Raw genomic sequence first — 46,256 nt, 5'->3', positions numbered from 1 at the left:
TCTAATAATCTATAAAAATTATGCGCTGGAATCAAGTCTGTTAAGTGTACTTGATAGAGCATTTTTGGCGTAAATTCTTTTCTTCCTTGCATGTTTAAATTTACATAAAAGCACGCTTTTTAATGTTTCCTTTTTGTTATATTTGAGCAGTTGTGCAACAAGCACACACGTTTGTGGCTATTGCGGAATTTAGTGGAATTATCATTTTTAAAACGTATTTTCGTTTAGCCGAAATACTCGTCTTCGTAAGTCGCAAACGCTGCAAGTCGCGAGAACGTTGTAGGCAATTTTACCGCAGAGGAGAGAATTTCACAACTATTTTACTGAATTTTAATTTTTAAAATGAAAGAAAAAAAATCTCAAAATAAATTGATTTGAATTATGAATTGCCAAATAAGGATGATTTTAACAATTTTACTTCTGACTTTAGTTTGCTCGTGTGCAACTAAAAAAACAACTTATCTTACAATCAATTCTAAAAGGATTATTATTGTAGAGAACGACTCTATTTTGAGATATACTGAATTAATTGGCTGTTTAGGAAATTCAAATACTCTGAATTATAAAAAAGAAAATGGTTTATTAAAAGTATCTGGAATTGCAGACACTAAAAAAGAGGGAATATTTAGTCTTGCAACAGATTTATATGGAGCGGAATTGAAAATTGAAACGGACAGTCTGATAATAAAACGAACAGGTGAAATTTTTTATAAAGAACAAATTTTAAAATCAAAAGCTAACCAAAATTTTCAGGATTTCTATATTATTTTGAATGACAAGAAGAAAAAGATTACGAAATCAAATATTAAGCGGATTTTAACCAATATTGATTTAGAAAATTATGACAGCGTAGAGATGGAAAAAAATAATGCACAAAGTGAATACGGAATTGATGAAAAATATAAAACTTTGAAATTAGTGAGAAAATAAAAACTGCCTACAACACACGTCCGATTTGCGAATTTATTGTAATTACCGTTTTCAATTCGTATTTTCGTTTAGCCGAAAATACTCGTCTTCGAAGTCCGAAACAGCCACAAGCCCCAAAACGTTAGCTGTTATTGTATAAGAACTTTGAAATAAACGCACAATCATTCTTATGATAAAAAAAATAATTACTCTTATTGTATTCTTAAATTCTCTCTTAAGTTTTTCCCAAATTGCAAATGATAGTTTAATAAATTCTATAAAAAAAGCAGAAAAAATCGTATTAGCTAGTCACGAGGATTTTTATTTTACAAGGGAAGAAGAAGGAAATGGAAAAACTACATTGACAACTTTACTTAAAATTGAGAACCCAAGTAAAAGAATTAGGAAAAAAATTAAAAGGAGATTTAAAAAACTAGAAGAAAAAAGAGCTATAGTAAAGCCTCTACTTAAAAATGGAAAACCTAATAAGAGTATAATAAGAGAGAAAATTGAACTTGACTCAAAATTAAAGCAAGAGCTAATTGAAGTTATTTCGAAACAAAAAAATGATAGTATATATGACGGTAATTATTGTTTTGAGCCACATCATACCATATTTATTTATAGGAAAAAGAAGTGGTCATATATTGACTTATGCTTTGGGTGTGATCATTATAGTTATAGTGAAGACTTAAATATTAATAAAAAATATTTTTTAGTTACCTATGAAGATTGGCGAAATTTGGAAGCATTTTTCAGAAACCAAAACTTAAATTATAGAATGCAAAAGAGAAAATAATAACAGCTAACAGCGATTTCATGAAATTGGGGTTTTAGTTTTTAATGGGATCAGCTTTTTGTATATTTGACTTCAGTTCTAATGGAATGGTTCGGGAGTAAAAAAATCCAACTTTATGAAGCCGGGGATGTTAGCAGTAATTGTCTCGCAAAATACACGATACATTATGAACTTCATCCATAATTATATTAACAAGATTGCAACTCAATTTTCAAGAGCTGATTTTATGCTTGACGGAAAAGAAGATGATCAACACTTTGGTCCATTACAAATTAAGTTTCAAGATGGTTCGTACCTGACATTTGATGAAAATGGGGATGCTGAAACAATTTATGCTTTAGTAGAGCCAATTGAGTTTGAAGATAAGAACAACCCAAATATTGAAAATTGGTCAGAAATTGTATTGAATTGGACAAAGCTAATTAATTCAAGATTGATTCAATTCAAAGTTTTGCAAAGTATAGAAAATAAAATTGTAGGTTGTAAACTCTATTTTGAAAAGGAAAAGGCTATAACTTATTACAATTATTATGATGATGCCAAAGTTGCTTTTGAAAATGACAAGTTGTTGGAATCATATATTGAATTTGAAAAATTAGAATGGGTAAGTTTGCCTAAATTCAACTAGGTACGGCAAATATTGCTAACAGCGGTTTTGCGCCATAGCTGGTTTTATCTTTCTTGGAAAATACGCTGAACATCACAATTTCTTATTACATTTATCCTTAACTTGCCGCTACGGCGCAAAGCCGCTGAACGTTATATATTATCTTAAAAAACACACATATGAATAAATCAGCACTTTTAGTTATTTCGTTTCTAGTTCTTAGCTGTAAGAACGAGAATTCTTCTAAAATATCTAATCCCAAAAAAGTGCAGAGAACTATCGAAAAGAAAGAGATAATACATAAACTTGATAAAAAAACAAAGAGAGTTAGAGATTATATGTCTGATAATAAAGATTATTCTTGGATTGCAAAACATAATGCCCCAAATAGTTATTATCCAAGGTTAGTTTTTCAAAAAGAATTTGCAATTTATCAATTCCACGGACAATGTTATTATTGGTTCTTTACAAATCATTATTATAAAGGAGCAGATAAAATAGAGCTGCTTTGGACTTATAAGAAAGATTGTCTGTATCAACCAAAATCTCTACAAAACTCAAATGGAATAAAAAAATATCCAAAAAATGGGGATGCATTTTGTGAATATAGTTTGGTAAATGATTCTGTGATAAAAGTCAAATACAATTTTCCTGAATGGGTAAATAAAGTAAACAAAATCGAAAAAGATTCAATATTTCCTATGTATCTGTACTTGGAAAAGCAAGACAGAATATAACAGTTTTTCAAAAACACAACGCAAATGAAACAAACAACATTTTTAGTTTTAATGCTTTTGAGCATAAATATAAATGCACAAACTTTTTTAGAACTGTATTCAAGTGAAAATTCTAACATTTCAGAAAATGATTTGAAAAGCATTTTGGCAGATAAAAAATCCAACAATAAATTAATCGGAACTTCAAATTCGGGGCTTTTAAAATTTGATAATGTAAAGTTTGAAAATATCAAAGAAGTAAAAGGTGAATATTTCGGACCATTATATAAAGATAGAAATGAGAAAACTTGGGTTTCTTCATCAAATCCAGAAGAATTATATTTAATAAAATCTAATAATGAAGTAGAGAAAATTACAAGTAAAGTTCTAAAAGAAATAGACGGAGTAATTGCAATTTCAGAGGATAAGCAAGGAAATATTTATTTTGGAGGTAAAGGATTAGTGAAGTACGATGGGAAAAATTGGAGCAAAATTAAACTGCCTAATAATTCAATTACAATTAGAACATTGGATATAAGTTCTAATAATACGATTGCAATTGGACACAATTCGGGTTTATTAATCGGAAAAGAGAATAATTGGAAATCATACGATGAAGAGACTGACAAACTTCAACTATCAACTGTAAGAGCTGTAAAGTTTCTTAATGACAATAAATTAATTATCGGCTATGGTGGTGGATTTGGAAATGGTGGTTTTTCAGTTAAAGAGGGTGAAAAATGGACACATTTCAACAAATCTAATTCCAAAATATCTGACCATATGGTTAGAGATATTGAAATTGATGCCAATAACACTTTATGGATGGCTACCAATAATGGTTTAGTAAAATTTACAGAAAAAGGTGAATTAACGTCTATTCTATTTCGAGAAGGAATGTATAAAAATACAATTCTTGACATCAGTATTGACAATGATAGTGTACTTTGGATTGCAACTAATTTTGGAGTGATAAAATTTAAAGAATAAAAAAACGTCAGCTAACAGGAGTTTGCAAAATGGCGGGTTTAGTGCTAAATTTAACGGTAGTTCTTCGATTGAACTTTATAATAATATACGCTTTTGCGCTTCGATTTCCGCCACTGCACATCAGAACGTTGTGCGATACTTTTGAAAAATAAAAACCGAAAACAAAAACATTAAAATGAAAAAAATAATAATATTAATTTGCATATTAGTTTTTGCAAATCAAAATTCTTTCAGTCAGATTAATAAAGAAAAGGCTTTAGAAAAAGCTAAAGAGGGCATAAAATTAATGGATGAAGGAAAACTAGATGAAAGTATAAAATTTTTAGAGGAAGCTGAAAAACTTGATTCAGAAAAATTTAATTACCCATATGAAAAAGCATATGCCTATTATTTGAAAAAAGATTACAATAAAGCCATAATAATATTAGAAACTATTATGGAACATAAAAATGTTATGCCAGAACTATTTCAATTAATGGGGAATAGTTATGATATTTTAGAAAAACCAGAAAAAGCATTTGAAATTTATGACAAGGGTTTAACGAAATTCCCAAATGCCGGGAAGCTGTATCTTGAAAAAGGAAATGTTTTTTGGAATAAAAAAGAATATGAAAAAGCGTTACCTTATTATGAAAAAGGAATTGAAGTTAATCCTATGTTTGCTTCAAACTATTTCAGGGCTGCAAAAATTTATTGTAATTCAAGTGAAGAAGTTTGGGGTATGATTTATGGTGAAATTTTTATTAATCTTGAAAGAAATAGCGACAGAACATATGAAATTAGCAAACTATTATTTGATACTTACAAGAGTGAAATAAAATTCACATCTGAAACTACATCAGAAGTTAGCTTTTCAAAAAACACGATTATAAACGCAAGTGATATAGGAAAAGATAAAAAATTCAAATTACCATTTTCTATGGTTTATGAACCAACATTATTATTGTCCATAACTGGGGAAAAATCAATTGACCTTAATTCATTGAATAATATTAGACAATCGTTTCTTAAAAATTACAAAACTTTCGGTCACAATAAAACAAATCCAAATGTTCTATTTGATTATCAAAATAAAATAGCTGAAAGCGGAAACTTTGAAGCTTACAATTATTGGCTTTTATCAAACGGAGACAAAGAAAACTTTGATAAATGGATATTAAATAGTAAAGAAAAGTGGGATAAATTTGTAAATTGGTTTACAGCTAACAAAATAATGATTGATGATTCTAATAAATTTACTAGAAACGAAAACTAATAAGAAAAGCTATCGAACAAAAACGGTTTTTAAGAAATTGGAGTTTGTGACTTAATTTAAAGTTTATTTTATACTTTTTATTTTCAGTGTTTAATCGAAATTTCCAGGTTTACAAATCCCTAATTTCTTAAAAGCGAGGTACATTGTGTGACAGTTTAAAAGAAAATCATCGAAAAATTCACGAATGAAAAAAGTAAAACAAAAATAGTGCTAATCAGCGTGATTATTTTGTCTTTGGTTTTTATTACTTTAAAAAACTTGTTTGAAACTCCGGAAAGCCCTCATAGAGAATTCATTGCTCGTCAAAAGTTCTCAGGAATTATTCAAAATAAATATACTGATACAATTTCTGAAGAACTGCAAATTTTGGTTGGTGGGAAAAAGTATTATGTTGATAAAGAATTTTATAATTAATTAAGCATTGGTGATTCAGTTTCAAAAAAACTGTATGAACTTAATGCGGTAATTTATAAAACAGACGGAAGAATTATTCAATACGAGTTGATAAATACTAAAAAAATCAATAGATAAAAAAACGTCGCACAACACTATATTACAATGGATTTGGGTAATTGGCTTAATGAAAAATGGTTTTACATTGGGATGATTTACTTGCCTGTTCGCTATCGGGTGGCAAATCCGAAGAATGGACTTAATTAGTCCCAAACCAAACCGCTGTAGTCGCAGAACATTATGCTTCAGTTCTGCATGACTAAAAATAGAAAATAAAAAAGCTAAATGAATTAAAATGAGAATATTAGTTGGTCTAATTTATTATGAATTGCTTCTTCGGATGTGAAGAAAAAAAAAGCGAAAAAAGCAAAGATTTAGTTTCCTTTAATTCTAAATTTATAGCCGAAATAGATGAAGAAAATTATAATAAATATGAAGCTGAACTAAATTCAGAATTTGAACCAAAATATATTGGCAATACTATTGAAATTACAAAAATAATTAATGCAAATGCTTGTGGGGAATATGACGGAAATATAGATATTAGAAAAGATAGTCTAATCTTAATTTACAAATTAGTATCAAATGAAGTATGCACATCAAGAGCTGTTGTTGAAGTGAGATATAAGATTAAAAACGAAAAAAGGTTAAAATATAAAGTTGGTTTACATTATGAATAGCCACGCTACGAAAAGTCTTTTTTCAGACCCGCTGTAAGACATTCTACGCAATAAATTGAAACTAAATAAAATGAAAAAAATATTTAAAATTACAGGAATATATCTTTTACTTATTATTCTGGATTTTGGTTGTACACCACCTGAGCACGTAATAATTAATGATATAGAATTTAGAAGCGTTACAATAAAAGAAAGGAAAGAAAATCACCAATATAATTCTTATGTCGACACATCAGTTTTTAAAAATGAAATTGTCTTTGCCGTAACAGAAAAAATTGTAACTGTTGCAAGTCTTAATTTAGGTTTAGCTGAAAAATGCTATGCGACATCATTGCCAGAAACAATCTATAATAATTCAATTTTAGAAAATACTTTTTCACTGAAGTTTAATAAAGATTTTACATTCAGAAATCAAGTAATAAGCGCAAATCAAAATTTATTTGAGATCAAAGAAATTAAAGATCAAATATCGATTTTTAATAATACTAATTCAATATTTAATACTACTGATATTAATTCAGTTAATAATAAAATTATAGAGTTTAATTCAGATTTTATAAATGAAGGAGTCTTTATTAACGAAGTATATGAAGTAGAATTTGAATGTAAAACATCTGACAACAGAGTTTTTAATAAAAAGATAGAAGTTAAATTTAGAGATTAACCCGCTACTCCCCGCTACGCAAAGTCTCCTTTATACTTTGCGTAATTTTAAAATCGTGTTACAATCCGTAAAAGTGTCAAAAGTCTCTTGACTTTAACGGGAATATTTCGGTAAACTGACTGCGATATTTCATTACATCTAAAGTAAGCATTTAGAGAATTTAATAGCGTTATTGTTTTAACATTTCTTTTGGCAGAATAGATATTAAATGCTTCGCCAGAAACGTATCGGTTTTTCTAAACTCTTTCTTCCGTAAGATATTTTTATTAAATTTACCACTAATGTACCTAGCCGTAGAACGTTAGTAGTAAGCCATGCCGAAATTGTGGAAAAAGAACTATTTAAAACAAACGATAAATTTTAAAACAAAACAATTTATGACAATTATTAAGGCAATCTTGAAATGGTTTTTTGGAATTTTATTATTAATTTTTGGAATTGTTGGTTTATCTCAAGAGCCATCTATGTCAATTGTTCCAATATTATTAGGGTTATTTTTAATACCAAAAACCTATAAAAGTTTTACAGACAAAACTAAATTAAATCTTTCAAGTGGAGTAAAATGGATTGTGGTAATTGTTGGAATCATGCTAATTGGTTACACAGCTTCACTTAGTGAAACATCGAAAGAATCTGATTATGATTTAATCGTTGAAAATGCTTCAAAAAAAATTGACGAAGGAAAAATTAACGAAGCGCTAAAATTAATTAACGATGTAAAATCTAAATATAGAAAGAAAGAAAATAAAGCAACTGAATTAGAAAAAGAAATCGAAAAATCTAAAGATGTGAATTCTGCAAAAGAGATTTTGGCAAAAATGACAAATGAAGAACTTACGCAATTAGAAAATGAAAAACTTTCTAAATCTTATCTAACTCAAAAAACGCTTAACAAAACTTTCATCAGTTTAGTTAAAACTTATTTACCGGAAAGAGCAAAAATTATCAAAGAAATCCAGGAAAAAGAGGAAAAAGAGAAAGAGATTGCAGAAGCAAAAGCTGAAGAAGAATTCAATAAAAACCGGGAAGAGAATATTGATAAACTATTTAGCCCTTATGACGGTGAAAATAGAGCTTTAGAAAGATATATTAAATACAATATGAATGACCCGGATAGTTATAAACATATAGTCACAACACATTCGGACAAAGGCGACCATATTTTAGTTATTACTAAATTTCGTGCAAAAAACATTTATGGTGGAACAGTAATTAACATAGTTTCTGCAAAATTAGATTTGAAAGGAAATGTAATTGAAATATTAAGTGAGAATTAAAGACTCACCGCTGCGCAAAGTATTCTTCTGATTTTGCATAAATTTATAAGAATATTACAATCCGTAAAAGTATCAAAGGTATCCTGACTTTTAAATGGAACGCCCGCTGTATCCTTTGTGCTAAAGCCCGTCCTAAAAGGATATAGCTTCAATATGGGCTAGGTCTTTAGATTTCATAAAGACAACAGTGCGAAAGAGTATTTTTAGAATTTTAGTAGATAAACTTTAATTATAAATAAATTATATTTGAGAAATAATACAAAATAAATCTTTCGTATATACACCTAAATTTGGGTAGATTGGCGAGTGTTATTTTTACTGGTAAATTTCCCTAAAAAGCCTTAAAATCATTAATTCTAAACAATTATAAAATAAAAAATGAAAGTATTGAAAATTATTTTAAACATGATAAGATGGATTATTGGAGTAACTTTTATATTTGCTTCATTTGGTGGAATAATGGGAGAAGACTATATAAATGCACTTATTATAATGATAATTGGGTTATTATGTTTACCAGTAGTTACAAACAAATTGTTTAATAAAAACCCTGAAAGTTCAGATGAGTTTTTAGCTTTTTTGCAAAGTTTTGGCACCTCAAACAAAATAATTAATTCTTTAAATTTTGACGATAAAGAAAATTTAATAGCTAAAGTTAATCAGGAAATTGCCAAAAGTTCAAAACCAATCAACGACAAAAAGAAATATAATATTGGTAAAGAAATTTATAAAAGAGCACTCCAAAACACATTGTTAGATTTACATATTTCTGAAAAAGAAATAAGCCATTTAGAAGATATTGTTTCAAATTTTAATTTAAACGTAATCGATGTTTCAAACATTAGAAAACTATTTTGCGATAAAGCTGTTGAAAGTTTAATCAAAAAATCTTATGACGACAAAATATTAACTGACGAAGAAAAAAGTGAAATCTTTATACTTGCTGAATATTTGAATATGCCAAAAGAAAAAGTGGAAAGTATAAGACTGAATGTTGCAGCTTCCTTATTAAAAACGGCATTAAACGAAAAGTTATCAGACAAAAGACTTTCACCAACAGAAGAAACGGAATTAAACGAAATACTTAAGAATTTAAAAATTGAAAAAGACCAAATTTCAACTATTTTCCCAAAAAAAAGTTTAGATGAATTAGCATATGCAAAACTTTTATGGAATTTAAGCAATGGAATTTTTACCATAATCCCAAATCCGCCAATAACTCTAAGGAACTCAGAAGAATGTTACTTCGCTCTGGAAGCAAAATTATTAGAACGTAAAACTGTTAACAAAGGTTACTCACACAGAACTCGTAGCATTTCTGTTCCAGTCTTTAAAGACATGGAATATAATGTTAGTTACGGACGTTCTGTTCCAATCGAAGAGGAAATTACAATTACGCATAGAGGAACTATATACTTAACCAATTTTAGAATTGTATTTTTGTCGGGAAGTAAAAACTTTGAAATACTACTTTCAGAATTACTAAAGTTTAATGTTTTTAGTGACGGAATCGAATTCATACTTAATAATGAAAATTTCTTAATGAAAATCAACGAAAAGGAATTAGAATTATTTGTTATGGGGATGTCAAGTGCTATAAGAAACTTTTTTGATGAAAACGAACTCAAAAATTCTGCGATGAAAGAAATTGAAAATAACGAAACCTTTATCGGATTATAAAAAACGGCAAGTACTGCTACAGTAAAATGGTAGAATTAGTCTGACTTTTAGACAAATGCGATAAATAGTTTTGATAATAAAAAATAATTTATGAAAAAATATATTTTAGCATTTTGCATAATATCAATTTTGATTTCCTGTGGACACACACTTGACTCAAAAGTGAAAAGTGCAGTAGACATTTTGAGTAAAGAGACCTCAATAAATACAAGTTGGCCACAAGGGAACGACGATTTTAAAAACTTACTAAAAGTTGCAACAATAGAGGACTTGCTTTATTTAACCGAAAATGAAAATGTGAATATAAGATATTATTCTTTTATTGGATTGAAGGAAAAAAATTATCCAAAAATAAAAGAGATGTATTATAAGTTTCAAAAAGATTATGAATCTGTATACACAAATAACGGCGCTTGCCTAAAAGGAATATCCTCACTTAACGATTTAATATTTTTTGAACTTAATCCGCAACATTACAAGTCTAAATATGGATTTACCCAAAAGGAATTTGATAAAATAGGTAAAAAAAGATACGATAAAGTAGTTGGGGATTAATTAGGAAACAATATCCGGCTCAGTAAAGTCTTCTTCAGACTTTGTAATTTTAAAATCATATTACAATCCATAAAAGTGTCAAAAATTCTCCTGACTTTTAATAGAAATGCCTTCGTAAACTGACCACGATATTTCATTAAATCTAAATTTAGCATTTGTATATTTACATAAATTAAAAAAAATAGATTTTAATGAACATCAAAACATTAATACTAATTATAATTAATAGCTTAATTGCGTTGGTAATTGCTTTGCTGTCTTTTTCATCCTACAAGCAGTTTTCAAATGTTTTAAACGATCGTATTTTACTGCAGTTAAATTCTATTAAAACACTCAAGCAAAACCAGATTGAACATGTATTAAAATCGGAGTGGGAGAGATTTGAAGCTTCCGAACTGTACAGCAAGAACATTGATACTACTGTATTAAAACTTCCGGATAGTATTAAAAACAGCAATGGAATTCACGATTTTACCACGTACCATGTGGCTAAAAAAACAACAATAGGTTTTATCTCAAATTCGAAAAGAGGTAGAATGATTAAAGTTTTAGATTACAATAAAATTAAACAAATACTTCTTGAACGTACCGGAATGGGTGACAGTGGAGAATCCTATCTTGTGGGTAACGATTTCAGAATGCGTTCTCAATCCCGTTTTTATCCTAATAAAACCCCTTACACCATATTGGTTAAAACAAAAGGGGTGACCAATGCTTTTAAAGGGATGAATGGGAGAGGGGTTTTTGAGGATTACAGGGGTATTGATGTATATAGCGTGTACAGCCCAATAGTAGTTGGAAAATTAAAGATGGTTATTCTGTCTGAAATAGATGTTGATGAGGTTACGCTCCCCTTAAAAGAATTGAAGCAAAGACTTTTAGGTATAACTCTTGGTATTTTTTTACTGGGTGTCATGCTTTCTCTTTTTCTGACAAGATTTATTACTAACCCAATTAAAAACATGCAAAAAAGTCTCCGGATTATGGCACAAGGAGATTATAACCAAACCAATGAATTTATAAAAAATTCTAAGGAAATAAAGGAAATGTTTGATGCTCTGGCAAATTTAAAAGCTTCTTTGCAGGGGGCTGTGAAATTCTCCGATGATATTGGAAAAATGAATTTACATACCAATTTTCAACCTAAAAGTTCTAATGATTTGCTGGGAAAAAGCCTTTTGGCAATGAGAGATAAGCTTATAGAGTTTAGAAATAAGGAAGAAAATACCAGAATACTATCCAAACGGATGTTGGTAAACGGTATGGAAGATGAAAGGCGCAGGCTTTCGCGAGAGCTTCACGATGGAGTAGGCCCTTATTTAACTTCTTTGAAGCACTACATTGAAAACAGGGTTAAAAATGAATTGAAGAAAGCAGAAATGAAGAAAATAGTGGATGATACCATTTCTGAAATCAGATTGATGTCAAATGCCTTAATGCCGGCTTCAATTGATGATTTTGGAATTGGGGTTACCTTAACCAACTTTATTGAAAGCCTGAAAAAATCGACAACCGTAAGGATCGAATACGAAGATTTAACCCAGCAGGAAAGTTCTAATATTACCAGCCATCAGGCGATTAATCTTTTTAGAATAAGCCAGGAGCTAATTAATAATTCATTAAAACATTCGAATGCAAAAAATATCCGGATTACACTTTCAGAATTTGATGAATTTATTTCGCTTTTTTATTTTGATGATGGAATTGGGTTTGATATTACCACTGTTAAATTAGGGTTAGGAATTATTAACATCAAAGAACGTGTAGAAATTTGCAATGGTACCATTACGATCAATGCAGCTACCGGAAATACAACTTTTGAAATCGAATTACCTGTAGAATTATGAACGAAATCAAATTAATAATAGCAGATGATCACGAGCTTTTTCGAAAAGGACTTGCTGAGCTCCTAAGAAAGCATGACGATATAAAAATAGTTAAAAGCGTAGCTGATGGCGCTGAGTTTATGGAGCTTATAAACAGCCAGTTTGAGGCTGATATTGTATTGCTGGATATTACAATGCCCAATATGGATGGTTTTCAGGTTTTAAAAGAATTAAAAAACACCGCTTCGACTATAAAACCTATTGTGATTTCGATGCACAATGATGGTAATTACATCGCAAAATGTGCTAAAATGGGAGCTTATGGATACCTGTTAAAAAATACGGATGAAGCCGAATTAATCCTTGCAATAAGGACCGTTAGTAATGAGAAAAAATATTTCAGTGCTGAAATTTCTGAAAAAATGATCAACTTTATGTCAACACAAAGCATCAGTGAAAATGTTTTGTCGAATAAGGAAACCGAAGTTTTAGGATTAATTGCTAAGGGGTTAACAACTAAAGAAATTGCGGCTAAATTATTTGTAAGTTCACGCACAATAGAAACCCATCGGGCCAATATTTTAAAAAAGTTGGAAGTAAAAAATACCGCCGAACTAATTAAAAAAGCTGCAAAAATGAATTTAGTATAACGAAAATTAAGAATGTCAGTATCCGTATAAATACGGATGCAAATAGGGTAGATTCACATAATCCTAAAAGGCTGTTACTGATTGTAAATTTGAAGAAACAATAAAAAGTAACAGTCATGAAAAATATAGTATTTATTTTAGGAGTTTTATTAGTTTCTTTTAGCGGATTTGCACAAGAAGAACCTACGATTTTGAAACAGAGTGATTTAAAAGGTCCGGCATATAAAAATTATAAATTTTGGAAGCACGAAACAGTACCGACTAAAATATATTCAGAAAACAATAAACAATCACTTCAGGGACCAGCATTTAAAAATGCGCAACCAGTAAACACTCCAAAAGTAGATCTGGTTGAAGTGAAAATAGGCGGCTCAGAAAAACAAAAGTTAACCGGACCAGCATACAAAAACCATGGTCCGTGGAGTAAAAAAGGATAATGTTTGAGGAACTGAATGAGCTGGTATAGTGGTTTCCACTGTCAAAATTTGATTCAACCGAGATTAGAAAATTAATAGGCTGTTCGAAAAGTAATTTTCGGACAGCCTATTTTTTTTGTTTGCCTTTTCGGTAGTAATTCTATTCGTGCGATACAATTTTTTTAAGTTTTAATCTTGGATAGCTTATTTAATAATATTATAAATGAAATCAGTAGAAGAATTTTAAGTTACTAATTTTCTTATTTTAGCCAAAAGTAAGTTCAACTTGCGACTATAGATGGCCTAAATTTAGGTGGCTGGAGTTATTTATGGCTGGAATAAATATAACATTTAAGTTATTTTAAGAACCTATGAAAACAAACATACTAAATAGAAATATTTTCGATCCAATCATTTGGACGGGTGATTTGAATGATGATTGTACAGCAAATTGGGCCGGGTTAATGCTTCGTGCAGAGTGGATGGATGACGATTATTGGTGGTGGTGTGTGTATGACATGCTTACAGAAGAAGAAAATCAAATTGATAGTTCAAATGAATATGAACAAAGGTTTATTGGAGGAAAAGTATCAAGAGAAAAAGCAGAAGAAATAGCCAGAACTTACCTGAAAGACAAACTCATAAACATAGACACGAACCCAGACTTCTATCAGATTTCGGATTTTATATCGGATTTGAAAGTTTTAGGAGCTACTCCTATTGAAACCATGATGTTGTTAAAAAATAAATTCAATATTAACCTATCGGAATCTAGGGATTTGGTTTTCGATTCTAAAGATTGGGAAGGTGCCAGAGAATTATCCGAAAAACTTACTCAAGAATTTTTAAATGTTAGTGCTGAAATTGCAGATAAAGTTGAATTTGTTGATGGAAAGGTATCTTCGATAACTTTTGATTTAACCAAGGACATTCAAGAGGACAATCAAACACAAAACAAAAAATACTTTTGGAATAGAATAAAGTCTAAATTTAAATAAAACGAACAGACAAAAGGTGTTTAGCAAGTTAGGTTTTAGCAGAATTACCATTTTGTTTCTATATTCGTAGAGCAGAAAAAAAATTGCTTAAAAAAGCTTAACCTTGCCAGGCAAGACATCAGAGTTACACTAAATTATGAATAAAGGAGGAGTAGTCATCATATTGATGTTTTTATTTGGAATCCAAACTTAATCGAACAAGCCATATTGATCAATCAAACGATTTTGATAAAATTATTATTAGGGACACTTATGCAGGCCGGTCTGACTTTGCTAATAGTTCAAATAAAAAAAAAGCGTATGAAAAATCTATTTACCCTAATTTTTGCTTTTGTCTTTTTACAAACTTTTGCCCAGGAATATGGACAAGAGGGATATCAGGAAAAAAGATATGACGAGGCAATTGAAGATGTAAAAAACAATGAATTCGAAAGTGCATTTATGGGCTTTTACTTTGTTGGTAGTTATAAAAAAAATCAGTTAGGTAGTATTGCGCTAAAAAAATCAGACTCTATTCTTCCACTTGCTCAACAAAATATCCGCAAAAAGATAATTGGGGAATGGGTTTTATCTGAAAGCGGTTCAAATTGGGGATTTGAAAAAGAAAAGGATAGTTTAATAAAAAAGCTGTTGATAATTGAATTAGATAAATTTTCATTTTATGACTTAAATATTAAGACCAATAAAATGACACTTACAAGATCTGAAAAATCTCTTTTTACAAAAAGAAGAGATATGAGAGGATTACTTTTTGACTTTGTTTTTTCAGATAAAACATTGTGGAGTTTTTATTACGATGAGAAAATAAAAATCTTAAGACAAGTTATGACAGGTCAGGAATCAGAAAACGAAAGAACTGAAATAGTTTGTGGCAATTCTGAGTTTATTTACACAAAAAAAGAATAAGAATATCACTGAACAAATTCTGAACAAAGCTTTGCTTAGCGTTTTTTAATTAAAAATTTTTAAGAAATAAATAAAAAAAACAATCGATATAATTGATATATCAATTATATTTGTGTCAAATAATTTGAAATGAAAAATAATAATCCAACAGGAACCGTTCTTTATACAATTGAGCAAACAATTAAAGAATATAGAAAAATTGCACAGAAAAACATAAGTCAAATAGTAAGTGATATTACTGTTGACCAGTGTCTGCTGCTCATAATACTTGATAAAAATGCGACTTATTCTCAAAAAGAAATTGCAGAACTAATTTTTAAGGATAATGCGTCAATTACCCGAATTATCGAATTAATGGTGAAAAAGGATTATCTGACAAGACAAATAAACGAATCAGACAGAAGAAAATTCAATCTTGAAATAACTGAAAAAGGAAAAAAAACAATTGAACTATTAACACCCGTTATACATAAAAACAGAGAAGATGCTCTTGAAGGATTATCAAACGAGGACATTGAATTGCTTGATAAGTTACTAACTAAAATAATCTCAAATTGTAAAAAATAAAATGACAAAAATTTATCAAATATCTAAGGCGGCACAAATTATACTATTTATATTTTTCCCTGTATTCATTTTTGGGCAAAAAAATATATCAGAGAGTCTTGCAAAATATATGGAAGCACAGGTAAAAGTAAATGATTTTAGCGGAACAGTGCTTGTTACAAAAAATGGTTCTGTTTTATTAAAAAAAGCTTATGGTTTGGCAGACTACGAGTGGAATATTAAAAACACCATAGATACTAAATTCCAGCTGGCTTCGGTAACCAAACAATTTACAGCTACAGCTATTCTTCAGTTAATAGATAATAGAAAATTGTCACTTAATGATCATTTAAGTAAATTTTTTCCGGACTACCCAAAAGCTGATAGTGTTACGATTCATATGTTGTTATCGCATTCATCAGGACTTGCTTTAGGTTTCAAAGAAATAGCATTAAGCAGCATGAGTGTCGATTCTGCCTATTCTCAAATAAAAAAAATACCTTACGAATTTTCGCCGGGGACTAAAACTGAATATAGTAATATAGGCTATTATTTATTAGCCAAAATAATAGAAAAGGTTTCAGGGGAGAAGTACGAAGTTTTTTTAAGAAAAAACATTTTTGAAAAAGCAGGAATGAAAAATACAGGTGTTAGTAATAATGATTCGATCATCTTGAAAAAAGCGAAAATTTACTGTCGAACAGAAAAGGGATTTATGCACAATCCATATATCAATTGGAAAATTAACATTGGGCATGACGGTATTTATTCTACCGTAGAAGATTTGGCTTTATGGGACAAGGCGCTATACGGAACGACTATCTTATCAACAGAAATGAAGAAACTAATGTTTACCCCTTATAGCTCCGAAAATTGGGGATACGGTTTTATAATTAATCCGTTTTATAATCACGGACATCAGCTGATTGCCCATGACGGAGGTTTTTTTGGTACCATGACTTCCTTTAACCGGTTTACAGATGACAAAATTTTTGTGACGGTACTTTCAAATAACGAGTCATTTTCATACATTATAGGCTACGGGCTTTCAGCGATTGCCTTGCAAAAAGAGGTAGAACTTCCATACAAACATTATCAAACCAAAATAGATACTACAGTTTATGATAAATATGTCGGTAAGTATGGTAACTTTGAAATAGTAAAAATTGAGGGCAGACTTTACTATAATAGTTTAGAAATGGAACTCTTGCCTGAGTCTGAAACAAAGTTTTTCAGAGCAGACAATAACGATAGGACAATTGAATTTATTGAGGATAAATCAGGTATTTGCAATGCTGTAGTTTTGACAAAAGGAGGCGTAAAAGAAACTGTTAAAAGAAATAATTAGCAGGCGCTACATAGGAGAAAAGTATAATTCAAATTTAGTCTTATTACTTTTAGTCTTCTATTGACAGACAAAAGAGAAATATCATTAGATCCGGGTTTTAAAAAAATACATTCTTTTTGCATTTTTTAGTAGTTCAGACGTTGTCAGTTCTTGTTTTCTTAACTGACACCCATAAAGTGGCAGATATTTTCGAAAACCTGATAAGCAAATTCCTTTAAAAATAATTAATTACACTTTTTTGAGAAATCAACAAAACCAAAAGAAAATAGAAAAGAGGAAACTCAAAAACAAAGAAAAAAAAACAGAACGAAAACATTATTCTCTTTTAATTTTTGCTTTGATTTTTTGTGTTATAAATTTAGCGTTTATCGAAAGTAAAACGATTGGACACGATTACAGATATAAAATCTACATATTCTTATTGCCTGTAAGTATTGGAATGCTGTTTTTCGGAATTTACAGATGGGATTTTTTAATTAGAAAATATTTAAGTTTTAAAGAAATACATTTAAAACTATATGTGATTGGATTCTACTTGTTACAGGGAATTGTAGTCTCCTATTTAAGTTTTGGTCAAATTACAAGTGTAATATGGAATTGCATAAATAATTATGAAGCAGAAAAAAATCATACAGAAATAGTCTATTGTAAGGTGACAGGATTTTATACTAAAAAAAATCCACATGTAAGTTGTATTTTTAAAAATCATACTGAAGTTTTTAGCGTTAGTGCTGAAATGAATCGCAAAAATTATCAGCGTGATCCAAAAGATTATGAACTTAAGATAACGATACAAAAAGGAATCTGGAATTACTATTTGGTTAAAAACTGGGAATTAAAAAAAATAATTAGCCATTAGGAATAATAAAGAGCACAAACATCAATATTTCCTATTTAAAGGCTGTAAATTCAAAAGAGCTGTCCGGCAAAACAGCTCTTTTTAGTCTACAAATTTTAGTACTAATTCAAAATTTTAAAAAACTGCGTTTTTCTTTTAGAGACTATTAAAATTAAAGTAAGGAATTGCCGTTCTTAGATCAAACTGAAGCATCTTATTTAGAAGCTGACTCCCCGGTTTTGGGTTGCATGACAACTTCTACTTTGTTTGCTTTTGGCAATACTTCACCAGCATATTTTTTGATATCCTGTGACGATATACTTTTAATAATTTTGACATAATCATCACTGCTGACAAATTTATCACCAAATTGAAACTGACCAGTAATAGTACTCATCCAATACGAATTGGATTTAATATTCTGCTGATTGCTTTTGATCAAATCTTCTTTGATATCGGATAAATCTTTTACGTTAGCATCCATTTTTGTAATAGCATCCAATTCAATATACACGATTTGCAATAGTTTACTGTCCTTTTCAGGATTACAGTCGAAACTTACACGTAATGAAAAAATCGGTGATGGATCTTTAGATAGTGAACTTTGAGTTTGCACGCCGTAACTGCCGCCTTCGTCTTCCCTGATTTTTTCTAAATAACGTTTGTTTAGCAATTGTGATAATACATAAGCCATAATCTGATTTTTATCTGAATAGGTTACGTTTTTATTTTCATAATGCACATAAATACTTGCTTTAGGAACACTCATTTCACGTACCAGTTTTTCCTTGCCTGTTCCTGCTGCCATACCAATTTTATGATCTGTAAATTTTTCCTGAGTATGGTTTCCGGATAAATTTCCAATATATTTATTTATAACCTCCAGGTCTGTCTGCGCAATATTTCCAACAAAAACAAATGTAAAGTCTGAGGCATTTGAGATGCGTTCCTGATAGATTTTGGATGCCGTATCAAAGTTTAATTCCCCAAGGTTTTCTTTACTCAAAAGAAACGTTCTCGCACTGTGATTACTGTCCAGCATTGCTATAGTATCACCAAACAGTTTGTTATTATTTTCGTTTACATTCTCAAGCGCATTGCTGTAATAATCTATAATTCTTTTATACGCCTGCTGTTCAAATCTTGGCTTTTTAAAGTATAAGTAGGTCAATTGTAATAGTGTTTCGAAATCTTTTTGCACAGCGCTTCCACTAAATCCTTCGTAATGTTCAGCGATATAGGGGCTTATTTTTACCGTTTTTCCGGCAAGTTGTTTTTGAAGGTCTGTTACCTTAAAATCTCCTAAACCTGAATTTTTAGCTAAAACCGTTGCAATTTGCGCAGAGGGCAAATCTTTTTCTGAAAGTAAAGAACTCCCGCCTGGGCTAAAAGCGGAGAACAGAATCTGATCCTGCGCTAAAGTTGTTGGGTAAAGAATCACTTTTGCCCCGTTTTCTAAAATGTAACCCTTGGCTTCTTTTATGCCTTTAATGTCAAATTTCTTAGCAATAGGTTTAGCAGTAAGTTTATCACTAACCAAAGCAACATTATTTAGAGTTTCGGTGTAAGGCTCTAACTTTTCTGCTTTTACATTTTTAATAACCGTGGTATAATCTGTTTCTGATGGATATTTTACATTTTCTTTTTCAGGTCCGGAAACAGTTAAAATTTGATTTTTTTCTGTTGGAAGCTCCCGAAAAACTTTGTTTACCTGTTTAACATCAAGTTGAGACAACGTTGATTTTACTACTTCAAATTCATCTTCCAGACTCATTATCGGCGAAGCTTCTAAAAAATACCCCTGCAATTGCGAAGCCCAGTTTTCGTTACCAATTTTATCTTTGTTTTTTAACTGATTTTCATAACCCGACCGCATATTTTCTTTTACGCGGTCTAATTCTTCTTTTGTAAATCCGTTTTGAATGACGCGCTCATATTCTGTATACGCTTGTTGAAAGGCTTCTAATAATCTTCCGTTTTTGGGATTTACCGCTAAAGTAAAAAAAGAAGTCAATCTTGTTAAACTGGAATGGCTTACGCCTGCAGACAACAACGCCGTTTCATTGTTTACCGTATATTCTCTAAAACGATTGTTCATCATTTGCAAAGCCAGGTTTTCGGCAATATTATTTTCAAAAGCGGCTAAATCCTGAACAACGGGTTTTGTCTTTTTAAAATTAAGCGAAATTGAGGTTTTCTGTGCTTCTTTATCAATGGCCAGTTTGTACAAAAGTTTATCGTTATCCGGAATACTTTCGTAAGTACGTTCTGCAGGATTAGATGGTTTTGGAATAGATCCCATAATTTTCTTTACCTGTTGTTCTATTTTTGCGGGATCAATATCTCCCACAATAATTACCGCCTGATGGTTGGGCAGATACCATTTTTTATAATAATCGCGTAATTGTTTGTATTTGAAATTTTCAATCAAATCCATATCGCCCAAAACATCTCTTTTTGAGTATTTTGAACCGTTGTAAATGACAGGTTCAAGCTGAGAACCGATTCTTAAATCGGCATTTCGTCTGGTGCGCCACTCTTCGTGGATTACACCTCTTTCGGCATCGATTTCAGCATCTTTTAAAGATAAATAACCCGACCAGTCGTGTAAAACGTATAAACAGGAATCTAATAAAACAGGATTTTTTACCGGTACATTGCTGAGGTTGTACACTGTTTCGTCGTGTGCGGTATAAGCGTTAATATCACGTCCAAAAGTGACACCATGTTTTGCCAGCATATCAATAATGCCTTTTCCTTTAAAATGCTCCGTTCCGTTAAAAGCCATGTGTTCCAGAAAATGTGCCAGCCCGTTTTGATTGTCGTCTTCTAAAATTGCCCCGACATTCTGAACAAAATAAAAATCGGCGCGTTCTTTTGGCCATTCGTTATGCAGAATAAAATACTGCATGCCGTTGTTTAAAGTGCCATGAACTACATCTTTCCGCAATGGAATCGTAGTTTTAAATTGTGCCGATACCTGAGCTAAACCCAGTATCATAAAATGCACTAAAAATATTTTTGTTTTCATGTTGATAGTTTTGTTTTTTTTTTGATTGATTTTTTTGAAAATGGTATAACAAGTTACTGCTGTTTATTATAAGGCTTCATAAGAAACCTTATAATGACAGTTTTAAAAATTGTTGAATTAAACAGATGAAACGGATTTACCTTCCGAAAACACGGATTAATACGAATTTTTAATATATTTTAATCTGTGTTTATCAGTGTTTTAGCAATAGCGAATCAGTAAAATCAGCGTCTAATCCCGATACCGTTTTACTAGCTATATTACATCCATTCTGGTCGGTTTTCGCCTTTTAAGTAATAATCAAAATACTGCTGCATTTTGTCAGTCCAGTCTTTTTTGTTTGCTGCATCGTCTAAAGTGTGTCCTTCTTTTTTGTAGTTCACCAGCCAGCCTGGTTTTCCTAAACGGCGAAGTGCAAAAAACAAAGATTGTCCTTCCTGATAAGGCACTGCACGATCATTATCATTATGAAAGATCAACGCCGGTGTTTTAATGTTTTTTACTGAGAACAAAGGCGAATTTTTAATATACCCCTCTAAATTATCATACAAAGAACTTCCCATTCTATATTGGTCTGCTTCGTATTTAAACATGGTCGAAATACCGTTTGATCTCATAACAGGATAATTGGCCGTAAAATTACTCACGCCGGAACCTATAATGGCACAGCTAAAAAGATCTGTTTTTGTAATTAAAAATGAAGTTTCGTAACCGCCAAAACTATGTCCCTGAATACCAATCTTTCCTTTTTCGGTAATTCCGTTAGAAATTAAATATTCTACACCGCTGACAACATCATTGTAGACACTGTTTCCCGGATTTCCATATTGGTAATGCACATCTGGCTGGAAAACGATATAACCTCTGCTGAGATAGGTTGGAATATTGATATTGGAACTACTGAATTCCGGTGATTGATAGGCATTAAGTTCTTCGGTATGTTTTTCGTAAAAATGAACAATAACAGGGTACTTTTTTTTAGGATCGTAATTCTCTGGAAGATATAAATTTCCCTGGTTTTCTTTTCCGTTAAAAGTAGTCCAGGTTATTAATTTTGAAGTTCCCCAAGCATATTCTTTTTGCTGCGGATTTACATCTGTAATTTTTTGCTGTGAACCAAAACCTGCTGTTCCCCACCATAAATCCGGAAATAGGGCGTAACTTTCTTTTGCAAATAATACACTTGAATTATCTCCCGAAACAGCTTCAATTTCCGTATTATAATTCACATCTGCAGCTACTTTTGTAACGTTATTATTGGCAAATTTATAGACTCCTTTTGACTTATGCAGCTCATCAAACCCCATTAAAAAGAATGTTTTTTTCTGGTCTAAATCACCTATAAAACCACTTTCACTATATCGCAGTTCGATGTTATTTTTTCTTCCAAAACCATTTGTTAGAGAATAGGGTGCTTTTTGGTTTAACAAATCTATGGCCCAAAGATCAAACTGGTCGTATAGTACTAATGTGTTTCCGTTATTTAACCAGCCGGCAATTCCAAATGCTGTGTTTGCAGATTTCATATCTACATTATCATCAGAAACCGGAAACGGAACCTGTGCACTGCAATTTTTAAACTGCAGGGAAGCAGGATCAAAAACCGTCCATGCTTTTTGATTTTCATCATAATAAACGGCAAAACTTCCCTGTGGATTCCAGGATGGGTTTCCAAAAACTCCAGTTAGTATTTTTGTTTTTTCGCCTGTTGAAGCGTCTATCCAGTAAATATCATTACGTTCGTTAAAAGTCCAGTCTACTTCGACTGTATACGGTTTTTTGTCATTAGCAAAAACACCTTTAAAATTACCCGATTCAGGTGCCATCACCTGGTCAAATTCGCCAGTTGAAGCTGTTTTTATAACTTTCTTATTTTTAATATCATACAGGAATTTTGGTTCGCCAGGCAGTGTTTTAGAACCTCTAAGCAATTCTTGTCTGCGCTCCATTGCACCCTGATTCGTTTTCCAGATTTCAACTCCTGATTTCGGAATTTGAGTGTTTTCGGGACGTTTGTTTGAATTCACCTGCAGCTCTATAAAATTGCTGTTTTCGTTTAATCCGTAAGCTGTTTTTGAGATAGAATATCCGGAATCGTTTAACGTAATATCATTATAATTGAATAATTCCTTAACAGAACTACTCTTCAAATTGAAATAATAAACCAGGTTAAAATCGGTATTGTTGTTGCCTTTCAGTGTAAAAGTTCCGCCATCTTCATTAGCATTCAATTGAAAATCGCCAAAATCAGCAGCTTTTCCTGTATAAATGGTTTGTTGTTTACCTCCGGGAGCTCCTTGTTTTAAAAATACTTTATCATTCTCTATCTGTACATATACGATTGATTTGTTTTTCAAAAATCGAAACGATTTCATGTTATTTACAAAAGTACTGTCGTTGCTTTCTAAATTGTAACATACAAGACGCTGCAGAAAAAATAGCCCTTTTTGAGTTTCCGGACGTGTGTAATACAAAAGATCGGTTCCGTCAAGAGCGTTGGTGTAATGTTTACTTTTCCAAAGTTTTTTAACTCCTGATTTTAAGTTCTGCAAAATTATACTGTCATTCGAATGGTACTGAATCCAGTCTTTTTTCCCAATGAATTTTAAATCACTGATAGTATTCATTACGAAACGTTTTCCTTTTGGAGCTTCCTGAATAATGATTTGTTTTGGGCTTTCTTTTTGCTCATCCTGAAAAACAGTGCTGTACGACATCCATTTTCCGTTATAGGACAACGATTTGCTGTTTATCCTTTTCCATTGATCGTAAGCCGTTTCGCCAACCACTTTTTTCTGTGCAGATAAACTATGTACACTCAAAGCGAGTGTACACAGTAAAACTATTTTTTTCATATTGTTTGATTTCAAGGGGAATTATTCTTTTTTCAACGTATTGATAACTTTTGTCAGTTCATCGACAAGCTGCCCCGGATTTCCGGAATATCCTTCTGATGTAAAACGAATCTGGCCATTTTTGATTACTACTTTTCTGGGAATACCGCTTGATTTAAATATCGCTGCATAATTGGAGAAAGATTCATTATTGGTTCCCCCGCCTTTTTTAACTAAATCAAAATAATTATCCAGTTTTAAGCCTTTTGATTTTAAATAGGCTAAAGCTTCTTTTTTATAGCCTTCTTTGGTTTCCTGAGTGCTTATAAAATAAATCTCAACTTGTTTATCTTGTTTAAAGTTGTTGACCAATTGCTGCATTGCCGGAAATGCCTGTTTGCAAGGCCCGCACCATGTTGCCCAAAAATCGATTACAATAATTTTTCCGTTGTCTAAAGCCAGTTGTTTTGTTTTTCCGTCTGCCGTCTGCACTTTAATTGCGGGTGCAGGAACCGGATTCATTAGCGTGATATTTTCTTCTGAATTGCTTTCTTTTTTCAGCTGCTCTAAATACCCCGCAAAATCAGCTTCTTTTTTCCCGTCCTTTAAATAGGCTTCTTTTAATTTAGCCGTTGCTCCTTCCGATAAAGTATTCGCTCTTGCAGCATTTTTTAAAACCTCAATTATAGGTTTGTTTAATGCCTCTAAAGCTCTTATATGAATGTCGTTGATACTTGCTTTTTCATAACGTTTTTGAAATGGCAGCAATTCAAAAGTTTCTAAAACTTCTTTATACTTTTTCAAAATATCGTACATACGAATCTGAATTACCAATTCATTCTCAAGCTGTGTTTTTGCATTCTCTGTTGCCTGATTTGGTGACCAGTAAATTCCCTGCATATACGACAAATCATTTACTTTTTCCTGCATTAGCCTGATCATTGGCACTGCCATAGTTTCTACAATCGCAGGCTCAACAGATTTAGTATACAGCACTTTAGAAATATTCTGATGATAACAGTCGTTTATTGAGGCAAAATTCATTGTTGGAATTAACTTTAAAACGGACTGATAATCTTTTGTTTCAAAATAATAACCAAACAACATTTTAGAAACGTTATTATACAGGTAATTCTGTGATTCAGGTACGGTTGCATTGTTCGGAAAATCTTCTAAAAACTGAAGTGCAGCTTTATTTCTTTCAGCTGCATCAGCAATTGGAGCAATTTTTTGAAAAGCTTTAAAACGCATCAAAGCGCCTTTTGGAAATTGTTTTTGAATTACGGTTTCCAGCGAATCTCCTTTTACTTTATCCTTAAGATCGTATAAATATAAATCATGAACTTTTACAAAAACCTCTTCTGGAAGTCCATTCATTTTTTTAGTAAAATCGCCTAAGAACCGATGTCCTAATTCGTCAAATTTTTCGGGTTTCTGAACTTTTAATACCTTAATGTAGGTATCAATAAATTTCGGAAAGTTTTGCCCCTGATCTGCCACTTCTTTTTTCAGCCAATATTCTGTTGCATCTCCTCCGATGGTAAAATCTTTAAAATAATTGCTAAACTGACTGTTGAAATCTTTGTTTCTAAAAGTCGCCCAGGCCAGATCTGCTCCGGGCATTTTTACTTTTGGTTCTTTAAACACAACCAGAAGATAGCCGGTATCTTGCCCGGTATCTGTTACCACGCCGTTGTCTGTATTGCCGTAAAATTTGAAGGCCATAAAAGCGCAGTTTTTAGGAACTGTATATTCTACATTCCATACAGCACCGTTTCTTTTCAATTTAAGGTCTTCGATTTCCCATCTGTAATCATTAAAAACATAGGTATAACCATTGATTTCTTTTACATTTTCCAGAGGCCCTCCTTTTGCATTATAGGTCATATTTAAAGTTGATCCCGGAATGGGGATATCTGGCATTCCGGTTAATCTCAACTTTGTTTCCTGACTTGTAACCTGTAAGGTAAAGGCACAAAAAGCCAATACCAGTAATTTGATATTTGATATTTTTTTGAACATTTTTCGTGTTTTTTATTTACCCAGTTCCGGGTTTAAATCGATGTAATTTTGGTTAATCGGGAATACATATCCATCACTATTAGGTTCAAGCGTATAGGTGACAGTTTTAAAAACTCTGGTGTATGTTTTTCTGAAAGCCGGATCAAGGTTCAATCTTCGCTGATCAAACCAACGGAACCCGCGGCCAATGAATTCTTTTTGTCTTTCTGTCAAAGCTAAATCTAATGCTTCTTTGGGCGTTGTTGCAGAAACCTCATAAGTTGTAGCAGCTTTGTATCGCTTAGCTCTTAAAATATTCAGATTATCTACTGCTTTTTGTGTCTGTCCTAATCTGGCATAACATTCAGCACTTATCAAATACATCTCAGGAACCGATACGCCTACATTAATTCCGTTGGTAAAACTGTAAGTAGCAATTCCAAATCCTCTTCCTGTATAAGTAGGATAAATACCTATATTACCTGCAATTGTATAATAATCATAACGTAAGTCATTGCTTGAAAAACTATTTAATAAATCATTTGACAAAGGAGCTCTGTTGTAAGACGTTAATAATGTTTTTGAAAATATAACCTCCGGATTCTGAATCAAAACAGGATAACTATAACCAGAAGCAAATGTTTTTAAATCGATTAAACTATTTTGCATTTCTAAAGCTTTTTCTGCATTATCAAGACTCAGCTGGTACGATCCCATATAAAGATAAGTCCTTGCTAATAAAGCATAAACGGCTCTTTTTGAGGGAAGCACATTAAACTCCGGCGTATCCTGAATATCATTGGCAAGAGCACTTTTTAGATCTGAAATAATCTGATCATAAACCTGCCCAACAGTGCTTCTGTCCAAAGAAGAAAACAATTCCGGTTTTAACAATAACGGAACCGCTTTTGCCGAATTATCTGAAGCCGGATCAAATTGTGGACCGTATGTATTTACCAGTTGTAAATAAGCAAATGCTCTGTGTACAAAAGCCTCAGCATAGATTTCTTTTTTCTCTGATTCTAATCCATCCTGGCTGCTCATTACTCCGTCTAAAATAACATTGCTGTAATAAATAGCCTTATACAAGCCATTCCAGTCTGCATCACTCTGAGAAGGATCATATATTCTTTCCTGCCAGGTATAGCTGTTTCCCCAAATGGTATTAACACCATTTTGATAAGTTGTAGGAAATTCTACATCTGCGTTGGCAAGAAGATAAATTCCGCCTGAAGAAGTTATATCGTTATAGCTATTAGCCAGACCTCTGTAATCAGAAGTATATTTTAAAACTCTGTTGTTTCCAACCGGTTCTACTTCAACATAATCTCTACAAGAGTTTAATAAAAGTACTGGCAGGAATATATAGAGTGTGAATTTTAGTAATTTCATAAATCTGTTTTTTAAAATTAAAAGCTACAATTAAATTGTAAAGAATAATTACGTTGCGGAGCCAGCGTGTTATAGTTATTGTTTGATAAATACTGAGGATCAATACCTTCATCATTTTTAACCCATAATAGCCCTAAATTTCTTGCAGCAAAATTGAAACTCAATGATTTTATAAAAGTTTTTTGTAACCATTCCGCAGGCACATTATAGCCCAATGAAATTTGCTGTAATCGAATATTATCAGCGGGAAGTACATTGATGTCTGCGTTTTGAAAACGATTTAAACTGTTAAAACTAATATTGCTTAATCCAGGAACATTTGTAATCATTTCGTCTCCGGCTTGTCTCCAGCGATCGGCAATCAATTCGTCTTTTGCAACTGCACCATATTGTACGCCTGCATAAGTAGGATAATTTTGCAACACGGTATTTCTAAATACATGTCCTGCGTAGTATGTTATCTGAACACCAAGTCTGAAATTCTTATACGAGAAATCATTCATAAATCCGCCAAAATAAGGTGCAATAGTTCTTCCCATGTATTTAAGGTCGTCTTTATTAATCATTGAAATTCCCTGAGTTGAATTTATGATTGTACCATCTTTTTTATAAACCGTAGACTGACCGTTAGCATCTAAACCTGCCCAATTGTAAGCATAAAGATACCCTATTGGATTACCCTTCGTTGTTACTCCAGACAAATATTGATTTGTAGTTGTAGCTATAAAACGGGAGTCTGTTACTTCATTTGTGTTATAGGCAAAAGTTAAACCACTATTCCATTTGAAGCCTGAGTTTATGATAAGTCCTGAAATATTTAAATCAATACCATGCCCTTTAAGTGAAGCTGTGTTATAAGTTAAATACGACCAGCCCGATGTTGGATTAAAAGGCAAACTCGTTAATATATCATTGGTTTTTTTATAATACAAATCAGCACTTCCGCGAAGACGGTTATTGAAAACGGCATAATCCAAACCAAAATTAATTGTCTGTGTTGTTTCCCATTTAATCTCAGAATTTTCCGGTAATGAAATAGAAGCAGTTGGTAATTGTGTGTTAAAATCAACAGATCCAACAGAAATTATAGCATTTTTACTTCCAAAACCACTAGGAGGAGTACTTCCTGCTTTTCCATAAGTAACTCTGGCAGATAAATTGTTTAACCAGCTTACTTCTTTTAAGAAAAATTCTTTATTGATATCCCATTTACCTCCAACAGACCATAATGGTAATGCTCTGTTTTTTCTGGAAGCTCCCAGTAAATTAAAGTCATCAAAACGTACACTTCCTGATATATGATATCTGCTCATAAAATCGTAAGATCCTAAGCCGTTATAAGACAAGTAACGTTCTCTATATTTACTGATGCTGTTATCAGAAGTTCCAATAATATTTTGCCAGCCATAAATAGTGGTATAATAAGTCGTAGGATTTACGGAAGTTGATGAGTTAGTATCCATATTATAGCCATAATACCTTTGGCTTGATCCTTCTCTGCGCTCTTCTCTAACTTCTGAACCTGCTAAAAAGTGCAAGGCATTATTTTCATTAAAGTTCTTATTGATATTCATCTGCATACGCATACTTTGCGAGGCATTTGAAGTAGTTGTTGTGTACAAATAAGATCCTACAGGTACGCCATAGACTAATTTTCCTGCTGTACTTACAGAAGTTGCCTCATTAATCATGTTTCTTGCATAGTAACTGTCTAATTCACTCAATGACTTTGTTTTGTTTCCAATGGTAGTGTACATCCCTGAAGCTTCAAAATTCAACCAGCTGTTTACTGTCGCCGTTAAACTGGCATTCAACCTTATGTTTGCCCCTTTTGTTACTACATTAGAATAATTTAATTCATCCAGATAATTATAAGTCCACGGCAAATATCCTTTTGCTTCAAATCCTTTTGCAACTTCAGGTCTAAAAATAATATAACGATCTATACTATTTCCGTTTTCATCAGCAATCATATCATACGGCCGCAGCGCAAAATTGGATACGTTTGATAATGCTTCATTCGCAGTGGTATTGGTCTGAAAACTAGAAGTAACGTAATTTATCCCTGTATTTAATTTTAAAAAACTTTTAAGCTGAAAAGAATTGTTAAGCGTTATATTATACGATTGAGATTCGTTGCCTCTCATTGCTGCCTCATCTTTATTAAAGCCTAAAGACAAATAATAGGTGCTTTTATCACTTCCGCCAGAAACAGATAAATCATATTGTCTGGTTGCTGAATTTCTTAATAAATATTTATTAATCTGACCCAGATTGTCGTTTTGTCCCAATTGGTTTAATAAACGGTCTCTTTCTGATATAGAAATAGTTCCTCTTTTCTGTTGAAACATGATTTCCTGAGCCGCACTAGGATTTTTGGCCTGCCAATCGCTTATATTATCAACCACAAACCCACCATTAACCAAATCTTTTTCATAATCAATATATTGGGCTGTGTTCATGACACGCAATTTTCCCAAATCCATTTTTTCACCTATTGTAGTGGTGGCATTAAAATTGATTATTGGATCACCTTTCTTTCCTTTTTTGGTGACCACTACAATTACTCCATCAGCTGCACGAGATCCCCAGATAGCAGCTGCTGCGGCATCTTTTAAAACTGTAATGCTCTCTACATCATCCGGATTAAGGTAACTTAAAATAGAAGCTCCCGGAACTCCTCTTCTGCTAAAGCTAAAATCATCCTGAGACTGCGGAAAACCATCAATAACAATTAAGGGTCTGCCACTACCACTATAATTGTTTGTTCCTCTTACCGAAATAGTTCCTGTTCTTGGATCAACTTTTACGCCTGCCATTTTTCCCTCGATTCTTTGATTAAGATCTAAGCTAGGAACTTCGGCAAGTTCTTTTGCACTCATAACTTCAAATGAACCGGTTACTCTTTCTTTAGGGATATCAGTATATCCGTTTGATGCAACAACCACTATATCTTTCAATAATTCGACCTGAAGTTCTAAAACTACATTTATCTCTTTTTTATTATTTACAGCAATTGTTTTGGTCTTATAACCTAAGTAAGAAAATTTAAGTGAATCTGTAGCAATTACTTCAATTCTATAGTCTCCTTTTTCCCGGGTAATATCCCAAATTTGTGTACCTACCAATGAAACATTTACACCTATTAATTTATTTCCTTTTTTATCGGTTACTGTTCCTTTAAGATCATAAGGTTCCAGCTCACCTGACGCACTTTTAGGCTTACTTTTTTTTATAACTATCTGTTTGTCAATGATACTGTATGTTAATCCTGTATTCGATAAAGCAGTATTCAAGATTTGCTCTACTGTACCGTATTGATTTATATTTACCTTTTTAGTTGAAGATATTAAATCATCATTGTAAAAAAACACAAAATCGCTCTTTTGCTGAATAGTGGTAAAAAGCGTTTGCAATGAAGCACCTTGTACTTTCACAGAGATTTCATTTTGTGCTTTGACACCATTGGCATAAATAGTGGTTAATCCTAAATACAGAACTAAAATGGATACTCTCATAAATAAAATAAAAGTAAGGTTGATGATTTTTTTAGGCAATAGAAAGCCTATATCATGATTATTATTCATAATTTTGTTTTAGTTATTTAATAATTGCATTTGCAATTAAAGTTGACATAGCCAAGAGATGTTCCAGCATCTTTTGGTTTTTTTTTGACTGGTTATATTCCTTTTATTCTTGAGTTTTATTTTACATCATAGGCATCAATAATTTATAGTCATTAGTATTTAGTTAATAGTTATCTCTCTGGTTTCGGCATCATATACGAAATCAAAACCTGTGGTAGCTTCTAATGTTTTTACCACTTTATCTAAATCATCATTAAGTTTAAAAGCACCTGAATAGGTTTCTTTCAGGCTTATCTCTTTATTCATCACAAAATCTACGTTGTAATAGCGTGTTAATTTATCAAGTACCGCAGGCAGTTTTTCTTTAGAGAACTCATAGTATCCTTTTCTCCATGAAAACAACTGCTCAACATATTGTACTTTTGTTTTGATTGTCTGGCTTTTTTTATCCAAAGCAGCAATCATTCCCGGATTAAGAACTGCCTGAAGTGTATCGCTGCTTAAGAGCCCTTTTTTAGCATAAGCAACCTGAACTTTTCCGCGCAATAAAGCTGTCGAAACTTTTGAATCTTTAGTGTAACAGCTTACATTAAATAAGGTTCCCAATACGCGAACGCTGTAATTATTGGCTGCCCTTACAAAAAACGGTTTTGCCACATTATGTGCTACATCAAAAATTCCTTCTCCTTCCAGAAAAACTTCTCTGTTTGCAGCATCAAAAGCTGTAGGGTAAATTAATTTAGAACCGGAATTAAGCCAAACCTGTGTTCCGTCTGCCAGACTTAGTTGTGCTCGTTTTCCGTAAGGAACCATTACCGTGTTATACTGTGGTTCCAGTGATTTTTTTTGATTAATCTGCTTATTATTTACCTTAATTTTATTTCCAGATGCATCATAAGCAATTGTGGTACTATCACCAACACTAACAGCTTCCTGATTTGACAATATCAATTTAACCTGATTGCTTTTTTCAAAAGAACTATTTATTTCTGTGGTATTTGCAAATTGCTCTATCGGACTCATTACTTTTTGTTGCTGTTTAAAAACAAGTGTAATTCCAAGGCATATACAAAATACTGCCGCTACACTCCAGGACAGCGTACGAATTCTTTTTCTTTTGATGCGTTGTTTTTCAAAAGCAATACTTTCTGCAATTCTTGCTTTTAAATTTGCCTGATCTTCTTTTGGTAAAATTTTGAAATTTGGGTACAAAATATTTTTCTTTTAAATTCTATACAGCTATAAGAATCAAAAGGGAAAAACATAGACAAAAAAAATAATGTTTTTTTAAAGTTTTTTTAAAGTTTAGCTCGAAGCTTGATTAAAGACCTGTATATCAGTGTTCTGCAGGATTCAAGGGTAATTTCTAAACTAGAGGAAATTTCCTCATAAGATAAATCTTCGCTAAACCGAAGATGCAATGCATATCGCTGTTTTTTGGTAAGTGAAGATAAAGCAACTGCCAGGGTAGCGTGTTTGTTTAAAGTAGTTTCATTAAAGATAAGTTCATCTTCTGTAGATTCTGTTTTATAAGTATCTTCAGCCACAATATCAAGCCTTACGATTTTGGTCTGTGATTTTAGCTTTTTGAAAATATCATTTTGAAGAGATTTAAACAAATAGGATTTAATTGCAACGTCTGCTGCAATAGTATTTCGGTAACGATGAAGATCAACAAAAATATCATGTATGGAATCCTGCACTAATGCATCATCATTAGTGTATTGCATTCCAAATGAAAAAAGCATATTGATGTACCGATCATATAATTCATGATAAGCGTTAACATCTCCTTTTTTAATTTGACTCCAAAGATCAATATCTCTCTTTTCATTACCCATTGAAGATTTTCACGCTTTAAGAGTTGTTTTGTGTACAAAACTAAAGAATTTCAAAAATTTCCAATTAATTTTTCATAATTATTTCAATCAGCATAAAAAATTATCAAAACCTGAAAAAAATATAATTGTTTTGATTTTTTAATAAATATAAGCTTCAATAATTTTCTTTTATCAAATACTACAACCATTAAACTTACAAAAAAAGAAAAAAAGAAAATGAGGTATTTTTCTATCATATAATCTTAATACTACAAAGAGATTATCGATAAAATTTAAAAAATCCTTTTTTATCTAAACCAGACTGAATTTTAATATAAAATCCTGCTATTTTAATCCTTAATACAGTTAGTTTACACTTTTCCGTAAAATATCATTTTGGCTAATCAATTGTACAAAACGGCTACAAGCTGCTTATTGCTTCAACCCATCTTTGCATTATAATTTTAAACAATTAAAAAAATGCAAAAGATAATTTTTATTACAGGAGCTTCATCTGGTTTATGAAAATCAGCAGCAAAATTATTTCAGAGTAAAGAGGGCAGGTAATAGCCACAATGCGAAATCCTGAAAAAGAGACAGAATTAACTTTATTGAATACATAACCGTAATTCTGCTTGACATTACTGATTTTGAGCAAATTAATGTTACAGTAATTGTTTTTTGATACTTGTACCGTCCCTAACTACTAAAATTGATGTCTTTTAATATTTATAGTATTACATTTTATACATTGATAAATCGCTTGCTATTTTTATAGAAAACAGGAAAATATTCCTGTAAAAAAATAGCAAAATGATATTTTTTTACTTTTTTTTTACTCAAAAGACACAATTATTTAAAAAATTAATAATATTGCCATTCAAAACAAATTATAAATGATGCCACCAAATTCCAGTTTGGATCAAAAGAGACTTCTTCTTGAGTTATCTCAGGGAAGTGAAGTGGCATTTACACAACTATATAACCAGTATAAACATATTGTTTACGGTACTGCTTTAAAAATCACCAAATCAACAATTCAGGCTGAAGAAGTGGTTCAGGATGTTTTTTTAAAAATCTGGCAAAATCAGGATAACTTAGCTGATATAGCCAATTTTGAAAATTATCTTTTTATTATTTCCCGCAATCATATTTTTGATATGATCAAAAAAATAGCAAGAGAAACCTCTTTGCCGGTTGAACTTAATTATAAAAATACAACTTCAGAAGATACAGATACTGCTATAAAAGACGATCAGTACAATATTATCCTGAATCAGATCGTAGAACAGCTTCCTCCTCAACAGCAAAAAATCTATAAAATGGCTAAATTGGAAGGTTTAAGCCATCAAAAAATTGGTGAAGACCTGGGGATTTCTACAGAAACGGTAAAAAAACACATGGCGCAGGCCTTAAAATTTGTACGTCTCAAAATTTCTCCTTACATGAATATCTTCATGACATTCATTGTGTTTTTTAAGGCTTAAATCTTAAAAAGCATTTCTTTTTGAGTCATCCTGGATTTTTTTTTGCATTTTTTTTACATTTTTTTAACTTTCGACTACTCCCTCCTCATTTTTGAATCGTCTTTATAATAAAGATCATTATTTAATTGGTAATTGCCCCCCAAAAGATTGATCTTTTAAATAAATTTTAAACTGTCCCAGGTTTACCATTTACGACCTATTATTAACTTATTTAATTACAAATCGAATGCAGAAAAAAATATTTGAAGAATTATTTGAAAATTATTTGCATAAGAACCTTTCAGAAGCTGAAGAACAACAACTGATGGAACTTATTCGACATGGTGAATATGATGATTTCATTAAAGAAAAAATTCATATTATGCTTAAAGAAAAGACCGGGTCTGAAGTTATGGGTGATGAACAGAGTGCTTATATTTTAAGATGTATTTTGTCTGAGCCAAATAGCAACAGAGAAGTAATTAGATTAGAACCGCAAAAGAGAACCAGAAAAAGAGCTGTTCGCATCCTGTTTGCTGCAGCCGGTATTATAGCTTTAATTGCACTTGGTAATACCTTATTTTTTAAACCTCAAGCTGCAATAACAACCCCTGTTACAGAACAGCCTGCAATTGCAGCAAATACTTCAATAGATTTTAGCGGGAAACAATTGATTCGTTTGCCTGACGGAAGTACCGTACTTCTGAACGATAACAGTACCTTAAAATACAAACAGGATTCATTTAATACCAAAACCCGTGAAGTGACACTTACCGGAGAAGCCTTTTTTGATATTAAACGAAACGAAAAAAAGCCTTTTATCGTGCATACAGGAAAGGTACAAACCAAAGTTTTAGGTACGGCATTTAATATTAATACATATAACTCTTCGGGTAATATTGAAGTTACCGTTGCAAGAGGTAAGGTTCAGGTTGGAGATGATGAGAAAATTTACGGCATAATCACTCCAAACCAGCAGATTAAAGTCAATAAAAATACACTGAGTTTTGAGCAAAATAATATTAGTGCCGCTGTCGTGACGGAGTGGAAAAGTAATTACCTGATTCTGGACGATATTAATATGGAAGAAGCAATTGCTTTAATTTCTCAGAAATACAAAGTACAGATTTCACTGGCAAATGAAAAGATTAAAAATTGCAGAATAACAGCCAGTTTCTTAAACGATGAAGATCTGGATCATGTCTTAAAAGTAATCAGCAGTGTTATGGAAACGGAGTATCGCTATAATAAAGCGGGGGCTATCATTCTGGACGGAAAAGGCTGTGAATAATTAAAAACTTAAAAAGGCTGACTAAACCTCCTACTTTAGAAAGCTAAATAAAATAAATAGTAACCTTAAAACCAAAATCTATATAAATACAAAAAAGCCATCCAGCTCCTACACCAGATGGCCTCGATTCTTAATAATTAAACCAGTAACCATTAAAAACAAGCAAATTTATGAAATTACGCTTTAAAACAACCATGTTTGAAAGTGAAAAGAACAATTCTTTGTTCGGGCTTTCAAAAAAAACCATTATGATCATGCGAATCAGTTTATTTCACATTTTTTTACTCACCTGTGGTACCCCTATGGTATTTGCAAATGAAATGAGTGGTCAGAGTTTAGAAACTATATCTGTTGATATTGAGCTTCATAATCAGGATATTAAAACCCTGTTTAAAACTATTGAAAATAAAACGGGATTACTGTTTGCATATCAGCCGCAGCTTATTAATAATTTTCCAAAAATCAGTACACCACGCGGAAGAAGGCCTGTAAGTGAATTATTAAACGCTGTATTTCAGGGCAGTAATCTGGTTTATAAACAAGTAGATCAAAATGTTATTGTTTATAAAAAAGAAAGCGCAAAAGCAGAAATAAAAAAGGAAGACAAAGCCGAAGCCAATTATTACCTAAGCGGCAAAGTTTTAGATGAAAACGGCTTTCCATTACCAGGTGTGAGTGTTTTGCTTGTAGGCAGCAATAAACATGGTGTATCTGATTTTGATGGGCAATTCTCTATAGAATTACCATCTGGAAAACACGTGCTTAAAATATCCTATTTAGGATATAAAACACAAGAAATTACGGTTGAAAACCAAACAACAGTTACCATAAAAATGCAGCCCGATTTAGCCAAACTGGACGAAGTTGTGATTATTGGTTATGGTACCACAACTAAAAGAACAAATACAGGATCTGTAGTTAAAATTACTTCTCAGGATATTGAAAAACAGCCAATAACAAACATTTTACAAAGTTTACAAGGAAGAACTCCGGGAGTTTTTGTTTCTCAAACTTCTGGTTATGCAGGTAGTAATATGAACATTAGTATTCGTGGTCGAAATTCTATTGCAGGAGACAATCTGCCGCTTTATATAATTGATGGTGTTCCTTATATTTCTGACGATATAAAAGAGCAGGTGCAGGCAGATCGTGTAATAAGAGGAGCGCAAAAAAGATCAAGCCCATTAAATATTCTTAATCCAAACGATATTGAGAGTATCGAAATTTTGAAAGATGCTGATGCTACTGCGATCTATGGTTCAAGAGGAGCAAATGGTGTTGTACTTATTACCACCAAAAAAGGAGAATCCGGAAAAACGGAGTTTACTATCAATACTGCTTCAGGTATATCTGATGTGGCCCATAAGATAAAAACCTTAGATACGCCTACTTATTTAAACATGCTTCGTACAGCTTTGACCAATGCAAATGCAAATCCAAGTAATTTCAGTACCGGAATAGCCCTTACTGATTTTGACCCAAATGCTTATACTGACTGGCAGGAAAAATTAATAGGTGGTTCTGCAACATTTAATAATTTTTCAGGAAGTTTAAAAGGAGGAAATGACACGACAAATTTTTTATTAAGTGCTGCTTATCATAAAGAAACTACAGTTTTACCGGGGGATTTTGGTTATAATAAATTTTCAACCAATTTTAATGTAAATCATTATACCTTAAATAAAAAACTAAAAATAGGAGCCTCAGTTATATTTTCATCAGATAAAAATAAGTTGCCTTTTTATGACATTACCAATTATGCAGTAAATACCGCACCAAACCATACTATTTACAATGCAGATGGAACCTATTACTGGTCACCTACTTATTCCAGTGATATAAACCCGTTGGCAGCTTTAGACAGAAGAGTAGAAGATCAGGGAACTAATTTAATAAGTAGTGTAAGTGCTCAATTGGATCTTGCTAAAGGACTATCTCTTAAAACGGATTTAGGATACGGAAGAGCACAAATGACATCGGAGCAATTTTTACCTACATCTGGTATGAACCATGTTTACTATACAAGAAATAACATTTCGCTTAACGCTTCGAGATCTTACACTCTTTCTGTAAATAATACTAATAATTTTTCGATTGATCCGCAATTAAATTATGTAACTTCTTTATGGAAAGGTAATCTGACTGCTTTGGTAGGAGGTTCATGGCAGCATAGAAAATCAGAAATGCCTACTTATCTAAATTCATCAGTATATAGTTCTGATAATCTTATTGGTATTACCAGTTCTGCAGGAAATGTTACCTCTGCTAGTGGTTCTTCTGAGTATAAATATATTTCGCTTTTTAGCAGGGTAAATTATAACATCCTAAATAAATACATTCTTAACTTAACCTTTAGAAGAGATGGTTCCTCTCGCTTTGGAGAAAACAAACGTTATGGCGATTTTGGCTCTATAGGTGCGGCATGGGTGTTTACAGAAGAAAACTTCTTAAAAGATAATTCATGGTTGAGTTTTGGTAAAATTCGTTCCAGTTACGGTAAAATTGGTAGTGACGATATTGGAGATTATGGTTATGCTTCTACTTATTTAACTTCTACATATGGAGTTGGAAATTCTGCTATGACATCAGCCCGAATTGCGAATCCAAATTTTCAATGGGAAGTTACCAATAAATTTGAAGCAGCGTTAGAATTGGGTTTCCTGCAAGACAGAATTTCTTTTACGGCAGCCTATTACAAAAACGTTTCCTCCAATCAGTTAGTACCAGCTAATCTTAGCCCTCAAGCAGGATTTACCAGTTTTCAGGCAAATTTAGGTGCCGAAGTTGAAAATAAAGGATTAGAATTTACGCTAAGCAGTACTAACATACATACTAAAAATCTGAACTGGACTACTTCATTTAATATTTCTAAAAATACAAATACTTTAGTTTCGTTTCCTAATCTGGCAACTTCAGCTTATTTTAGTACTTATATAGTTGGAAATCCATTAAACAGTATGTATTTGTTAAATTTTACAGGTGTAAATGCTGCTGGTATTGCGCAATTTGAAGACGCCAATGGTGACGGAAGAATTTCTAGCGGATTTGCAGATACAGGAGTTGGAGACCGAAAATATCAAGGTGCTACTTATCCGGAATATTATGGAGGAATCTCAAATTCTATTTCATATAAAGGCTTTGCTCTTGACTTTTTATTCCAATTTGTAAAACAAGAAGGAAGAACCTTAATGACCGCTATTGGTGTACAGCCAGGATATCCGTATGGACTTGCTAATTATCAGGTAGATGAATATAGAGATTATCTGGCTCAGGGAAATGTTTTAAGTTCCAATTTTCAATCTAGTTTCTCCAACTATTTAGGTTCTACAGCTACTATTGTAGACGCTTCTTATATCAAATTAAAAAATGTAAGTGCCTCTTATACTATTCCTTTGAATGAAAAAACTAAAAAAGCTATACAAAATGTTCGTATTTCATTACAAGGACAAAACCTGGTAACGTTTACCAAATACAGAGGATTCGACCCTGAAACACAAGGTTTGTCATTACCTCCGTTACGTACCATAACTATTGGAACTCAACTAACATTTTAATCTAAAAACATGAAAAATAATTCTATAAAATACACGTATATATTTTCGTTTTTTCTTTTAATGGGATTAACGGGTTGTGATGAAATGCTTGAAGTTGAAATTCCTAAAGAGCAACTGGAATCAGAAAACATCTATTTATCAGATGCCACTGCCGAAGCTACTGTAAACGGAATTTACCAAAGCATGGTAACTGGTTTAACTTTTGTTAATAGCATACATTATATGCCAGGAGAAACATCAGATGAACTTATTTTGAGAAGTCAGCTTACAGATGTTTATACTACAAACGAAATTATAGAAACTGATGGTTCTGTTAGTGGTATGTGGACAGACTTTTACAAAACCGTTTATAATGCAAATAAAGCTATTGAAGGTCTAAGTGCGAGTACAGCTCTTAGTCCCGATAAAACGAAACGCTGGATTGCTGAAGCAAAATTCATAAGAGCGTATTGCTATTTTTACATGACTAATTTCTGGGGCGATGTTCCTTTAGTTTTAACTACAGATGTTGAAAGAACGGCTTTGGCACCACGCAATACACAAACTGAAATTTATACTCAAATTGTTCTTGATTTGACAGAAGCTACTAATAACCTCCCGGTTAATTATAGCAATTACACTTCTAATCAGCGCATAAGAGCTACAAAATGGGCGGCAGAAGCATTATTGGCAAGGGTAAATCTTTATTTAGGAAATTGGACAGATGCTGCAACTCATGCCAGCTCAGTAATTAGCCAAACTGCTACTTATAAAATGATTACCGGCTTAACAGCAAATAACAGTCCTTTTATTGCAGACAATACTGAAGCAATCCTGCAAATTCCGTATTTCAATGTCGCGTATGCTTATGAAGGTGGAGCTGTATTTACTGCAGGAGGAAAATACTTACTTCGAAAAGGTGTTTCTATATTTGAAACTGCTGATGCCAGAAAAACAAATTGGACTAATACCGTTGTAGTTTCCGGAACTACATTTTTAGAACCCCGAAAATATAAAAATTCATTTGTTGCTACTCCAGTAGAGCGTTCAACTGTACTTCGTTTAGCCGAACTTTACCTGATAAGAGCTGAAGCAAGGGTAAAATTAAACGATATTACAGGCGCTCAGGAAGATATTAATGTAATTCGAAACAGAGCTTTATTAGGAAACACTACTTTAACAGATCCTAATCAATTACTGGATTTAATTGCCTTAGAAAGAGAACGTGAACTTTTTGGAGAGTTCGGTCACAGATGGTTCGATCTTAAAAGAACCGGAAAAGCAGATCAGGTTTTAGGAGCAATTCCCGGAAAAATATGGACTGCAACTGACAAGCTTTATCCTATACCGGATTCTGCCAGACGCTCTAATCCTTTTTTAACCCAAAACTTAGGGTATAACTAAATCATTAAAAATTACCCAGGAATGCTTCACAAAAGCATTCCTGGTATTTACAAATCACTATGGAAACAACAATTGTAAGAGTTGAGGGCTTGTCGCATCAATACAGTAAGGATTGGGCAATACAAAATATTAATTTTGAAATCAAAGAAAACAGGATTTTGGGGCTTTTAGGGTCGAATGGAGCAGGAAAATCGACCACTATGAATATCCTTTGCGGGGTTTTAAATCAAACACACGGCAGTATTTTTATCGACGGAATTAACCTGAAAGAAAACCCGGTCGAAGCCAAAAAATTAATTGGTTTTTTACCACAGACACCACCGCTTCACCTCGATTTAACAGTAGACGAATATTTAATTCACTGTGCGCAGTTACGACTGGTTAAAAAAGAAGATCTGAGAAATGCAGTTGAAAAAGCCAAAGAAAAATGTGGCATTTCTCATTTCAGCCACCGATTGATTAAAAATTTATCCGGCGGATACAGACAGCGTGTGGGAATTGCCCAGGCCATCATTCACGAGCCAAAGCTGGTGGTTTTAGATGAGCCAACCAACGGACTGGATCCAAATCAGATTTTAGAGGTACGAAATTTAATTAAAAAAATTGCTCAGGATAAAGCTGTGATTTTTTCGTCACACATTCTTTCTGAAGTTCAGGCTACATGTCAGGATATCCGAATGATCGAAAACGGACACATGGTTTTCTCTGATACACTTGATGCTTTTAACAATTATATCGAAGCCGATAAATTAACCGCAAGTTTCGAAAATCCGCCAGCAATCGAGGCACTAACTGCTATTCCAGAAGTTACAGATGCAGTTTATCTTTCTCCTAAAAAAGTACAGATTACTTTTAAAGGCACACAGGAAGTAGCTGAAAAAATTGTAGCACAGAGCGTTTCAAGCAATTGGAAATTACGTGAAATTCAGTTCGAAAAAGTCTCTCTTGATGAAATTTTTGCCCAATTATCTAAAAAAGCACCTTCAAAAAACGCTATCCTTTCTTAAAAAATAAATAAATGAAAACAATATACAGAATCGCTAAAACCGAACTCAATACCATGTTTTATTCGCCGGTAGCATGGGTGGTATTAGTCATATTTTCAATCCAGTCCAACTGGAAATTCTTCGAATTAATTGAACGTTTTGAAAAATCACAAAAACTGGGCAACGACATGAGCAATTTGTCTCATACTATTTTTTCAGGCTTTATGGGGTTATTTACAGAAATGCAGAATTATTTATACCTGTATGTTCCGCTATTAACCATGGGGTTAGTAAGTCGTGAAATTAACAGCGGATCTATAAAACTGCTGTTTTCTTCTCCAATAAAAATTAAGGAAATTATATTAGGTAAATACCTTGCCATTGCAGCTTATTGCTCGCTCTTTGTAGTCATATTAGGATTGCAGGTAGTGATTGCTTATTTCTCTGTTGATAATTTAGATTTAAAATTTGCTATTTCAGGTCTTATTGGCTTGTATTTACTGGTTTGTACCTATGCTGCTATTGGTCTTTTTATGTCTTGTCTTACTTCTTATCAGGTAGTTGCTGCAATCAGTACTTTGGTGGTTTTGGCAGGCTTAAATTTTATTGGAAAATTATGGCAGGATGTCGAATTTGTAAAAGACATAACCTATTTTCTGTCCATTGCAGGCCGTGCCAATGAAATGTTGGAAGGGCTCTTAATCAGCAAAGATATATTTTACTTTATTTTAGTTAGTGCTCTTTTTATTGTTTTGAGTATCTACAAGTTACAAACCGGACGAGATGCACAATCTATTGTACAAAGAGTGGCAAAATATACTGCATTAATAACTGTTGTTTTGGCATTGGGTTACATTACATCAAGAGCCTCACTTACGCTGTACCATGATATGACCCGTACAAAAAACAGAACCCTTACAGCAGCAAGTTTAGATATAGTCAAAAAAATAGAGGGTCCGGTTAAAATAGTAACATATGTTAACTTATTAGATATAAACTATTCTATGGCTATGCCATATTCTCAAAATTATGACATGGCCCGCTTTGAACAATATACCCGTTTTTTGCCACAAATAGAAATGGAATATGTGTACTATTATGATACCTCAAAGAATGAAGCTTTATACGCCCAGAATCCGGGATTAAATGATAAGCAATTGGCTGATAAAATGATTGAAACACAGGATTTAAAGATAAAAAAAATATATACACCTGCAGAAATTAAGAAAATTATTGATTTAGGTCCGGAGCAAAACCGCGTAGTGAGAACGGTAGAGTACAACGGACAGAAAACATTTTTAAGAATGTATGATGATTTATTTAAAGCACCTTCTGAAAAAGAAATCTCAGCAGCCTTAAAACGTTTAATTGTTACAGCTCCAAAAATTGTGTTTGCAACCGGAAACATGGAACGCAGCGTTGACAAAATAGGAGATAAAAATTACAAGACTGGTTTTAATGAAATTACATTCAGATTCTCTTTAATCAATCAGGGCTTTGATGTTGCTTCTGTTGATATCAATGCGCAGAATATCCCTGAACAAACTTCTGTTTTAATAATTGCCGACCCAAAAACACAGTTGAGCCAGGGTGCTGTTGACAGAATCAATACCTATATCGATCAGGGGAAAAACATAGTTCTTTTGGGAGAGCCAGAAACGAATTCGGCTTTGGCTGCAGTTACAGACAAATTAGGTATTCAATTTACGAAACAGGCATTGGTTCAGGAAAGTGAAATCAATTCTCCGGATTATTTAGTTACTGAACTTCAAAGAAATGTAGATTCAACTTTAATTAAATTCAGCCCTAATCCAAATAATAATCCTATCCCGTTTTTAGGAAGCAGCGGTATCAAAACAGTCAAAGAGGCAGGATTTAAAGTGACACCACTGTTAAAAACGAACAATCAGCCGGCTTGGGAAGCCCAAACCGGAATCACTTCTGTTTCTGAAGATTTGAAAAAACAGACTTCTGTAAAAGCTGTTCCCTTGGTAGTAGCTTTAACGAGAAATGTAAAGGGTAAATCACAAAAAATAATTGTTGCCGGCGATGCTGATTTTATGGGTAATGCCGAATTAAGCCGTGGCGGATCAGGAACATTTCAGTTTGTAACTGATATTTTCAGTTGGTTCACTAATTACGAATTCCCAATTGATACAACACGCCCTGAAAACACTGATAAAAAGTTAACTATAACAGCAAATCAGGTTTTCATCAGTAAAATGGTCTTCATCGGACTATTTCCTTTGTTGATTGTATTAAGTGGTGCTTTTATACTAATTAGAAGAAACAGAAGATAAAAAACAGCAAAAATGAATACTAAAAAAAATATCATCTTTGGGATGCTGCTGTTGTCTTTTCAAGGAGCGTTTTCTCAATTTAAAACCACAATTCCGCTGAATAAAAATGTGACGGCCGGAAAATTAAAAAACGGCTTAACCTATTATATTCTGCATAACGAAGAACCAAAAGACAGAGCGAGTTTTTATTTCGTTCAAAACGTTGGAGCTATTCTTGAAGACGATAATCAAAACGGATTGGCGCATTTTCTGGAACACATGGCATTTAACGGAACCGAACATTTTAAAGGCAAAGGGATCATCAAAATGCTGGAAAAAAACGGAGTGAAATTCGGCAAGGATATAAATGCTTATACTGCTCAGGACGAAACCGTTTACAATATAAGCGGAGTTCCTGTTGCGAACCAAAAACTGATTGATTCTACACTTTGGGTTTTACACGACTGGTCCGGATCTTTATCTTTAACCAATGAAGAAATTGATGCAGAAAGAGGCGTAATCAGAGAAGAATGGAGAACCAGACGTACAAGTGGTTTCCGTTTAAAAATGCAGACGGATCCGGTTTTGTATAAAGGTTCAAAATACAGTAAAAGAGACGTTATTGGTGATCTGAATATTATCAATAATTTCAAATATCCCGAATTAAGAAACTACTATAAAAAATGGTACAGACCAGATTTACAGGCGGTAATTATCGTTGGAGATATCGATGTAAAAGCAATGGAGCAAAAGGTAAAAGAAATTTTTTCAGGAATCCCTTTAGCAAAAAAAGCTGCTGCGAGAACTTATGAAGCAATTCCAAAACACGACGAATTGTATTTTGGAACTGCTGCCGACAAAGAAGCTTCTTCAACGGCCATTACTTTAAAATATGTTTTTGATGAACCGCTGGTAAACGACACTATCGTTTCCCGAAAAAACGTAATGAATTCTTTTTACACCAGCATTCTGAACAATCGCTTCAAGGAGTTAATCCTTAAAAATCAAGGTTCAGCCCTAAACCTGAAAACCTATTTTGAGTCAATTTCAAGATTAAACAATTCGTTTAATATTGTAGCTGTGGCCAAAAAAGGAAAAACGATAGAGGGTTTTGAAGAAGCATATACAGAAGCAGAACGCTTAAAACGTTTTGGCGCTGTACAGTCTGAATTAGACCTTACAAAAAAGCTTTTCATCAGTTCATACGATGATTACATCAGCAACAAAGATAAAGTTGAAAACGACGACCTGGCAGATAATCTTACGAATTATTTCCTGAAAGCAAAACCATTTCTTTCGCCTGAAGAGAGTTACAAACTGGTTGTCGGAATCATCAAAAGTCTTACTTTGGAAGAGTTGAACGCTTATGCTAAAACAATCCAGAAACCTACTAATCAGGTTGTTTTGGTAACCGGATCTGAAGATGATAAAGCTAATTTTCCAACAAAAGAAGCCGTTGTCAATGTAATGAAAAAGGTAGAAAGTATGTCTTTGGAACCTTACACTAAAAAGGAAAACAATGGACCTTTGATCGAAAAACAATTAAAACCAGCTGCCATCAAAAAAACGTTTGAAGTAGCCGGAATAAAAGAGGCAAAAGGATATATTTTAGAAAACGATGCTAAAATAATTGTGCTTCCAACGACCTATTCTCAGGATCAGATTGTTTTTTCAGCCTTTTCAAAGGGAGGGAAATCTTTGGTGAAAACAGAGGATTTGACATCTGCAGAAATTGCAACTACACTGGCAAGATCTTCCGGTTTAGGGAATTTTGACAATATTGGGTTAAAGGAAAAACTCACGGGAAAAGTAGCTCAGTCAGCTCCGTTTATTAGTGATGAAACACAGGGATTTCAGGGAAGTTCAAACAAAGCCGATTTTGAAACCATGCTGCAGTTAATGTACCTTTCTTTTGAAGCACCCCGTTTTGATCCGAACATTTTTAACATTTTAAAAGAACAGTATAAGAACCGCCTGGAAACCATTAAAAAAGATAACGGAAGTACATTCAAGGATTCTATTGATTTAGCAAATTCAAATCATAATCCAAGAACTTTTCTGTTCGACGATAAATTTCTGGAAACGATTGACCTGAAAAAAGCAGAAAATATCTATCGTGACCGAATCAAAAATGCGGCAGATTTCACTTTTATTTTTGTTGGAAATATTCCTGAATCCGGATTAGAATTAATTCAGAAATATGTTGGAAACCTAAAATCGAATCCGGTTCAGAAAGAAAATTTCATCGATCATCATATCGAACCTAAAAAAGGAAAGACAGTGGTGCATTTCAAACGTCCTATGGAAGTTCCAAAAACAACGGTTTATCTTAATTTAACAGGTAAAACAGAGTACAGCAAAGAAAATGCGATGACCATTTATATTATAGGGGAGTTATTATCCAAACGTTTTTTACAGACCATTCGCGAAGAAGAAGGCGGAAGTTATGGCGTAAGTGTTGGCGGTACCCTCGAACAGATTCCAGCACCGGCTTTCAGTCTTGCTTTGACATTTGACTG

The 46,256-nt window shown here is 32.6% G+C and carries 33 protein-coding genes; 26 read left to right on the top strand and 7 right to left on the bottom strand.

The genetic code is table 11. The annotated features are described in order from the left end of the window. Positions 1–381: 381 nt before the first annotated feature. From JE46_RS22515 to JE46_RS22420, 19 genes are all read left to right on the top strand, one after another. Positions 382–930 carry a hypothetical protein gene (locus JE46_RS22515; RefSeq protein WP_157505984.1) on the top strand — a complete coding sequence of 183 codons (549 nt, stop codon included), beginning with the start codon at positions 382–384 and terminating at the stop codon, positions 928–930. A 169-nt stretch (positions 931–1,099) separates the two neighbouring features. After that, positions 1,100–1,708 carry a hypothetical protein gene (locus tag JE46_RS22510; protein WP_031457547.1) on the top strand — a complete coding sequence of 203 codons (609 nt, stop codon included), beginning with the start codon at positions 1,100–1,102 and terminating at the stop codon, positions 1,706–1,708. Positions 1,709–1,874: 166 nt separating this feature from the next. Then, positions 1,875–2,336 carry a hypothetical protein gene (locus JE46_RS22505; protein ID WP_031457546.1) on the top strand — a complete coding sequence of 154 codons (462 nt, stop codon included), beginning with the start codon at positions 1,875–1,877 and terminating at the stop codon, positions 2,334–2,336. A 158-nt stretch (positions 2,337–2,494) separates the two neighbouring features. Further along, positions 2,495–3,052 carry a protein kinase family protein gene (locus JE46_RS22500; RefSeq protein WP_031457545.1) on the top strand — a complete coding sequence of 186 codons (558 nt, stop codon included), beginning with the start codon at positions 2,495–2,497 and terminating at the stop codon, positions 3,050–3,052. A gap of 24 nt (positions 3,053–3,076) precedes the next feature. Beyond that, positions 3,077–4,021 carry a ligand-binding sensor domain-containing protein gene (locus tag JE46_RS22495; protein WP_031457544.1) on the top strand — a complete coding sequence of 315 codons (945 nt, stop codon included), beginning with the start codon at positions 3,077–3,079 and terminating at the stop codon, positions 4,019–4,021. Positions 4,022–4,196: 175 nt separating this feature from the next. Then, positions 4,197–5,276, top strand: a complete 1,080-nt coding sequence (locus JE46_RS22490; protein WP_031457543.1) for a tetratricopeptide repeat protein — start codon at positions 4,197–4,199, stop codon at positions 5,274–5,276. A 776-nt stretch (positions 5,277–6,052) separates the two neighbouring features. Continuing rightward, entirely contained in the window at positions 6,053–6,409 is a 357-nt protein-coding gene (locus tag JE46_RS22480) for a hypothetical protein (protein WP_031457541.1), read from the top strand. Positions 6,410–6,479: 70 nt separating this feature from the next. Next, positions 6,480–7,073, top strand: a complete 594-nt coding sequence (locus tag JE46_RS22475; RefSeq protein ID WP_031457540.1) for a hypothetical protein — start codon at positions 6,480–6,482, stop codon at positions 7,071–7,073. 377 nt (positions 7,074–7,450) lie between these two features. Continuing rightward, the gene (locus tag JE46_RS22470) at positions 7,451–8,350 is read left to right on the top strand and encodes a hypothetical protein (RefSeq protein ID WP_157505983.1); all 900 of its coding nucleotides are present in this window, start codon (positions 7,451–7,453) and stop codon (positions 8,348–8,350) included. 378 nt (positions 8,351–8,728) lie between these two features. Continuing rightward, a complete protein-coding gene (locus tag JE46_RS22465; protein ID WP_031457538.1) occupies positions 8,729–10,030 on the top strand; it encodes a PH domain-containing protein in 1,302 nt (433 codons plus the stop codon). Between the two features lie 90 nt (positions 10,031–10,120). Continuing rightward, positions 10,121–10,585 (top strand): hypothetical protein, encoded by a 465-nt coding sequence (locus tag JE46_RS22460; protein WP_031457537.1) that lies wholly within the window; start codon positions 10,121–10,123, stop codon positions 10,583–10,585. 191 nt (positions 10,586–10,776) lie between these two features. Next, a complete protein-coding gene (locus tag JE46_RS22455) occupies positions 10,777–12,432 on the top strand; it encodes a sensor histidine kinase (RefSeq protein WP_031457536.1) in 1,656 nt (551 codons plus the stop codon). After that, positions 12,429–13,061 (top strand): response regulator, encoded by a 633-nt coding sequence (locus tag JE46_RS22450; protein ID WP_031457535.1) that lies wholly within the window; start codon positions 12,429–12,431, stop codon positions 13,059–13,061. The genes JE46_RS22455 and JE46_RS22450 overlap by 4 nt, the downstream gene beginning before the upstream one ends. Positions 13,062–13,177: 116 nt before the next feature. Continuing rightward, on the top strand, positions 13,178–13,498 hold the full coding sequence (locus tag JE46_RS22445; protein ID WP_031457534.1) for a thioredoxin domain-containing protein: 321 nt from the start codon (positions 13,178–13,180) through the stop codon (positions 13,496–13,498). 350 nt (positions 13,499–13,848) lie between these two features. After that, positions 13,849–14,475, top strand: a complete 627-nt coding sequence (locus JE46_RS22440; protein WP_031457533.1) for a hypothetical protein — start codon at positions 13,849–13,851, stop codon at positions 14,473–14,475. Between the two features lie 300 nt (positions 14,476–14,775). Next, positions 14,776–15,381, top strand: coding sequence for a hypothetical protein (locus JE46_RS22435; RefSeq protein ID WP_157505982.1), 606 nt, complete (start codon positions 14,776–14,778; stop codon positions 15,379–15,381). 129 nt (positions 15,382–15,510) lie between these two features. After that, positions 15,511–15,948 (top strand): MarR family winged helix-turn-helix transcriptional regulator, encoded by a 438-nt coding sequence (locus tag JE46_RS22430; protein WP_031457531.1) that lies wholly within the window; start codon positions 15,511–15,513, stop codon positions 15,946–15,948. 109 nt (positions 15,949–16,057) lie between these two features. Further along, complete coding sequence (locus JE46_RS22425) at positions 16,058–17,275, top strand: serine hydrolase domain-containing protein (RefSeq protein ID WP_236010818.1); 1,218 nt, start codon at positions 16,058–16,060, stop codon at positions 17,273–17,275. 238 nt (positions 17,276–17,513) lie between these two features. Further along, complete coding sequence (locus tag JE46_RS22420) at positions 17,514–18,134, top strand: hypothetical protein (protein ID WP_031457529.1); 621 nt, start codon at positions 17,514–17,516, stop codon at positions 18,132–18,134. Between the two features lie 193 nt (positions 18,135–18,327). Here the strand turns inward: JE46_RS22420 and JE46_RS22415 are convergent, their stop codons facing one another. The 7 genes from JE46_RS22415 to JE46_RS22385 form a co-directional block, all read right to left on the bottom strand. Beyond that, positions 18,328–21,144, bottom strand: a complete 2,817-nt coding sequence (locus tag JE46_RS22415; protein WP_083480926.1) for a M16 family metallopeptidase — start codon at positions 21,142–21,144, stop codon at positions 18,328–18,330. 260 nt (positions 21,145–21,404) lie between these two features. After that, positions 21,405–23,999: an alpha/beta hydrolase family protein gene (locus JE46_RS22410; RefSeq protein WP_031457527.1), complete on the bottom strand. Its 2,595-nt coding sequence runs from the start codon at positions 23,997–23,999 to the stop codon at positions 21,405–21,407. Between the two features lie 21 nt (positions 24,000–24,020). Next, positions 24,021–26,000 (bottom strand): TlpA family protein disulfide reductase, encoded by a 1,980-nt coding sequence (locus JE46_RS22405; protein WP_031457526.1) that lies wholly within the window; start codon positions 25,998–26,000, stop codon positions 24,021–24,023. A 12-nt stretch (positions 26,001–26,012) separates the two neighbouring features. Further along, positions 26,013–27,371, bottom strand: coding sequence for a RagB/SusD family nutrient uptake outer membrane protein (locus JE46_RS22400; RefSeq protein ID WP_031457525.1), 1,359 nt, complete (start codon positions 27,369–27,371; stop codon positions 26,013–26,015). A gap of 17 nt (positions 27,372–27,388) precedes the next feature. After that, positions 27,389–30,958, bottom strand: coding sequence for a SusC/RagA family TonB-linked outer membrane protein (locus JE46_RS22395; RefSeq protein WP_031457524.1), 3,570 nt, complete (start codon positions 30,956–30,958; stop codon positions 27,389–27,391). Between the two features lie 159 nt (positions 30,959–31,117). Then, the gene (locus JE46_RS22390) at positions 31,118–32,170 is read right to left on the bottom strand and encodes a FecR family protein (RefSeq protein ID WP_051872990.1); all 1,053 of its coding nucleotides are present in this window, start codon (positions 32,168–32,170) and stop codon (positions 31,118–31,120) included. Between the two features lie 86 nt (positions 32,171–32,256). Then, positions 32,257–32,799 carry an RNA polymerase sigma factor gene (locus JE46_RS22385; RefSeq protein WP_031457522.1) on the bottom strand — a complete coding sequence of 181 codons (543 nt, stop codon included), beginning with the start codon at positions 32,797–32,799 and terminating at the stop codon, positions 32,257–32,259. Positions 32,800–33,674: 875 nt separating this feature from the next. On the opposite strand from JE46_RS22385, the gene JE46_RS22380 reads away from it, so the two are divergent. The 7 genes from JE46_RS22380 to JE46_RS22350 form a co-directional block, all read left to right on the top strand. Then, the gene (locus JE46_RS22380; protein WP_031457521.1) at positions 33,675–34,265 is read left to right on the top strand and encodes an RNA polymerase sigma factor; all 591 of its coding nucleotides are present in this window, start codon (positions 33,675–33,677) and stop codon (positions 34,263–34,265) included. Between the two features lie 226 nt (positions 34,266–34,491). Continuing rightward, positions 34,492–35,535 (top strand): FecR family protein, encoded by a 1,044-nt coding sequence (locus JE46_RS22375; protein WP_051872989.1) that lies wholly within the window; start codon positions 34,492–34,494, stop codon positions 35,533–35,535. A gap of 170 nt (positions 35,536–35,705) precedes the next feature. Next, positions 35,706–39,089, top strand: coding sequence for a TonB-dependent receptor (locus tag JE46_RS22370; protein ID WP_083480925.1), 3,384 nt, complete (start codon positions 35,706–35,708; stop codon positions 39,087–39,089). A gap of 9 nt (positions 39,090–39,098) precedes the next feature. Then, positions 39,099–40,472: a RagB/SusD family nutrient uptake outer membrane protein gene (locus JE46_RS22365; RefSeq protein ID WP_083480924.1), complete on the top strand. Its 1,374-nt coding sequence runs from the start codon at positions 39,099–39,101 to the stop codon at positions 40,470–40,472. A gap of 59 nt (positions 40,473–40,531) precedes the next feature. Then, positions 40,532–41,479, top strand: a complete 948-nt coding sequence (locus JE46_RS22360) for an ABC transporter ATP-binding protein (RefSeq protein WP_031457517.1) — start codon at positions 40,532–40,534, stop codon at positions 41,477–41,479. An 11-nt stretch (positions 41,480–41,490) separates the two neighbouring features. Continuing rightward, a complete protein-coding gene (locus JE46_RS22355; RefSeq protein WP_031457516.1) occupies positions 41,491–43,758 on the top strand; it encodes a Gldg family protein in 2,268 nt (755 codons plus the stop codon). Positions 43,759–43,770: 12 nt separating this feature from the next. Continuing rightward, a partial coding sequence (locus JE46_RS22350; RefSeq protein WP_031457515.1) for a M16 family metallopeptidase occupies positions 43,771–46,256 on the top strand: 2,486 nt, incomplete at its 3' end.

The organism is Flavobacterium chungangense LMG 26729 (genome assembly GCF_000735715.2).
Lineage (GTDB): Bacteria > Bacteroidota > Bacteroidia > Flavobacteriales > Flavobacteriaceae > Flavobacterium > Flavobacterium chungangense.
This window is presented reverse-complemented; position numbering and strand designations above follow the sequence as displayed.

Bases quoted from the DNA above. Each gene is read 5' to 3' on its own strand.
- JE46_RS22515 (WP_157505984.1), top strand. From the start codon at position 382: ATGAATTGCCAAATAAGGATGATTTTAACAATTTTACTTCTGACTTTA.
- JE46_RS22510 (WP_031457547.1), top strand. From the start codon at position 1,100: ATGATAAAAAAAATAATTACTCTTATTGTATTCTTAAATTCTCTCTTA.
- JE46_RS22505 (WP_031457546.1), top strand. From the start codon at position 1,875: ATGAACTTCATCCATAATTATATTAACAAGATTGCAACTCAATTTTCA.
- JE46_RS22500 (WP_031457545.1), top strand. From the start codon at position 2,495: ATGAATAAATCAGCACTTTTAGTTATTTCGTTTCTAGTTCTTAGCTGT.
- JE46_RS22495 (WP_031457544.1), top strand. From the start codon at position 3,077: ATGAAACAAACAACATTTTTAGTTTTAATGCTTTTGAGCATAAATATA.
- JE46_RS22490 (WP_031457543.1), top strand. From the start codon at position 4,197: ATGAAAAAAATAATAATATTAATTTGCATATTAGTTTTTGCAAATCAA.
- JE46_RS22480 (WP_031457541.1), top strand. From the start codon at position 6,053: ATGAATTGCTTCTTCGGATGTGAAGAAAAAAAAAGCGAAAAAAGCAAA.
- JE46_RS22475 (WP_031457540.1), top strand. From the start codon at position 6,480: ATGAAAAAAATATTTAAAATTACAGGAATATATCTTTTACTTATTATT.
- JE46_RS22470 (WP_157505983.1), top strand. From the start codon at position 7,451: ATGACAATTATTAAGGCAATCTTGAAATGGTTTTTTGGAATTTTATTA.
- JE46_RS22465 (WP_031457538.1), top strand. From the start codon at position 8,729: ATGAAAGTATTGAAAATTATTTTAAACATGATAAGATGGATTATTGGA.
- JE46_RS22460 (WP_031457537.1), top strand. From the start codon at position 10,121: ATGAAAAAATATATTTTAGCATTTTGCATAATATCAATTTTGATTTCC.
- JE46_RS22455 (WP_031457536.1), top strand. From the start codon at position 10,777: ATGAACATCAAAACATTAATACTAATTATAATTAATAGCTTAATTGCG.
- JE46_RS22450 (WP_031457535.1), top strand. From the start codon at position 12,429: ATGAACGAAATCAAATTAATAATAGCAGATGATCACGAGCTTTTTCGA.
- JE46_RS22445 (WP_031457534.1), top strand. From the start codon at position 13,178: ATGAAAAATATAGTATTTATTTTAGGAGTTTTATTAGTTTCTTTTAGC.
- JE46_RS22440 (WP_031457533.1), top strand. From the start codon at position 13,849: ATGAAAACAAACATACTAAATAGAAATATTTTCGATCCAATCATTTGG.
- JE46_RS22435 (WP_157505982.1), top strand. From the start codon at position 14,776: ATGAAAAATCTATTTACCCTAATTTTTGCTTTTGTCTTTTTACAAACT.
- JE46_RS22430 (WP_031457531.1), top strand. From the start codon at position 15,511: ATGAAAAATAATAATCCAACAGGAACCGTTCTTTATACAATTGAGCAA.
- JE46_RS22425 (WP_236010818.1), top strand. From the start codon at position 16,058: ATGGAAGCACAGGTAAAAGTAAATGATTTTAGCGGAACAGTGCTTGTT.
- JE46_RS22415 (WP_083480926.1), bottom strand. From the start codon at position 21,144: ATGAAAACAAAAATATTTTTAGTGCATTTTATGATACTGGGTTTAGCT.
- JE46_RS22410 (WP_031457527.1), bottom strand. From the start codon at position 23,999: ATGAAAAAAATAGTTTTACTGTGTACACTCGCTTTGAGTGTACATAGT.
- JE46_RS22405 (WP_031457526.1), bottom strand. From the start codon at position 26,000: ATGTTCAAAAAAATATCAAATATCAAATTACTGGTATTGGCTTTTTGT.
- JE46_RS22400 (WP_031457525.1), bottom strand. From the start codon at position 27,371: ATGAAATTACTAAAATTCACACTCTATATATTCCTGCCAGTACTTTTA.
- JE46_RS22395 (WP_031457524.1), bottom strand. From the start codon at position 30,958: ATGAATAATAATCATGATATAGGCTTTCTATTGCCTAAAAAAATCATC.
- JE46_RS22385 (WP_031457522.1), bottom strand. From the start codon at position 32,799: ATGGGTAATGAAAAGAGAGATATTGATCTTTGGAGTCAAATTAAAAAA.
- JE46_RS22380 (WP_031457521.1), top strand. From the start codon at position 33,675: ATGATGCCACCAAATTCCAGTTTGGATCAAAAGAGACTTCTTCTTGAG.
- JE46_RS22375 (WP_051872989.1), top strand. From the start codon at position 34,492: ATGCAGAAAAAAATATTTGAAGAATTATTTGAAAATTATTTGCATAAG.
- JE46_RS22370 (WP_083480925.1), top strand. From the start codon at position 35,706: ATGAAATTACGCTTTAAAACAACCATGTTTGAAAGTGAAAAGAACAAT.
- JE46_RS22365 (WP_083480924.1), top strand. From the start codon at position 39,099: ATGAAAAATAATTCTATAAAATACACGTATATATTTTCGTTTTTTCTT.
- JE46_RS22360 (WP_031457517.1), top strand. From the start codon at position 40,532: ATGGAAACAACAATTGTAAGAGTTGAGGGCTTGTCGCATCAATACAGT.
- JE46_RS22355 (WP_031457516.1), top strand. From the start codon at position 41,491: ATGAAAACAATATACAGAATCGCTAAAACCGAACTCAATACCATGTTT.